The following is a 57,671-nucleotide window of genomic DNA, read 5'->3' as shown; positions in this document are numbered from 1 at the left end:
GCACCCCGTTCACGACGAGGACGACGCGATCCGGTTCATCCGCGAGCGGGCCGAGGGCTGGGAACGCGGCACCATGGCGACGTACGCCGTCACGGGGGACGGGAACGGAGACGGGGAAGGAGCCGAGGGCGGGATCGTCCTCGGCCACATCGGTGTCGCGATGATCGACTTCAGGATGCGCTGCGGCCGGGTCGGCTACTGGGTGCTCCCCGAGGCAAGGGGCCGCCGGGTGGCCTCCAGGGCCCTGGAGGCGGTCAGTCGCTGGGCCTTCCGCGACCTCGGCCTGCACCGCCTGGAACTGGGTCACGCGGTGGGCAACGAGGCCTCCTGCGGGGTCGCCCACCGCTGCGTCTACGCCTTCGAGGGTCTGCTTCGCGGCGCGATGATCGACCCTGCCGGGGGCATGCGCGACATTCACCTCCACGCCCGCCTTTCCACCGACCCGGCACCCGCGCCTCGTGCCTAGCCTTTGTCCGGCCCTTGTCTAGTCCTTGGTGGCCTGGGCGTAGAGCTGCTGGACGGCTGTGCCGAAGCGGGGGCTGTAGGAGGTGCGGTCGTCAGGGCCGCCACCGTTGAGGCCGCCGATGAGACCGATGACTTCGCCGGTGTGGGTCAGGGGGTTGTAGCCGAGGAGCCAGGGACTGCCGGAGGTGCCGCTGTAGAAGCCGCCGCAGTCGATGCGGAGCTGATCGTGGTCGGCGAGTTGCGAGGTTGTGGTGGTGCAGGCGATGGCCTCGCCGGACGGGTCGGCGTCGGCGTCCTCGTCGGCGTAGCCGACGACGGTGACCTTGTTCCGGTAGGAGGGTGTCGGGGTGAGGAGGTTGGCGCCGGTGAGGTCCTCTATGCGGTCGCCGTTGGCGTCGGCCTGGACGCGGGCGAAGGCGACGTCGTAGTCGGAGCCGGAGCCGGAGTAGGTCCAGCGGGAGTCGGAGTAGACCTGGGCGACGGCCCAGGCGCCGAAAGGCTGGAGCTTCGCACCGGAGGTGTATTGCGGCACGAAGGCGGTGTTGGTGCCGGGGGCGCAGTGCGCGGCGGTGAGGATCAGGTCCCGGTTGGGGCTGTGGACGACGCTGGCGGTGCAGTAGTGGGCGTGCATGTCGTCGTCGACGGAGAAGAGCACGCCGACAGTGGGGATGCCCTCGAAGTGGGCGGCGGTACCGGAGGAGGCCGGTATGGCGTCCGCCATGCGGTCGGCGGTCCAGAAGCGGGCAGCGGCGCTGTTGGTCCAGGCGGGGGTGGCGGCGGGCTCCTCGCGACCGTTGAGGAACGTCGCGAGCATGACCGCGCAAGCCAGGAGCGGGGCGAGCCGTTTGAGCATGCGGACAGAATAACGAGCGTCGCCGTGTATGGGCGGTCGTTACGCCCGTGGCTAACGATGCGGGAGCGTCATCGCCCGGCCGGGGCGACCCAGCCGGCGCGCGAGGAGTCCGATCGCCGTGGAGTTGACCAGGGCAGCGACGATGACGATGACCAGGCCGTTTGCGTGCGCTTCGACGATCGGCAGCCCGATCAGAGCGAGGCTGGTCGGAGCTGTCAGCAGCGCCGGTACGACTCCGGCCATCGCGGCGTCCGGACCGTATACGAACATGGCGATCCCGGCGTACGCGAGACCGGCGAAGACGATGGCCAGGTAGACCGCCGATGCCCGGTTGCCGACGGTTGTCGCGACGATCTTGCGGGCGGAGCCCAGGTTGTCGTCCATGTGCTGAGCGTCGCAGCGCCCGCCCGGTGCGGCATGAGTAGTGATACTCAACTTGTACGAGTCTCAGCCCCGGCCCAGCACCAGAGTGCCGGAAGAGCAGAACCAACCCCCCGTGCCGGAAGCGACCGCGAGCTCCGGGAGCCCGCCGCCGGCCCGCCGCACCTGCCGCTCACCCGCCTCGCCGCGCAGCTGGCGGACCGCCTCGACCAGCAGGAACAGCCCGCGCATGCCAGGATGGCAGGCGGAGAGCCCGCCGCCGTCGGTGTTGACAGGCAGCTCGCCGTCGATAGTGAGGCGGCCCTTCTCCACGAAGGCGCCGCCCTCGCCCTTGGGGCAGAAGCCGAGATCCTCAAGGGTCACCAGGGTCATGTATGTGAACGCGTCATATATCTCGGCGAAATCGATGTCGGCGGGGGAGACGCCCGCGCGGGCGAAGGCGGCCCGGCCCGAAACGGCGGCCGGGGAGACCGTGAAGTCCTCCCACTCCGACATGGCGGTGTGCGAGACGGCGCTGCCGGAACCGAGGACCCACACCGGCGCCTTCGCGGTGTCGGCCACGTAGTCCTCGGCGGCCAGCAGCACCGCGCAGCCGCCGTCGGAGCGGATGCAGCAGTGCAGTTTGGTGAACGGGTCGGCGATCACCGGGCCGGACAGTACGTCGTCGACGGTGACCGGGGCCCGATACATGGCTTCGGGGTTGCGGGCCGCGTTCGCGCGTGCCTGGACGGCGATCTCCGCGAGCTGCGGGAGTGTCGTGCCGTACTGGTGCATATGGCGCCGGGCGGCCATGGCGTACTTGGCGATCAGCGTGTGGCCGTAAGGCGTCTCGAATTGCAGCGGCCCGCGCGTGCCGAAGGAGAGGTTCGCGGTGCGGCGGCCCGCCTTGAGGTCGGCGCGGGCGGTGGATCCGTAGACGAGCAGGACGGCGCGGGCATGGCCCGCGGCTATCGCGTCGGCGGCGTGCGCCGCCATGACCTCCCAGGTGGCGCCACCGACGGACGTCGAGTCGACCCAGGTGGGACGGAGGCCCAGATAGTCGGCGACCTCAGCGGGCGCGAGGGTGCCGAGTCCCGCGGAGGCGAAGCCGTCGATGGCGTGGCGCGGCAGTCCGCAGTCCGCGAGCACCCGGCGGGCGGCCTGCGCGTGCAGTGCGTACGGCGTCGCGTCGTCGACCCGCCCGCAGTCCGACAGCGCGACTCCTACGACCGCGACTTTGCGGCTTCCCGTACGGCTGCGTTCGCGGCCACTGCGGCTACCCTGGGACATGTATCTGACGGTACATCAGATTTGTGCCGGGGAGGAGCCCACCGATGGATGCCGCGTTCACCGATGAGCAGCAAGAGATCCGGCGCACTCTGCGCGAACTGCTCCGCAAACGCTGCGGCCCCGACGAGGTCAAGGCGGCGGTGCGCACCGCCGCCGGCTACGACGAGGCCCTGTGGCGCTCGCTCGCCGGGCCGCTCGGCCTGCCCGGGATGGCCCTTCCGGCGGAGTACGGCGGCGCCGGCTTCGGGCCCACGGAGCTGGTGCTGGCCTGCGAGGAAACCGGGCGAGCCCTGTTGCCCTCCCCGCTGTTTCCCACGGCCGTGCTGGCCGCCCCCCTGATCGAAGCGCTCGGCACCGACGCCCAGCGGCGCGCCCTGCTCCCGCGTATCGCCTCCGGCGCGGTCACCGCTGCCCTCGCGGTGCCCTGCCCCCTGGGTGCCGCCCTCGGCCTCACCGCTCCGAGCGGCGACGGGGCCGGTGGCGACCGGGTCAGCGGCGACTGGGCCGGAGGCGACCGGGTCAGCGGCGACTGGGCCGGAGACGGCCGTGCGGGCGGCATCCAGGCGAGGCATGCCCCAGGCGCCCCCTGGCGGCTCTACGGCGAGGCCGGGCAGGTCCTCGGCGGCCATACCGCCGGGCTGCTGCTGGTCGCCGCGCACACCGGCGGCTACGCCCGCAGCCGGATCCGGCTCTTCCTGGTCGACGGCGGCGCGCCCGGCCTCGTACGCGCCAGGCTGACCGCCCTCGACGAGACCCGGGCCCAGGCGCGGATCCAACTCCGGGACGTGCCCGCGGAGCCCCTCGGCGGCGTCGAGGCGGCGGACGCGGCGGCGGACGTGGCGGCGGATGCGGCCGACGGTCCCGATCCGGGGCCCGCCCTCGCCCTTACGGGTGCTCTCGCGGCGGCTGCGATCGCCGCCGAAGCGGTCGGCGCGGCGGACCAGGCGCTTGCCACGACCCTGGCATATGTCCGGGCCAGGGAGCAGTTCGGGCGGCCTGTCGGCTCCTTCCAGGCGGTCAAGCACCGTTTGGCCGATCTTTACGTACGGCTACAGGCCGCGCGTTCGACGGCGTACTACGCCGGGTGCGACACGGACGACGGCAGAGCCGTCAGTGGCCCGCTCGCGCTGGCGGAGGCGCTGGCGGCACTGCGTGCTGTCGCGGGCGAGGCGATCCAGCTGCACGGCGGAGTCGGTTTCACCTGGGAGCACCATGCCCACCTGTACTTCAAGAGGGCGGTTTCGGACGAACTGCTGTTCGGCCCCGGGTATGCCCTGCGGGCCCGGGCTGCCGGGCAGGCGCGGCTCTTCGAGAATCTGGGGTTGGGGTTGGTGGCAGCATGAGCATGAGGAAGCCGGCAGGACTCGTGCGGCTTGTGCAGAGGGTGTCCTCGACGCGCGGCTTCGCCAAGGTGGCGCCGCACGTCCTACCCGCGATGGACGTGTTCGTGCACCGCCTCACTCGCGGAAAGGTGCTGATCAGCGCGCAGCTGCTGCCAGGCGTCGTGCTGACCGCCACAGGCGCGAAGAGCGGGCTGCCACGCCGTACGCCCTTGGCGTGCATGCCCGTGGCCGACGGCACGTTTGTGCTGGTCGGCAGCAACTTCGGGCAGCCGGACCATCCTGCCTGGACAGCGAACCTGCTGAAGCATCCGGACGCTGAGATCAGCTGGAAAGGCCGCGACATCCCTGTGCGCGCCGAGCTCCTGCGCGGGGCCGAGCGCGAGGCCGCCTGGGAGGCGCTACTGCGCTTCTGGCCGCCGTACGCTGCCTACGCGGCCCGGGTTGCCCGGGAGATCCGGCTCTTCCGGCTCACGCCGCGCTAGGGCCTGTCCGGCGGGAGTCCGGTGTGGCTGCCACTGGCCGGGGTGCGGTTTGGCGCCGGGTGCGGCCTGCGTTCGCGACTGCGGCGGGCTCAGCGTCGCCAGTCCTGTGCGCGCCGGTGGGGATCCTCTTGTGCGTGATTGCGGCAGCAAGAAGTAGACGCGGGCACCAAATCGGCGACCTCCCCCGAGGGCCGGTCGGCGCCCGCGTCGTTGCAGGCAGGACCTGTGGGCGGCTGGGACTGGCTAAGAGTGGCGTCATCACTTATCGGGGCGGCTTTTTGCCGGTGACGCCGAGATGCACGAGCAGGGCGAGATTGGGTTTGAGCTCGGCCTGTTTGACGCCCCAGCTGGTGAAGCCCTTTTGGTGGGCGGCCACGGCGGCGAGCATGGCGACCAGCGAGCCCGCGATGGCGGCAGGGCTGACCTCCTTGTCGACGCGGCCCTTGGCCTGGAGTTCCTTGATGGAGTCGGTAAGGGAATTGGTGACGGGGTTGAGGACCTTCATGCGGATCTTGTAGAACCGCTTGTCCCCTTCCGCCGCACCGAGGTCGACGACGCGCAGAATCGCGTCGTGCTTGCGCCAGAAGGAGAGGAAGCCGTCCACCAGCTCCTCGGCCGCTTGAGCGCCGGACTTGCCGACCCACGAGCGACCGGCTACGAGAGTGGCCAGACCGGTGCCTTCCGTGGCCATTTCCTCGGCGAGTTCGAGGACTGCGCCCTCGACGTCCGGGAAGTACTGGTAGAACGTTGCGGGGGAGGTACCTGCCATCCGGGCTACGTCGATGACCTTGACGTCCCGGTACGGGGACGTGCTCAGCATTTCGCCGAGGCAGTCGAGCAGCTTCTGCCGCGTCGCCTGTCCTCGACGCCCTGCCACACGGCCGTCGACGGTGCGAACTTGTCCTGTCATGCCGTCAGTTTACGGGCTGTTGATCAGCGCGCGATTCGGCGGCTGCAAATGGGGAAGGATAAGTGTTCGAATTTAGCCTGCGCGCCTGGCGAGATCACCCGATAGCGTGTCAAGTCAGACACTCCGTCTAACTCCGTCAATCGAGAGGATCGAGCCATGGCGAGATACGCCGATGGTGTGCCCTGTTGGGCGGACGCCATGCTCCCCGACCTGGAGGCCGGCAAGCGGTTCTACGGAGAATTGTTCGGCTGGACCTTCCAGGACGGCGAGAAGGATTACGGCTACTACACCCAGGTGTTCCGCCGGGACGGAAAGAACGTCGCGGCGCTCGCGCCCAAGCCCGACGGCCGGATGCCGACCGTCTGGAACATTTACTTCGCCTCGTCCGACGCCGCCGCGACGGCGGCCAAGGTCCGCGACGCCGGCGGCCAGGTGATCATGGACCCGATGGCCGTCGGGCCGTACGGGACGATGATGATGGCCGCCGATCCGGGCGGCGCCGTCTTCGGCGTCTGGCAGGCGGGCACGCACACCGGTTTCGGGGTGACCGGCGCACCCGGCTCGTACAGCTGGACCGAGGTCTACACGCGGGACGCGAAAGCCGTCGACGCCTTCTACGAGAGCGTCTTCGGCTTCAACGGCAAGCAGCTCGAGGGCACCCCCGGCATGGACTACAAGATCTACTCGCCGCCGGGCTCGCCGCCCGGACCGCGGAGCGCGGTCGCCGGGCGCTTCGAGATGGGGGAGGGCTTCCCCGAAGAGCTGCCGGCCCACTTCCTGGTCTACTTCGGCGTCGAGGATGCCGACCGGGCCGCAGAGACCGTCAGCCGGCTGGAGGGCCGGGTGACCATGGGCCCGGTGGACTCGCCGTTCGGCCGCCTGGCGACCGTGGTCGACAATCAAGGGGCGAACTTCGCGGTCATCGACACAAGCACCACCAGGGGTGAGAAACCCGCTTGAACAACGCTTCGCTACCACGCGTATCCACTGGTGACGTGTCTCATTAAGAGCGTGTCGACACGGCCCCGGGTTCGCAACGGATACTCATCCCAGGAAGAATCAGTTCCGTACCCCGGGACTGGGGGGAACCCACGGGGAGGTGGCAGGGCAGTGCAGCAGCTGACGCAGCACGATCCAAGACGGATCGGCCCGTTCGAGGTGCTCGCGCGGCTCGGCTCGGGCGGCATGGGGCTGGTCTATCTCGCCCGCTCGGCGTCCGGCCGGCGAGTGGCGATCAAGACGGTGCGCGCCGAGCTGGCGGAGGACCAGCTTTTCCGGGTCCGCTTCACCCGCGAGGTGGAGGCGGCCCGCGCGGTCAGCGGCTTCTATACGGCTGCCGTCGTGGACGCCGACCCGCGCGCGGCGGTGCCGTGGCTCGCCACGGCGTATGTGCCGGCGCCCTCGCTGGAGGAGATCGTCAACGATTCCGGGCCGATGCCCGCCCAGGCGGTGCGCTGGCTCGCGGCCGGGGTCGCGGAGGCCCTGCAGTCCATCCACGGGGCCGGGCTCGTGCACCGTGACCTCAAGCCGTCCAACGTACTGGTGGTCGAGGACGGGCCCCGCGTGATCGACTTCGGTATCGCGTCCGGGGTCTCCAACACTCGGCTCACAATGACGAACGTGGCGGTCGGAACGCCCGCATATATGTCGCCCGAGCAGGCGCGGGACTCGCGGAGCGTCACTGGCGCGAGTGATGTCTTCTCACTCGGGTCGACGCTGGTCTTCGCGGCGACCGGGCACGCGCCGTTCCACGGCGCCAACCCGGTCGAGACCGTCTTCATGCTGCTCCGGGAAGGCCCGGACCTGGCCGGGCTGCCGGGCGAGCTGCGGCCGCTCATCGAGTCCTGCATGCGGATGGAGGCCGACCAGCGGCCGAGCCCCGCCGAGCTCCAGGCGCAGCTCGCGCCGCACCTCTTCTCCTCGGCCGGTGACGACACCGGTACGGCCTCCGCGTGGCTGCCGGCCGGGGCGGTGGCGATGATAGAGGAGCGCCGCAGCGGCCGGTCGGCGGTGGCCGCGGCGGGTGCGGGCGCCGCCGCGGCGGCCAAGGGCGCAGTGGTGCCGCCCATGCCACAGCTGCCGCCGCCGGTTCCGGCTGCCCTGCCGGCCGCCCCGCCGGTTGCTTCGGCCGCGGCTCCGGCCTCGCCGCGGGTCCCCGAGGGCGGTGGCGGCAGGCACGCCGGCAACGCCGCCGAAGCCGGGCCGGTGCAACTGGCCGGCTCCGCGCCGATCGGGCCCGGCCTGCGGGTCGCCGACCGCAAGGACCACACGGCGAAGGCGGCGGGGCCCGCACCGGACCTCGGCTGGACCCACCGGGGCGGCGGAGCCGGTGGCGGTCCGCCCGGTGACCAGGGTGGGGCCGGCGGTGGTGGCGGTGGTGCTCATGCCGTCGGCAACCCGCCCCCCAAGGCCTTGCCCGGGCAGGCACAGCCCCCCGGCGGGGAGTGGCGGCCCTGGCGGTTCCGCATGTCGAACGATGTGTGGGGCACCCCCGTTGTCTCCGGCGGGCGGCTCTACGTCACCTCCTTCGAGGTACACGCGCTCGACGTCGCCACCGGCCGGCGGCAGTTCAAGACCCGTGACGTCGCCTGGACCATGACCGTCGACAGCGGCCGCATCCACGCCTCGGACGGGCCCAGCGTCTACGCCCTCGACGCCTCCGACGGCACCGAGCGATGGCGTACCGCGGTCGACGGCTGGATCTACTCCCTGCGGGCGGACGCCGGCGCCGTCGTCACCGGCACGCGCGGCGGCGGTGTCCAGGTCTGGGACGCCGCCGGCGGCCGGCTGCTCTGGGAGCGCGGCGGCGCGCAGACCGACTTCGAGACCCCCGAGTCCGGCCCCGGCGTAGTCGACGGTGTCGTCTACTTCCACGGCGGCGGCCGGCTCCACGCCCTCGACGCCACTACCGGCGCCGAGCACTGGTCGTACCCCACCAGCGAGACCGGTGCGCCCGGCAGCATGCCGACACGCCCGGTCGTCGCGGACGGCGCCGTATATGTGACGGCCGGCAACCGTGTCCTCGCGCTTGACGCCCGCACCGGCGGTGAGCGCTGGCGTTTCGACGCGCCCGCGGTCATGTTCGGGCCGCCCGCCTACGTGCCCGGGCCTGGCGTGACCGGCGGCGGAATCTACGTCGCCGACTACCTCGGGACCGTGTATGCCCTCGATCCGGTCGATGGCAGGGACCGGTGGCGGGTCGCCACCGAGCAACGGCAGTCCGTCGAGCCTGTGCTCGTCGCGGGCGGCTCCGTCATGCTCGGGGCGGGGTCTGCCCTGTACACCCTTGACGCGGTCTCAGGCACGCCGAAGTGGCGCTTCGCGGCTCAGGGAGAGATCGTCGGGGCGCCGGTCACGGCCGATGGGCGCGTGCATTTCGGGTCCAAGGACCACTGTCTGTACACGGTGGACGCCGGGGGCGGCCAATTGCGGTGGAAGCTGGAGACGGGCGGTGAGATCACCGGGTCCCCGGTGGTCATGGGGGGTGTGGTGTACGCGAGCAGCAAGGACCGGTGTGTCTACGCGTTGGACGCCGTGAAGGGAACGGGCGCCGCTGCACGGCGCGCTTGAGGGGTTTTGCCAGCCGGCCCACCCGTTGCTGTTGGCTGTTTGACCCGCCCGTTCCCGGCTCCGTCCGATATGCGGCTGGCGCCGCGTGGGGGGGCGCTGTCCCGGGCCCGGGTTCTACGTGCGGGCCGTCCGCGTTTGAGGACCTGGGGCCCCCACGCGAAGCCCGCCGGAGGCGCGGGGCATGAATGGACCGGCCGGCGGGGAGAACGGAATGCCGGCCGGTCGTAAGGTGCAACGACCACGTTGGTGTGAAGTTACGGCGATCGGACCGCGAGTCCTGACCGGACCGCGAGTCCTGACCGGACCGCGAGCCGCCCGTTCACCGCACCCGGAAATCCGGGCGGCGCACGGCGAAGAGCCCGGCCTGCTGCTCGGCCGACAGACTGCCGAGGGCTATGAGGTGCGGGGCGTGGGCCAGGGCCTGGGTCCGGGCGGCTTCGCGGGCGGACCAGACGGCGCGTACGGTGCCCTGCACCGCGTCCGTGGGGTAGGAGGCGAGGACCTCGGCCGAGCGGAGGGCCGCGCTCAGCAGCTCGGGACCCGGGACGACTTCGCTGACGAGGCCGGTCTGATAGGCGCGAGCGGCGCCGAGTCGTTCGGCGGTGCCCATGAGGGACATGCGCATGACTTCGCCGTAGGGCATGAGCTGGGCCATGTGGATGGCTTCGTAGGCGCTGACCATGCCGTAGGTGGTGTGGGGGTCGAAGAAGGTGGCGTGTTCGGCGGCGATGAGGAATTCGCTTTCGCCGAGGAGGTAGAAGGCCCCGCCGCAGGCCATGCCGTTGACGGCGGCGATGACGGGCTTCCAGAGGTCGTTGGATTTGGGGCCTATGCGCAGGAGGGGATCGTCGATGGAGTACGGGGAGGCGGGCTGGGGGACGACGGCGGAGCGGTCGATGCCCGTACAGAAGGCGTGCCGGCCGGCGCCGGTGAGGACGATGGCGCGGATGTCGTCGGTCATCCGGAGTTCCCGCCACAGAGCGGTGAGTTCGCGGGCGCCGGCGAGGTCGATGGCGTTGTGGCGTTCGGGACGGTCGAGGGTGACGATCGCGACGCCGTCGTCGCTCTTCTCGCACCGGACGGTCATGGCCGCTCCAGCAGCCAGCGGGGCAGCCCGTCGTGGAAGACGGCCCGTACGCGGGCACCGATATGGATCCGGGCGGGGTCGACGGAGTCGAGCCGTGCGTCGGGCCGGGCGACGAGGTTGCCGACGAGGCGGATGGCGGGGTCTTCGGCCAGTTCCACGATGACCACGTTGTACGGGGCCTGGTCGGCGTACTCGGGGAGGAGCGGGGGATGGGCGATGACGTAGGACCAGACGCGGCCGTGGCCGCTCAGGTGCCGCCAGTGGCTGTCGAAGGAGTGGCAGTGCGGGCAGCAGGGGCGGGGCGGGAAGCGGAGCCGTCCGCAGGGAGTGCAGGCCTGGACGCGGAGTTCGCCGGCGCGGGCGTACTCCCAGAAGGGGGTGCCGTCGGGGTCGGCCACTGGTCGCAGCATGTCAGTTCCTCAGGAGGAATGCGGAGGTGGGCACGCCTTCGCCGGCGGTGACCAGGCAGGTGGCGGCGCCCGGGATCTGCGCGGTGGAGGTGCCGCGAAGCTGCCTGACGCCCTCATTGATGAGGTTGAAGCCGTGGACGTAGGCCTCGGAGAGTCCTCCGCCGCTGGTGTTGATGGGGAGCCGGCCGCCGGTTTCCAGGGCGCCGCCCTCGGTGAAGGCGGCGCCCTCACCACGTCCGCAGAATCCGTAGCCCTCGAGAGAGAGCGGGATGAGGGGGGTGAACGCGTCGTATATCTGCGCGACATGTATGTCCTGCGGCCCGAAGTCGGCGGACTTCCACAGGTGCCGGGCGGCTGCCCAGGAAGGGCCGGACAGCGGGTCGTCGGTCCAGTAGTTGACCATGCCGTGGTGCTGGGCGGGCAGTCCCTGCGCGGCGGCGTGCACATATACGGGCGGTTGGCGGCAGTCCCGGGCGCGTCCCGCGCCGACGACGACGCAGGCGAGGGCGCCGTCCGTCTCCAGGCAGTTGTCGAAGAGGCAGAGGGGCTCGCTGATCCAGCGGGCGGTCATATACATCTCACGGGTCATCGGCCGCTCGTACATCGTGGCCGCGGGGTTCTGGTTGGCGCGGTTGCGGCAGGCGAGGGCGACGTTGAAGAGGTGGTCCCGGGTCGCCCCGTATTCGTGCATATAGCGGCGGGTGAGCATCGCGATCTCGTCGGATGGGCGCAACAGTCCGAAGGGCCGGGTCCATTGGGCGGGGGTGGGGAGCTGGGTCACCGTGTTCGTCCAGGGGCGGGGGCCGGAGCCGCGTTTACGGGAGCGCCAGGCGACGCCGACGCTCGCCTGGCCGGTGGCGATGGCGGCGGCGAGATGGGCGATGGTGGCGCAGGAGCCGCCGCCTCCATAGCCGACGCGGCTGAAGAAGGTGAGGTCGCCGGTGCCGACGGCTTTCGCGAGCTCGACCTCGTCGGTCTCCTCCATGGTGTACGAGGCGAGGGCGTCGACTTCCGAGGGGTCGATTCCGGCGTCGTCGAGGGCGGCCAGGACGGCTCGGCAGGCGAGGGTCTTCTCGGACTCGGGCAGGTGCTTGGCGAAGGCGGTCTGCCCTATGCCGACGATGGCTGTCGCATCCTTCAAGGCTGACATTCCGTCAGGTTACCGTTAATCTGACGGATAGTCAGTAACCGGTACGGGAAGGGACCTCATGCGCGGTGACCTGGAGTGGGGCAGCATTCCACGGCTGGTACGGTCGGCCGCCGACCGCTTCCCCGGCCGAGAAGCGGTCGTCGACGGCCGGACCCGGATCTCCTACGCCGCACTTGGCGAGCGAGTGGAGCGGGCTTCGGCCGCCACCATCGCGGCGGGTGTCGCACCGGGCGACCGGGTCGCCGTCTGGGCACCGAACACGGCGGACTGGATCACGGCGGCGCTCGGCGCGGTGTCGGCGGGAGCCGTCCTCGTACCCCTCAACACCCGCTTCAAGGGCGCGGAAGCGGCGTATGTCCTGCGCCGTACCCGGGCGAAGCTGCTGTTCATCACCGGCACTTTCCTCGGCACCTCGTACGTCGCCTCGCTGCGGCGGGTGGTCGCCGAGCGGCCGCTGCCGGATCTGGAGCAGGTCGTCGTACTGTCCGACGCCGCGCCCGCGCCCGCCCCGGGGGGCAGCCCGGCCTACCGGACCTGGAAGGACTTCCTCGCGGACGGGGACGCGATACCCCCGGAGACCGTACGGGCCCGGGCAGACGCCGTCCGTTCCGCGGACCCCTCCGACCTCACCTTCACCTCCGGCACCACCGGCCACCCAAAGGGCGTGGTCATCACCCATGCCCAGACTCTCCGGGTCTACGAGACCTGGAGCGAGGTGGTGGGCCTGACGGAGGGCGACCGCTATCTCATCGTCAACCCGTTCTTCCACACTTTCGGCTACAAGGCCGGCATCATCGCCTGCCTGATGCGCGGCGCGACGATGATCCCTCAGCCCGTCTTCGACGTAGGCACGGCACTGGCCAACATCGCCACCGAGCGAGTCTCCGTACTCCCCGGCCCGCCCACCCTCCACCAGGCCGTCCTCGACCATCCGGCGCGCGCGTCCTACGATCTGAGCGCCCTGCGCCTGGTCGTCACCGGCGCCGCCGTCGTCCCCCTCGAACTCGTCGAGCGGCTCCGCGACGAGCTCAAGATCACCACTGTCCTGACCGCCTACGGCCTCACCGAAGCCTCCGGCACCGTCACCATGTGCCGCCGCACCGACGCCGCCGAGGTCGTCGCCTCCACCTCCGGACGCGCCATCCCCGGCACCGAGGTCAAGGTCGCGGCACCGGGCCCCGGAGAGCCCGGTGAGGTGCTTGTGCGCGGCTACAACGTCATGTCCGGCTACTACGAGGACGAGGAGGAGACGGCTGAGGCGGTCGACCCCGACGGCTGGCTCCACACCGGCGATGTCGGTGTCATGGACGCCGACGGAAATCTACGGATCACCGACCGGCTGAAGGACATGTTCATCGTCGGCGGCTTCAACGCCTATCCGGCGGAGATCGAGCGATCCCTGTTGCGTCATCCGGATGTGGCCGATGCCGCCGTAGTCGGCATCCCGGACCGGCGGCTGGGGGAGGCGGGCAAGGCCTATGTCGTCCGCCGGGCCGATTCCGCTCTGACGGCGGACGAGGTCATCGCCTGGGCCCGGCGCGAAATGGCCAACTACAAGGTGCCGCGCGTCGTGGAGTTCGTGCCCGAGCTGCCGCGCAACGCGAGCGGCAAGGTGCTCAAGGGCGAGCTGCGCGGGCGGGGGGCTCCGGGTGGGGTGATCCAGTGAGTGCCCCAGTTCGCGAGGCATATCCTACGAGCCGCTCCACGTCCCGCAGATCGACGCGTCGTCCGGCTTGTTGTGGCCGTTCGTGGGAAGGCGGTGCGCCTGACCCGGCCTGCTTGTGTGGGTCCGGGGAGTGCGGCAGGGCGGCCGCAGCGGTGGTCGCTGGGGCCGCCCCGAGACCTGCGTCAGTCGACGTGGTTGTTGTCCGGGATGACGATGTCGACGTGGTTGTTGTCCGGACTAGCGGCCGCAGCGGCCGGGATCGCTGTGGCTGCGGCGGCGGCTAGCAGGGCTGCGAGGACGATGGCGGTTTTCTGTGCAAGTTTCATGTCTTCTCCAAGGTGGGGAGCAGATTTCTGACAGCTCAGAAGCCGCCGGGCGCACGTACTCGACCTGTGTTGCTCCCGATGCCGATGTGGCCGCAGGGACAGCTCGACGCTAACGGCCACCCCCCCCGGCTGCGCAAGTGTTTCCCTGAGTCGAGAACCGGCCAATTCGCAACGCACGAACGACCGGCCGTGACGCCCCCTCCGCGTCACGGCCGGTCCTCTGGAGCCCTCAGGGTTGCAGTGTGTTCCCCCGCTCCCCCCTATCGCGGCTCGTCGCCGATCAGACGGGCTCGGAGTCGTTGTGGCTGTTGTTCGGCTTGACCACTGTCCCCTCGTCAGCGGCGAGGATCGTCTCGGACCCGGTGGTCCCGTCGTTGTGGCTGTTGTCGGGCGTGATGGTGCCTGTGTCCTCTGCCGGGTCCGAGCCCGCCGGTACTTCAGTAGTCATGTTGTTCCTCCCCGTGGGTGATTGAGACGTGCCTGCGTGGGTGCCCACCTGGTGGCGACCCCCGTACGCCACCAGGTGGACTGCCCTCGCAATGATGGAATCGTGGCAGTCGACGATAATCAATCGATAAACAGCGGATCCGGGTGGTGTCCGCCGAAGGCGGCGGTCCGGTCAGCGGTGTCAGACCGCGATGGCGGAAGACGGCCCGTCGCCGATGAACCGACGGACTTCGTCGGTCTCCGGCGAGCCCAGGGCCGTGAAGACGCTGAGCGCGTCCTGCCAGCACGCCCGAGCACGCAGGGACTGCCCGATACCCGTCAGAGCGTGGCCCAGTACGGTCAGCGCGTTCGCCTTGCGCCACTCGCCACCGGTCTCGCTGATGATGACCACCGCCTGCTCCGCAAGAGACGCCGACTCGCGCCACCGGCCCGCCGCCAGGTGCACCTTGGCCAGCCGGTACAGCGTCATCCCCTCCCAGAAGCGCTGCCGCGCTTCGCGGAAGATGCCCAGCGCCTCGGTCAGGCAGGACTGTGCCTCGTCCAGACGGTCGGTGGCGGTCAGCGCTATACCCATGGCATACAGGCCGTTGCCGAGCCGGAAGCCGGCACCCAGGTCCCGGTAGATCGCCACCACCTGCTCGGTGGTGAGCACCGCGGCTGCCGTGTCACCCAGTTCCAGCTGGGGGCGGGACAGATTGCTGAGGGCGGCGGCCTCGCCGTGCTTGTTGCCGTCCGCACGGAATGCTTCGAGGGCCTCCGAGTGGAACTGCGCGCTCTCCCGGAACCGGTGCCCCTTGTGCGCGAATATCCCACGCAGGTTGGGCGCGTAGGCACAGGTCAGGGGGTCCTGCGCGGCCTGTCCGAGGGACAGTGCCCGTTGCGCCTCCGCCTCCGCCTCCGCGAACCGGCCCGAAATGTTCAGCAGCATCGCGAGGAACGTCCGGGCCCGGCCTTCGGCGAGCACGTGGCCGCAGTCGGTGGCCGCGGTCACGACGGCACGTGTGACACGTTCCGACTGGCGGGTGTAGATGCCGGATTCCATGAGGTCCTGCATCACCAGCAGCAGGTCCGCCGCATGATGCAGCGGCCCATCGCAGCCGCCGCTCGCGGCCTGCTGGACGGCCCCGAGCAGGCCGGGGGCCTCCGAGAACAGCCATTCCAGGGCCTTGTCGGAGCTGGCGAAAGACAGCCCCGACCGGCTGACCGGCGCCAGGTGGTCCAGCATGCGGTCGCCGGGATTCCCCAGCTCGTACACGGCCGACGCCGACGCCAGGTAGAAGTTGAGCAGCCGGGACAGCGCCGCGCAGCGTGACTCGGAAGTCTCGTGGCGCTCGGCGCAGTCTCGGGCGAAGAGCCGCAGGAGGTCGTGGAAGCGGTAGCGGGCGGGGGCGGCGGACTCTATGAGGCTGATGTCGACCAGCCCCTCGAGGAGCTCTTCGGCGTCGTACGGGTCCATGTCGAGGACGGCGGCGGCCGCGTAGAGGGAGATGTCGGGGCCGTCGGGGAGGGCGAGGAGGCGGAAGGCGCGGGCCTGGGCCGGGTCGAGGTGGCCGTAGCCGAGCTCGAAGGTTGCCTTGACGGCGAGGTCGCCCGCCTTGAGCTCGTCCAGGCGCCGTCGCTCGTCGGCGAGTTTGCCGGCCAGGAAGGAGACGGTCCAGGTGCGACGGGTGGCCAGGCGGGAGGCGGCGATACGGATGGCGAGCGGGAGAAACCCGCAGGCTGCGACGACATCGAGGGCGGCCTGGCGCTCGCTGGTGACGCGCTCCTCGCCGACGATCCTCGTGAAGAGCTGCAGGGCCTCCTCGGGGCTCATGACATCGAGGTCGACCAGATGGGCGCCCGCCAGGTCCACCATGCGGACCCGGCTCGTGATCAGCGCCGCGCAGCCGGGGGTGCCGGGCAGGAGGTGGCGGACCTGGGCGGCGTCGTAGGCGTTGTCGAGCAGGGCCAGGACGCGGCGTCCGGCGAGGGTGGAGCGGTAGAGGGCCGAGCGGTCGGCGAGGCTGTCCGGGATGGCGGAGTCGGCGACGCCGAGTGCGCGGAGGAAGGAGGCCAGCACCGTCTCCGGCTCGGCGGGGCGGGCGTCGGTGCCTTGCAGGTCGACGTACAACTGCCCGTCCGGGAAGGCGTCGCACGCCGCGTGGGCGACGTGTACGGCGAGCGTCGTCTTGCCGACGCCGCCGATGCCCGCGACGGCGGAGACGGACATGATGCCGCCGCTCACGCCGGCGCCGGGCGTGCGCTGTCGCCCGACCAGGCCGCGCTGGGTCCCCTGGGTGCCCGCGATGGCCGGGCGTGCCGGGGCCGGGGCCGGGCCGCCGTCCGCGGCGAGCGCCAGCTGTTCGCTCAGCTCGGTGGCGAAGGCGTCGCGGCCGGTGAAGTCGGGAACGGTCGCCGGGAGTTGGGCGGGGTGTACCGGCTCGGAAACGGACTCGGTCTGCGGGGCGGGCGGGATCAGCAGGTCCGGGTCGACTTCGAGGATGCGCTGGTGGAGGTCGCGCAGCTCGGCGCCGGGGTCGACGCCGAGCTCCTCGCCGAGGAGGCGGCGGGTGTCGGCGTAGACCCCGAGGGCTTCGGCCTGGCGTCCGCTGCGGTAGAGAGCGAGCATCAGCAGCGCCCGCAGCCGTTCCCGCAGCGGGTGTTCGGCGGACAGGGCGGTCAGTTCCGACACCGCCTCCGCGTGGCAGCCGACCTGCAGGTCCAGATCGAGGCGGGTCTCGGCGAGCTGGACCCGCCATTCGGCGAGCCAGGTGCGCTGGGTCTCCGCGTAGGGGCCCGGCAGCCCGGCGAGCGGCTCGCCGTCCCACAGCGCCAGGGCCCGGACCAGGTTGGCGCGGGCCTTGTTGAGGTCGGCGGCGCCCCTGGCCTGCTCGGCCTCGGCGGTGTACTGCTCGGCCAGCGCGAGGTCGAACCCGGGTCCGGGGTGGAGGGCGTAGCCACCGTCCACCGTGGTCAGGGAGTCGGCGCCGAGTGCCTTGCGCAGCCGGAAGGCGTACGAGCGCAGCGCGGCCAGCGCGGTGGCGGGCGGGTCGTCGCCCCATACCGCGCTGAGGAGCTCTGAGGGGGTGGCGGGACGGCCGCGCCGCAGCAGCAGCGCTGCCAGCAGGGCGCGTTGCTGCGGGGAGCCAGGCGGGATCGGCTGATCGTCGCGCCATGCCCTTACCGGGCCGAGAACTGCGAATCGCAGTCCGGGCTCCGTTCCGCTGGTCATCTCCTGCCCCCTGTGTGGTGCCGGTGATCGCGACTGGTGGCGTATCCGGCGCCGTATATCGATCGTTCATCGCGAACCGGAAGAGTGTCCGCATGGCGGTCGTGCCGGCCGGTCCGGCATTACCGCCTGTGCCAGTTTGCATTGTCAACCGTTCCGGGTCATCAGTAGGGGGCCTTCGGGGGGCGCTGCACCGATTGTTGTCGGGAATTTGAGGTTCCATCTGTGCTGCCGCGGGGGCTGTGCTGTGTTGATCGATCCAGTTCGATTCGTGCCCGGAAGGGAGTGAGGGGCCGCTCATGTGCTCACTGTGCGCGCCGCAGGCCGTGACCGACGACGAAAACGGCCCCGGCGGCTCGCCGGTGAGTGTGCGCCGGCTCCCCGGGCCGATGCTCCGCCGGCGGGCCGCCCGGCAGCCCACCGGGATGCCGTACCCGGGGTGCTCCGAGTACCACCCGACGTGCAGCTACGCCGACCTCGACCTGCGCGCCCGCGCGGTCGCCGCCCGGCTCGGGGTCCTGCTGCCGCCCGGCAGCCGGGTCATGCTCGCCTACCCGCCCGGCACCGATCTGGCCGGGGCCCTGTACGGGTGCCTCTACGCCGGTATGACCGCGGTGCCGTTCGTGCCCCTCGGCCCGGCGGGTGCCGACCCGTCCGGTGGTGCGGTTGCCGTCAAGCACGCCGCCGAGCGAACCAACGTCCACGCGGTGCTCACCGGCGGCGATTCCTTGAAGTCGCTGGGCCTCGACCGCCGCCGCACCCCGGTCGTCGAGGCCGACGGGCGCCGGGTCGGCGGCGACCCGCTCTGGCGGCTCGCCGAGTCCTGGCAGCCGGTCGGCGTGCTCCGTACGGCTGACGCCTATCAGCGGTACGTCCCCGACGGCACCCTCGACGGCCGCCTCGAGCCCCCGATCCGCCATGGCGACCTCGGTGTCGTGCTGGCTGAACTCGCCCACGCGGCGCGGCTGGGCACGTCGCAGGAGAGCGTGGGCTGGATCGCCGCCGTCCACGGCATCGAGGAGGCGGTCTGGCGGATCCTGCTGCCGGTGCATTGCTGACGCATCGTCAGATTAGCGCTAGCGTGGTCTCCATGGACGCTGACGCCATAGAGACCACCTTTCCCAGGATCATCTCGGTGGACGACCACACGGTCGAGCCCCCCAATGTCTGGCGGGACCGGCTCCCGTCGAAGTACCACGACACCGCCCCCCGCATCGTCCGCGCCCCCCTGGAGTCGATCAGCTACGTCGGCGGCCGGTTCGCGCCCCGCATGGGCGCCCCCGGCGACGGCGGCCCGCTCGCCGACTGGTGGGTCTACGAGGAGCTGCGCCGCCCCCTCACCCGGCTCGACACCGCCGTCGGCTACAGCAGGGACGAGGTGCGGCTGGAGGCCATCACCTACGAGCAGATGCGGCCCGGCTCGTACTCCGTACCGGAGCGGCTGGCCGACATGGACGTCAACCACGTCCAGTCCTCCCTCTGCTTCCCCTCCTTCCCCCGCTTCTGCGGCCAGACCTTCACCGAGGCCAAGGACCACGACCTGGGCCTGCTCTGCCTCCGCGCCTACAACGACTGGATGGTCGAGGAATGGTGCGGCCCCGCCGCGCAGGGGCGGCTCATACCCCTCACCCTCATCCCGCTCTGGGACGCGCGGCTCGCGGCCGCGGAAGTACACCGCAGCGCCGCACGCGGCGTGCGCGCCGTCTGCTTCAGCGAGATCCCCCCGAATCTGGGCCTGCCGTCCATCCACTCCGACGACTGGGACCCCTTCCTCCGCGCCTGCGAGGAGACCGGCACCGTCATCGCCATGCATATCGGCTCCTCCTCCCGCATGCCCTCCACCTCGGCCGACGCCCCGGCGGCCGTCGGTTCCACCATCACCTTCGCCAACTGCTGCTTCTCGATGGTCGACTGGCTGATGTCCGGCAAGTTCGACCGCTTCCCCGGGCTCAAGATCATGTACGCCGAGGGCCAGATCGGCTGGATCCCCTACATCCTGGAGCGCGCCGACGTGGTCTGGGAGGAGAACCGCGGCTGGGGCGGCGTCGCCGACAAGGTCCTCCGGCCCCCCTCCGAGCTCTTCAGTGAGCACGTCTACGGCTGCTTCTTCGACGACGCCTTCGGGCTGCGGAACCTCGACGCCATCGGGGCCGGGAACGTCCTCTACGAGACCGACTACCCCCACTCCGACTCCACCTGGCCCAAGTCCCGCGAGGTCGGCGAGGCCCAGATGGCGCACCTTTCGCCCGACGTCGTCGAGCGCATCGTCCGCACGAACGCGATCGAGTTGCTGGGGCTCACGGCTGACGGGCTGTTTGCCCGCCCGTAGCGCCTGCCCGTTGCTCGGCGCCGTAAGAGGCCGCGCGAATAGGTGGGGCGGCGTCGCGTGCCGATGGGCGGCGCCTGGAAGTGTTGCCGTCGGTGTCGGTCGACGACTCTCCCCCAGACTCCGTCCGGGAGGTGCCCCCACCAAGCTCTCGGCTCCGCTCGAGCAGGGGGCACCCCCATCGCGTCGCCTCCTCCCCCAGCTACCGCTGGGAGGTGCCCCCACCTCCGCCTTGCCAGACTTGCCCCTCGCCCCGCTCCTTCCTCCACCCCACCTATTCGCGCGGCCTCTAAGGCGCCCACGTGTGCGGGTGGGTCGGGGTGGGCCCTAGCGGGCGGCGCTGCGGTCGATTTGCGGCTGCCGCCGCGTGGTCGTCCGCCTTCCTCGCCAGCTCGGAACTGGGCGGACTGCGTCGCTTTAGTGCCCGTACGGGCCCGCCCCGCCCCACCCCCGCCGAGCGCAGGGCAGGGTAGGGCAGGGCAGGGCAGGGTGGCTGACGCCCAGCTCGACGAGACCGTCGCCGCCATGGACCTGACCCTGGACCCGGCCCACCGCGCCCTCCTCGACGCCGCGGCCTGACCCGGCGCGCTAGGCCTTTCCGGCCGCTGCAGCTGATATGCCTCCCCCAGCTATCTTCTCCAACCTCCGGCCGGGGGTGCCCCCAGAGGTGCCCCCAGCGCGGCGGGCCGCTCGTTCTTCCACGGAGATCAGCCGGACAGGCCCTACTTCACGAACGCGTTGGCCACCACCACGAACACCCCGACCAGCGCGTCCCCGGCACCAATGACCAGCGCGGATCCCCATCTCCGCCCCGCCGAGAGGGCGGTGAACAGGCCCCAGCCCATCAGCTGCACGATGTTGACGGCGAAGGCGACGGATTTGATGCCCCCGGACGGCCACCAGCCCCATCCGGCGCCCGCGAACAGCCCTACGGTGGGCAGCGTGGCCAGCACCAGGGGCCACTCGGTCAGCATCACCCGCAGTGCGGTGCGGCCGTGCCCGTGGCCGCTCTGCTCTTCCCCGCGTTCGGCGATGACGCGGGCGTAGCCATGCGCGACGGCGGAGACGGTCGCGGTGATGAGCAGCCAGGCGGCGTCGTACAGCCGGTCGGACCGCGCCGTCTCGCCGTGCTGCGTGAGCGCCGCCGCCATCGAGCTGGCCAGGACGGCGCCGTAGACGCCGCCGAAGACGGTGTTGGGCCGTGCGGGCCGCCGGAGCAGGCGGCCGAGTCCGGCGCGGAGCGTTTGTGCGTGCATGGGTGTGGTGCTTCCCTCGTATGCCGGACGTTGGTGAACGGCTCACCTGACGAAACGAGCGAGAGCAGGAAAGGATCTGAGCATGTTGATCAGAGCTGCCGCACTGGCCGAAGCGGAATTACTGACCGAGCTCGCAATGCGTTCCAAAGCCCACTGGGGGTACGACGAGACATTCATGGCCGCCTGCCGGGACGAGCTGACCATGCTGCCGCACGAGCTCGAGCCCTGCCGCACCACAGTGGCGGAGCGAAGCGGCAGCATCCTGGGCTTCGTCACCCTGGAAGGCAGCCCGCCCGAGGGGATCCTGGGCATGATGTTCGTCGAACCCGACGCCATCGGCCGGGGCGTCGGCCGCCGCCTGTTCGAACACGCCGTGGCCACCGCCCGGGAGCTCGGCTTTGAACGCTTCACCATCGATGCCGACCCGAACGCCGAACCGTTCTACCTGGCGATGGGGGCCGTCCGAATCGGAACAGCCCCCTCCGGTGCCATCCCGGGGCGGATGCTTCCACGGCTGGCGGTGACGATCCCGGATCAGGCAGCGCGAAGAGCGTCGTGAACAGCCGCTCGTTCGTCCTGAGCCGCTGGGTCACGCGGACGCGCGTCAGCTGATCGGGAAGAGCGCCGTGTCGATCGTCAGCTCGAACGGTTCGGGCAGCCGGATCTCCTCGCCGTATACGACGGTGCAGAGCAGCCGGTACGTACCGGCTTCCGGCTGCCCGTAGAGGGAGGCCGTGGGGCTGCTGGAGTGCCAGGCGTCCAGCAGCAGATACAGCGGCACCCCGGCGTGGGCGTAGCCGCGCAGCTTCGCGACCCGGTCCTGGGCAGCATTGCCCTTCGAGGTGACCTCCACGACCAGTCGGGCTTCGCCGGCCGGTACTCGGTTGTTCGGGGCCTTGAGGGCTGTCTTGGGGATGACCGCGAGATCCGGGATGTACAGCCCGCTGCGTCCGGGGACGGATACTCCCTGTGTCTGGTAGATACCCCAGTCCCTGGGGATGACGGTGTACAGCAGACGCTGCAGCTCATCAATCGTGTCGTTGTGGTCGCTGGCTGGCGGCGGAGCCATGGTGACGATCCCCTCGATGACCTCCACCTTCCAGCCCTCGGGCCCGTCCGTCTCTTCCCAGATCCGGACGAGCTCGTCCCAGTCGTAGCCGTGGCCGTTGTCCGGCTCGTGGTCGACGGTGAGCGCGCTCATGGGTGGTCTCCTTGCTCGGTACGTCACCGATCCCAGCATGCCGAACGAGACCGCCGCAGGTCCACCGATGCCGTTCGTCCGGACGAGGGAACCGTCAGCCCGTCTTGACGACCGGGTTGTACAGGTCGAACCACACCGCCAGGTCCAGGGCCCGCTCCAGCAGATGCCGCTGCCGGGAGGTGATGCTGTCCAGACCGGCCGAGGCCGCGGCGGTGAGCCGTTCGCGGTGGCAGAGCTCCAGGGCGGGGTGGCCGTCGGCGAGGAGGTCACGGGCCTGGGACTGGACGGCGCCGATGTAGCGGGGGTCGAAGCTGGCGGGGTAGCCGCTCTTCTTGCGCTCGGCGACGGAGTGGGGGAGGAGGTCGCGGGTGGCGGCGCGGAGGATGCTCTTCTCGCGGCCGTCGAAGGTCTTGAGGGACCAGGGGGTGTTGAAGACGTATTGCACCAGCCGGTGGTCGCAGAAGGGCACCCGCACTTCCAGGCCGACGGCCATGCTCATCCGGTCCTTGCGGTCGAGGAGGGCTTGCACCATGCGGGTGAGGTGCAGATAGCAGATCTGCCGCATGCGCTTCTCCAGCCCGCTCTCGCCGTCCTTCAAGGGGGTCTCGGCGAGGGCCGACAGGTAGCTCTCGTGCAGATGGGCGTCCAGGTCGAGCCGGGCGGCGAGGTCGTCCGGGAGGATCTCCCGGAAGCCGTTGGCCAGGCTCTCCCCGGCGAGCCAGGGGAAGGTGTCGGCCTGGAGGGCCCGCTCGTCGTGGAACCAGGGGTAGCCGCCGAAGACCTCGTCGGCGGATTCCCCGGACAGGGCCACGGTGGACTCCTCGCGGATCGCGGCGAAGAGCAGATAGAGGGAGTGGTCCCGGTCCCCGGCGCCGGTGGGCATGTCGCGGGCGGCGATCACCTTGCGTCGCAGCGCCGGGTCGGCCATCGCGGAGCCGTCGAGCACGATGTCGCGGTGTTCGCAGACGATGTGCTCGGCCATGGCGTGGACGTAGGGCGTGTCCTGGGTCGGGCTGATGTCCTCGGGCCGGAAGTTCTCGGACTGCTGGGCGAAGTCGACCGCGAAGGTCCGTACGGTTTCGCCCTGGGCGGACAGCTGCCGGGCCGCGATCGCGGTCATCGCGGAGGAGTCCAGTCCGCCGGACAGGAGGGTGCAGCGCGGCACGTCGGCCACCATCTGGCGGGCGACGATGTCATCGAGCAGTTCGCGTACGTGGGCGACGGTGGCCGCCTGGTCGTCGGTGTGCTCGGTGGCCTCCAGTCGCCAGTAGGCGTGCTCCCGCAGACCGCCGGCGTCGAGGACGGCCAAGTGCCCGGGGCGCAGTTCGCGCATGCCGTCCCAGACGGCCGCGCCGGGGGTCTTGGCGAAGGTGAAGATCTCCCGCAGGCCGTCGGGGCCGACGACGGGGGCGGCGAGCGGATTGGCGAGGATCGCCTTGGGCTCGGAGCCGAAGAGGATGCCGTCGTCGGTCTCGTAGTAGTAGAAGGGCTTGATGCCCATCCGGTCCCGGATCATGACCAGCTTCTGGGTACGGGTGTCCCAGATGGCGAATGCATACATTCCGTTGAGCCGGTCGGCCAGGCCCTCGCCCCATTCCAGGTAGCCGCGCAGCACGACCTCGGTGTCGGAGTCCGTGCCGAAACGGTGGCCTCGGCCGCGCAGCTCGGCCCGCAGTTCGGTGTAGTTGTAGGCCTCGCCGGAGTACACCATCGCGACGGTGCCGTCGGGGGTCTCCGCCGTCATCGGCTGGCTGCCGCCCGGCAGGTCGATCACCGCGAGCCGACGGTGCCCGAGGGCCGCGTGGTGATCGGTCCAGGTGGCATGGGCATCGGGGCCACGGCAGGCCATGGTCCGGGTCATCGCCTCGAGGGCGGGGGAGTGGGTGGTGAGGTCCCTGCGGTAGGACACCCATCCGGTGATGCCGCACATAGTGATCAGCTCCTCTGAAGTGGGGGTTCAAGGTGCCTAAGGCAACTATCTATCGATGTGCTACAGGGGGCCACTGGAGGCGGTCGGTCGTGAAGGTGTTGTTTCTCACATGTAAATTTATGTTAATGGCTCATTTCCGATTCGCCGCGGCGACGCTCTTTCGTGGCGGGTGGCGACCGGTGCCACGAAGGGGTCCGGGCGGCTTGGCGCCGGCCCGGGACGGAACCGGCGGGCATACCCCTTGTCTGACGGTCTGTCAGGTATGACGATGGCGGCATGACCGCCTACGGGATCCAGCTGCCGGTCCAGTCACTCAGCACCCTCTTCGCGGAGCCGTGGGAAGCCTCGGCGACCCCCGCAGACCTGCTCGCCGTCGCCCGCGCGGCGGACCGCCTCGGCTTTGACTACATCGCCTGCTGCGACCACGTCGCGATCCCGCGCAGGCTCGCCGCCGCGATGGGCACCACCTGGTACGACCCGGTGGCGACGCTCGCCTACCTCGCCGCGGCGACCGTGAACGTACGCCTGCTGAGCCATGTGGCCGTGGCCGGGCTGCGGCACCCCCTGGCGACGGCCAAGCAGTACGCGACGCTGGACCACCTCTCCGGCGGACGGCTGATCCTCGGGGTCGGGGCGGGTCACGTACCGGAGGAGTTCCAGGCGCTGGGGGCGGACTTCGAAAGGAGAGGGGCGGTGCTGGATGAGGTGATCGACGCACTCAGGGCGGCCTTCGCCGATGAGTTCCCCTCCCACGAGGGCGAGTTCTTCGCGTTCAGGGACCTGGGGCAGCGGCCCCGCCCCGCGCAGCCGGCCCCGCCCGTATGGGTCGGCGGCTCGTCCCCGGCGGCGGTGCGGCGGGCGGCCTTGAAGGGGGACGGGTGGTTGCCGCAGGGCGACCCGAGGCATCGGTTGCCGGGGCAGATCGCGCGGCTGCGGGAGCTCAGGGAGCTGCGCGGGGAGGTGCGGCCCCTCACGATCGGGGCGATCGCGGAGCCGCTGTATGTCGGGGAGCCCGACTGGGACACCGGCCGCCGGACGCTGCGCGGTAAGGCGGAAAGGCTCGCGGAATCGCTGCGTGCCTATGGCGCGATGGGGGTGGACCAGATCCAGGTGCGGTTCCGGAGCCGGAGCAGGGATGAGCTGACGGACCAGATGGAGGCGTTCGCCGATGGGGTGGCGCCGTACCTCACCGAGTAGGGGAGAGCCATGGGCAAGCTGGACGGCCGGGTTGTGCTGATCACCGGCGCGGCGCGCGGCCAGGGTGAGCAGGAGGCGCGGCTGTTCGCCGCGGAGGGTGCGGGAGTCGTCCTGGCGGATGTGCTGGACGAGCGGGGCGCGGCGGTCGCGGAGGAGGTGGGCGGCCGGTACGTCCACCTGGACGTGAGCCGGGAGGCGGACTGGGCTGCGGCGCTCACCGCCGCCACCGAGGCCTTCGGGCGGCTCGACGGTCTCGTCAACAACGCCGGGATCCTGCGTTTCAATGAGCTGGCCCGCACGCCCCTGGAGGAGTACGAGGAGGTCGTGCGGGTCAACCAGACCGGTGCGTTCCTCGGGATGCGTACCGTCGTCCCGGCCCTGGAGGCGGCCGGCGGGGGCACGATCGTGAACACCGCGTCATATGCCGCGCTGAGCGGCATGACTCTGCTCACCTCGTACGCGGCGACGAAGGCCGCGGTCGTCGGCATGACCCGGGTCGCGGCGCTGGAGCTGGCGCCGAAGGGCATCCGGGTCAACGCGATGTGCCCGGGAGCCATCGATACCCCCATGACCAACCCCGCCGAGGCCGGACCGAGCGAGTCGCTGGACGCGTTCTACGCCAAGCTCGTGCCGCTCGGCCGGATCGGGCGGCCGGAGGAGGTCGCGCGGCTGGCGCTGTTCCTGACGAGTGAGGACTCCTCGTACATCACAGGGCAGCCGTTCGTCATTGACGGGGGCTGGCTGGCCGGGGTGCAGGTGGTCTAGAGTCTCATATCTGACGATGCGTCAGATAGAAGGAAGCCGGGAAGAAGCCAGGGAAGGTGAACGCCCGTGGAATTCGGGATCTTCGTACAGGGATACGTGCCCGCCAGCCGGGCCAGGACCGATCCGCAGGCCGAGCACCACGCGTTGATGGAGGAGACGGAGTACGTCATCCAGGCCGACCGGTCGGGCTTCAAGTACGCCTGGGCCAGCGAGCACCACTTCCTGGAGGAGTACTCGCACCTCTCCGCCAACGACGTCTACCTCGGCTACCTGACCCACGCCACCGAACGCATCCACCTCGGCTCCGGGATCTTCAACCCGCTCCCGCAGGTCAACCACCCCGTCAAGGTCGCCGAGCGCGTCGCCATGCTCGACCACCTCTCCTCCGGCCGCTTCGAATTCGGCACCGGGCGCGGCGCCGGCAGCCACGAGATCCTCGGCTTCCTGCCCGGCATCAGCGACATGAACGACACCAAGGAGATCTGGGAAGAGACCATCGCCGAATTCCCCAAGATGTGGCTCCAGGACACCTACGAAGGCTTCCAGGGCAAGCACTGGTCCCTGCCGCCGCGCAAGATCCTCCCGAAGCCGTACGGGAAGTCCCACCCGGCCATGTGGTACGCCGCCGGGTCGCCGTCCTCGTACGCCATGGCGGCCAAGAAGGGGCTCGGGGTGCTCGGCTTCAGCGTGCAGAAGGTCTCCGACATGGAATGGGTCGTCGACTCGTACAAGACAGCGGTACGGGACGCCGAGCCGATCGGTGACTACGTCAACGACAACGTGATGGTGACCTCGACCGCGATCTGCGCCGAGACGGGCAAGAAGGCACGGCAGATCGCGGCGAGCTCCAACCTCAACTACCTGCAGTCGCTGCTCTTCCGCTACCACGACACGTTCCCTCGTCCCGAGGGGATCCCGCAGTGGCCCGAACTGCTCCCCGACTACAACGAGGAGATCATCGAGTTCCTCATCGCCGAGGAACTCATGATCTGCGGCGACCCGGACGAAGTGCTCGCCCAGTGCAAGCGCTGGGAGGCGGCCGGTGCCGACCAGCTCTCCTTCGGGCTGCCGGTCGGTGTCCCCTACGAGGACACGCTCCGCACGATCCGCCTCATCGGCGAGCACGTCATCCCCGAGATCGACACCGACCCCGTCCACCGCACCACCCGCTTCCGCGCGGCAGCGGGGGCATAACGGCGCGCCGGCGCTCCCTGGCTGGGCGGCGCCTTCCCGGACCGTCGCCCTGGCCCCCGGCCGGGACGGGGCCTCACCCGGCAGCGGCCTGCCGGCACGCCCCGGCCGGGGGCCGTACCCGACCGCCTGCGGCGCTTTCCCCTCCCCGCCCCTTCCCGACCGCGTCCGACTGCGGCCGGCGCCGCGTGGGGGGCTCCGCCCCAGACTCGCTCCCTACGCCCTGGGCGGGCGTGGGAGGGACCCGCCCCTACGCCCTGCGGGCGTGGGGGGACCCGCCCCCTACGCCCTGGCGGGCGTGGGAGGGACCCCCAAGGTCCTCAAACGCCGGACGGGCTGGAATTACCCACGTTGTGGGCAGGCGTTCCGCAGGGCCGAGCGAAGCGAGATGGGGGCACCTCCCAGGTAGCTGGGGGAGGGCGGGCACAACCCGACCACCGGCCCGCACATGCACACCGGGGCCCGGGCAGAGCCACCGGCACCCCCGCACACCACCCCCTCGGAGAGGAAACCGCGACATGCTCGACCACCTGATCAAGGGCGCGACCGTGGTGGACGGCACCGGCGCGCCCCCGTACACCGCCGACGTCGGCCTACGGGACGGCCTGATCGCCGCCATCACCCAGCAGCCCGGCGCGGCCGGCACCGCGAAGACCACACAGGACGCGACCGGGCTGATCCTCACCCCCGGATTCGTGGACCCGCACACGCACTACGACGCCCAGCTGTTCTGGGACCCCTTCGCGACCCCGTCCATGAACCACGGAGTGACGACCGTCGCGGGCGGCAACTGCGGCTTCACCCTGGCACCGTTGAACCCCGCCCGCCCCAAGGACGCCGACTACACCCGCCGGATGATGTCGAAGGTCGAGGGGATGTCCCTCAAGGCCCTCGAAGACGGCGTGGACTGGAGCTGGACATCGTTCGCCGAGTACCTCGACGCCCTCGAGGGCCGGATCGCGGTCAACGCGGGCTTCATGGTGGGCCACTGCGCGCTGCGCCGCCACGTCATGGGCCCGGACGCGGTCGGCGGGCAGCCGAGCCCCGCCCAACTCGACCAGATGCTGGCCCTCTTCCACGAGTCGATGGCGGCCGGCGGCTGGGGCCTGTCGACGACGCAGTCCTCCACCCACTCCGACGGCGACGGCAAGCCCGTGGCGTCCCGGCACGCCCGCCCCGGCGAACTGCTGGCCCTGTCCCGGGCGGTCGGCGAGCACGAGGGCACCCAGATAGAAGCGATCACGGCGGGCTGCCTCGACCAGTTCGCCGACGCCGAGATCGACCTCCTCGTAGGCATGACGACCGCCGCCCGCCGGCCCCTCAACTGGAACGTCCTGACCATCGACGCCGCCGTCCCGCAGCGCGTCCCGCGCCAACTCGCCGCCTCCGAGCGGGCCCGCGCCGAGGGAGGCAGGATCGTCGCGCTGACGATGCCGATCCTGACCCCCATGAACATGTCGCTCGGCACCTTCTGCGCGCTGAACCTCATCCCCGGCTGGGGCGACATCCTCGCCCTCCCCGTCCCCGACCGCATCGCGAAGCTCCGCGACCCGGCCGTGCGGGCGGAGATGCTGCGCCGCGCGAACAGCCCGGAGGCAGGAGTCTTCCGGCGCCTCGCCGACTTCGGCCGATACGTCATCGGGGACACGTACTCCCAGGTCAACAACGGCCTGAGCGGCCGCGTCGTACGGGACATCGCCGCCGAGCGCGGCCAGGAGCCCTTCCACACCCTCACCGAGATCTGCGCCAACGACAACCTCCGCACGATCCTCTGGCCGATGCCGTCCGACAACGACCCGGACAGCTGGGAACTGCGCCGCCGCACCTGGGAACACGAGGATGTGCTGCTCGGCGGCTCCGACGCGGGTGCCCATCTGGACCGGATGTGCGGCGCGCCGTACACGACCCGGTTCCTGGGCGACTGCCTGCGCGGCCGGAAACTGGTCCCGCTGGAGCGCGCGGTACGGATGCTGACGGACGACCCGGCGCGGCTGTTCGGGCTGCGCGGCCGGGGCCGGCTCACGGAGGGGTACCACGCGGACCTGGTGCTGTTCGACCCCGAGCGGATAGCGGCGGGGACAGCGACGCTGGTCCACGACCTGCCCGGGGACAGCCCGCGTTTGGATTCGCGGGCACAGGGAATCCATAGCGTCAGGGTCAACGGCGTCGAAACCATTCGCGACGACAAGGTCACTGGCGCGATCCCCGGCACCGTACTGCGGTCCGGCCGGCACACCCGCACCGTGTCCACTGCCGGAGGGTGATGAGGTCGCAACCGAACCTTTATTGATCAGAAACCACACTTCGCCGCAGAACCGCTATCTTCGGGCCGCATGACGAGGTGGGGGAAGCCGCAGATATCGTCCCTCGTCCGGGGCCGCACGGTGAGGAACGTACGTACGGTATTCGGCTGGCGTACCATCCGGGGCCGGATGGCCGTCGTCCTCGCCGTGCCGACATGCCTGCTTCTGGTGATCTTCGTCCTGGCCGTGAAGAGCCAGGTCGCCTTGTACCGCGACGCCAGCCAGACCCGCGCCGAGATCGGCGTGTCGCTGGACATCCAGAGCCTGGTCCATGAACTGCAGGCCGAACGCGGCACGACCAATGGCCTGCTGGGCGGCGACGAACGCTACCGTTCGCAAATGGTCAGCGCCCGTGAGCGCGTGGACGCTCTCCGCCGCCAGCTGCGCAACGAGCCCGTCGTCCAGAGCACACTCCAGCAGTTCAACCTGCTCTCCGGCACCCGCGCCGACGTCGACTCCAACATCGCCGACCGCGCGAAAACTCTGCGCTTCTACACGACGGCGATCACCGCCCTCATCAACGCCGACCCCGCCGCCGACACGACCACCCGCGGTGACCGCCAGCTGCGCGACGGCCTCGCCGCCGTCCAGGCACTCGCCCAGGCCAAGGAGTCCGCGGCCCTCGAACGCAGCCTGCTCAACGGCGTCTTCGCCGTCGGGAGCTTCCGGCGCTCCGAATTCCTCCAATTCACCGAGGCCCGCGCTGTCCGCGTCGCCGCCATCGACCGCTACCGCAAGGCCGCCACCGCCGCCGAGCGCACCGCCCTCGACAAGGCCTTCAGCACCCCCTCCGCCAAGCGCGTCGACGCCGCCGAGACCGAGGCCGAGGGCGGCGCAGACGGCTCGGCGCTGAACGTCGACCCGGCGAATTGGTGGCTGGCGACCGGCGCGCTCGACAACGACCTGTACGGCGTCCAGCTGGGGGTCGCCGGCGACGTGAGCGCCCGCGCCCAGACCCTCAGCGACCAGGCCACCCGCAGCCTCATCCTCTTCCACGTCTACGCCTTCCTCGCCGCCGCACTCGTCGCCGCCGCCACTCTGCTCGCCGCCCGTTCCATCACCCGCCCGCTCGACGCGCTCGCCCAGGAAGCCGACGAGATCGCCCGCAACAGGCTCCCGGACACCGTGGTTCGAATCCAGTCCGGCGAGATCCCGACGCCACCCGAACCCGGCGCCGCACCGCGCCGGGGTGCCCGGGAGATCACTGAAGTCGTTGCCGCCCTGCGCAACGTCGAGCGCACCGCCGTCGGACTCGCCACCGAACAGGCCGTGCTACGCCGCAACACCTCCGAGTCCCTCGCCAACCTCGGCCGCCGCAACCAGGGCCTCATCCGCCGTCAGCTCGGCCTCATCACCACCCTGGAGAACAAGGAACTCGACCCCGAAGCGCTGGGCGAGCTCTTCGAGCTCGACCACCTCGCCACCCGTATGCGCCGCAACGCCGAGAGCCTGCTCGTGCTGGTCGACGAGCGCACCCCGCGCCCGCGCACCGGCACCGCCAGCAGCCTCGAACTCGTCCAGTCCGCCCTCGGCGAGGTCGAGCAGTACCGCCGCGTCGCCGTCGCCGACATCGACGGCTGCCGGGTGCGCGGCCACGCCGTCGCCGAACTCTCGCACCTCCTCGCCGAGCTCGTCGAGAACGCGCTCTCCTTCAGCCCGCCCGACGAGTCCGTCGATATCCACGGCTGGCGCGACGGCGCCGAGTACTGTCTTGCTGTCATCGATCACGGCGTCGGCATGAACCCCGCCGATCTCGCCCGCTCCAACGCCCGGCTCGCCGGCGAGGAGGCGTTTCTTGTAGCACCCACCCGTTTCCTCGGCCACTACGTCGTCGGCCGCCTCGCCGGCCGCCTCGGCGTCGAGGTACTGCTCTCCGACACCCCCGGCGGCGGCGTCTCCGCCCTCGTCACCCTCCCGGCCCGGCTCCTCACCGCTGACGCCGCCGAACCCTCCTTCGCCGCCGCTGCGGCGGCGGCCGCCAAGCCGCGCACTCCGCAACAGGTCTCCTCCATGCTCAACGGCTTCCGCGCGGGCGTGGCCCGTGGCGAATCCAGATAGGGACGCACCCACGTGACCACCGCAGTACAGAACTTCGGCTGGCTGATCTCCGATTTCGTCCGCACCACCGACGGCGTCACCAACGCCGTCGCCGTCTCCTCCGACGGTCTCCTCATGGCCGCCTCCGACGGCCTCGGACGTGATCGTGCCGACCATCTGTCCGCGGTCGTCTCGGGCATCACCGCTCTCGCCCAGAACGCCGCCAGCACCCACGGTTACCGCGGCATGAAGCTCGTCATGATCGAAATGCTCGGCGGCTTCATGATGGTCACCCGCATCCGCGACGGCAGCTGCCTCGGCGTCCTCACCGGCGAAGGGTGCGATGTCGGTCTCGTCGGCTACGAAATGGCCGTCCTCGCGGACCGTACCGGCGAACTGCTCACCCCTCAGCTCGTCGTCGAGCTCAGGCAGTCCCCCGTAATGGGTTAACCTCGCCGGCCCGGCCGCAACGGTACCGGGTACCCCCGGTGCGGTTTGTCCGGCCGGACCGGCGCGGCAGGTTGTCCCGGCTGCGGGCGTGCGGGTTCCGCCCCCTCTGCGATGGTTGCCGCTCCGTCCTCAAGCGCCGGACGGGCTGGGTGGTCGTGCGTGCCGGCGCGCCATGTCCGTCGCGGGGTCGGGGCCGCTGTGGGGTGATCTCCTCGGGGCTCGCACGTGCGGGTCCGCAGGAAACGCACCCGGGGTGCATGTGCTCGTCCCCTGCGGGGACACCCCGGCGCGTCCCCGCCCGGCCGCATGGGCGCGTGACGGCCGCTCAGGGCGGAGACCGTAAGACCAAAGGCACCGCGCGCCGGGCAACCCCCGGGGTGACCGCGGGACACAACCCACCGTGAGGCGCCGTGACGGCCGGAGGGGGCGGTGCAGGGGTGTCCCCGCAGACTTCGTCGCCGTATGCCGGTGGCGATGGCGCATGGTGCGGGGGGTGCTGGCGACACTGTCGTGGGGGCACCTCCCGGCCGAAGGTTGGGGGAGAGTCACCCCGGAGGCGACACCGACCCAACCACCGAACAAGCGCGCCCCGCGCAACGGCGCAGGGCGCCAAAACGGATCGGCAACCCCAGCAGAGCTAGTGCTGCAGGCGCACCGTGACGCAGTCAACAACCACCGTAGAGCGACCCCCGACCTATGCTCTGGGCATGACGCAGACACCGCCCACAGCCAACGGAATGCGCCGCGCGCTCAAGCGCGCCCGCGACGGAGTCGCACTCGACACGGCCGAAGCCGCGGTGCTGCTGCAAGCAAAAGGCAGCGACCTCACCGACCTCACCGCCACTGCCGCCCGCATCCGGGACGCGGGACTGACCTCCGCCGGCCGCCCCGGCGTGATCACGTACAGCCGGAAGGTCTTCATCCCGCTTACCCGGCTGTGCCGGGACAAGTGCCATTACTGCACGTTCGTGACGGTCCCCGGCAAGCTCCGCAGCGCCGGCCACGGCATGTATCTGTCCCCGGACGAGGTCCTGGACATCGCGCGCCGCGGAGCGGAAATGGGCTGCAAGGAAGCCCTGTTCACGCTCGGCGACCGCCCCGAGGACCGCTGGCCGGAGGCCAAAGAGTGGCTGGCGGCCGAGGGCTACGACGACACTCTCGCCTACGTACGTGCGATGGCGATCCGCGTCCTCGAAGAGACAGGCCTGCTCCCGCACCTCAACCCCGGGGTGCTGTCGTGGACGGACCTGCAGCGCCTCAAGCCCGTCGCCCCCTCGATGGGCATGATGCTGGAGACCACCGCGACCCGCCTGTGGTCCGAGCCGGGCGGCCCGCACTACGGGTCGCCGGACAAGGACCCGGCGGTCCGGCTGCGTGTGCTGGAGGATGCGGGCCGCTCGAACGTCCCGTTCACCACCGGGATCCTGATCGGCATCGGCGAGAGCTATGACGAGCGCGCCGAATCCCTCTTCGCGATCCGCAAGATCGCCCGCCAGTACCACGGCATCCAGGAGGTGATCGTCCAGAACTTCCGTGCCAAGCCGGACACGGCGATGCGCGGGATGCCCGACGCCGAACTGGACGAGCTGGCCGCCGCGATCGCCGTCGCCCGCCTCATCCTGGGGCCGTCGGCCCGGGTCCAGGCGCCGCCCAACCTCGTGGACGGCGAGTACGCGCGTTTCATCGAGGCCGGCATCGACGACTGGGGCGGCGTCTCCCCGCTCACCCCGGATCACGTCAACCCCGAGCGCCCGTGGCCGCACATCGACGAACTCGCCGCGCAGACGGCGAAGTCCGGCTTCGCGCTCCGCGAACGGCTCACCATCTACCCGGAGTTCATCCAGCGCGGCGAGCCCTGGCTCGACCCCCGCCTGGTGCCGCACGTACGGGCGCTGGCCGACGCCGACAGCGCGCTCGCCGACGAGGCCGCCAAGCCGGAGGGCCTGCCCTGGCAGGAGCCGGAGGAAGGTTTCTCCGCCACCGGCCGTACCGATCTGCACCGTACGATCGACACCACCGGCCGTACCACCGACCGCCGCGACGACTTCGACGACGTCTACGGCGACTGGGAGGCACTGCGGGAGCAGGCCGCCCCCGGCATGGTCCCCGACCGGATCGAAGCCGACGTCCGTACCGCCCTGGTCACGGCCGCCGACGACCCGACGAAGCTCACCGACGCAGAGGCGCTGGCGCTCCTGCACGCCGACGGCGCGGCGCTGGACGCGCTGTGCCGTATCGCGGACGACGTACGCCGGGACGCCGTCGGGGACGACGTCACGTACATCGTCACGCGGAATATCAACTTCACCAATGTCTGCTACACCGGCTGCCGCTTCTGTGCCTTCGCCCAGCGCCGCACCGACGCCGACGCCTACACGCTCTCCCTTTCTCAGGTCGCCGACCGGGCCGAGCAGGCGTGGGAGGTCGGCGCGACCGAGGTGTGCATGCAGGGCGGCATCCACCCGGACCTGCCCGGCACGGCGTACTTCGACATCGCGCGGGCGGTGAAGGAGCGGGTCCCGGGCATGCATGTGCACGCCTTCTCGCCGATGGAGGTCGTCAACGGCGCCACCCGCACCGGCATGTCGATCCGCGAATGGCTGGCGGCAGCCAAGGAGGCCGGTCTCGACTCCATGCCCGGCACGGCCGCCGAGATCCTGGACGACGAGGTGCGGTGGATCCTGACCAAGGGCAAGCTGCCGACCGCGACCTGGGTGGAAGTCATCAAGACCGCCCATGAACTCGGCATCCGCTCCTCCTCCACGATGATGTACGGCCATGTCGACCAGCCCCACCACTGGCTCGGCCATCTGCGGCTCCTCGCCGAGATCCAACAGGAGACCGGCGGTTTCACCGAATTCGTGACGCTCCCCTTCATCCACACCAACGCGCCGGTCTACCTCGCCGGCATCGCCCGCCCCGGCCCGACCGCCCGCGACAACCGCGCAGTGACGGCCATGGCCCGACTGCTTCTGCACACCCACATCCCCAACATCCAGACGAGCTGGGTCAAGCTGGGCACCGAGGGCGCCGCCGAGATGCTCCGCTCCGGCGCCAACGACCTGGGCGGGACGCTGATGGAGGAGACCATCTCCCGTATGGCGGGGTCGAGCTACGGTTCGTACCGCTCCATCCAGGACCTCGTCGCCATCGCCGACCTCGCCGGCCGCCCGGCCCGGCAGCGCGGCACGACCTACGGTGAGGTGTCGGCGGAGCGCCAGGCGGCGGGGCTGGCCTCGGACGGGCACCTCCCGGAGCTGCTACCAGTCCTCGACGCGTAGCAGCGAACTTTCACCTTTTGCTCGCCTATGGCCGAACGCAGTCAATTAAAGTGCTGCGTCTGACGGGGGAAGTACTGGCATGTCCGAGGAGGTCGCCACCATGACCGCAGTGTGGGGACGGGCTCAGCAACAGGACTTCCGCAGCCGGGTACGAGGCTGTCTGCTCGGCGGCGCCGTCGGTGACGCGCTCGGCGCCGGCATCGAGTTCGACTCGCTCGAAGCCATCCGCCAGGCATACGGCGCCGAGGGCGTCACCGACTACGTGCCCGCCTTCGGCCGCCGCGGCGCCATCACCGACGACACCCAGATGACCCTCTTCACCGCCGAGGGCCTCATCCGCGCCCAGGTCCGCCGCGACTCCGGCGCCTGGCACCCGCCCACCGACGTCCACCGCGCCTACCTCCGCTGGGCCGCCACCCAGAGCGACTGGGGCCCCGACGAACGCCGCAAGGACACCGGCTGGCTCGCCCGCGAAGAATGGCTCTACTCACGCCGGGCCCCCGGCCGCGCCTGCCTCGCCGGCCTCGGCGACGACCGCATGGGCACCGTGGACCAGCCCAAGAACCCCAATTCCAAGGGCTGCGGCACCGTCATGCGCTCCGCCCCCTTCGGCCTCCTCGTCGGCTGGGAGCCCCAGCTCGTCTTCCAGCTCGCCATCGAGTGCGCCGCCCAGACCCATGGCCACGCCACCGGCATGCTCGCCGCCGGCGCCTTCGCCGTCATCATCCACGCCCTGGCCCGCGGCGAAGCCCTCGACCACGCTGTCCAGCAATCCCTCGCCGTCCTCGGCTCCCGCCCCGGCCACGAGGAGACCACCGACGCCCTCCGCCGCGCCCTCGGCGCCGTACGCCAGGGGCTCCCCACAGCGAACCGTGTCGAGGCCCTCGGCGAAGGCTGGACCGCCGACGAAGCCCTCGCCATCGCCGTCTACTGCGCCCTCGTCGCCGAAGACGTCCGCCACGGCCTGCTGCTGGCCGTCAACCACTCCGGCGACAGTGATTCGACGGGCTCGGTCTGCGGCAACCTCCTCGGCGTCCAGCACGGCGAAACCGCGCTGCCCCCGGCGTGGGTCGCCGAGCTGGAGGGACGCGGCACGATCCTGCAGATCGCGGACGACTTCGCCATGGAAATGACCCAGGCCCCGGCCCTGCACGGCCCGGCCGGCGCCTCATCGGCGTGGCTGGAACGGTACCCGAACGCATAGAGCCGTACGGCCCGCGGCAAACCCTCAGGCGATGATCACCTTGGCGCCGGTCCTCCCGCAGAGCTCGACCGTATGCGGCTCCACTCCGGCGGTCGTCACCAGGACCTCGACATCCATCTGACTTCGGTGGGAAGCCGAGCCAGCACCCCACGTAACCAACAGATCCTGTCAATTTTCGGCACGGGGTGTCCACCGGATCGCGATCACGTTCCAAGCGCTATGAGAATTCGTACTGCAGCTCGTACAGATGTCCAGCCTTGGCCATGACCGACACTTCGATGGGCCGTTCGCGGTCGCTGCGGACGACCCGGAAGGTGCGCGTCATGATCCGGCGGCGCTGTTCGCGTACGGTGACGCCGGCCCCCGCCCGGCCTACTGGCCGTCGACCACTCCGGCGACAGCGACGGCGGTCGACTTCGCCATGGAAACGACCCGGGCACCGGCCCTGCGCGGCGCGTATGCTCCGGTGACCGCTAATTCCGGCTCCCGTCATCAGCCTGACCGGTACATGACTGTTCATGGTGGGGCCCGTGCGATAGAAGTCGCCCATGCGAATAAGGCGGTTACTGCAACGCGGGATGGCGCTCGGCGTCCTCACCACACTGACCATGGTCCTGGCAGCCGGCGCACCGGCCTCCGCGGCGGACACCTGGACAACGGTCGGCTCGGACCGGGCCGACCCGCTGACCGAGAGCCAGGGGCTCGCGTCCATCTACCTACCGACGGGCAGCGCGAACCGGTACACCGGCATCGGCACCATCCCCGCCGGCGTCAGCGCCGAGGGATGGAACCATGTGGGCGACCCGGACGCCTCCGCGAAGGGCTACTACATCGAGCCCTACCAGGAGGACTCCGGCACCGCGAAGATGTTCCGGGTCCAGGCCCCGGACGGCACCTACTCCGAATACACCCACACCCTGGCGACCGGGGAAGCCCTCAACAACTCCTTCGCCGCGATCTCGCCGGACGGGCAGTGGATGGTCTCCGGTGAGTACGGCACGATGACCCGTCTCCTCGTCTACCCCACGCCGGGCGAGAACGCGAGCACCTCCCCCTCCGCCAACCTCCCGCTCGCCGCGACCATCAACCTCGACCACGCCGTACGGGACGTCCAGGGCTGCGACTTTTCCTCCGCGACCACCCTGCTGTGCGACTCCGACGATCCCGACGGCACGCTCTTCGGCATCACCAAGCCGCTCCTGCAGATCGACCTGTCCGCCTCCCTGTCCGGCCAGACCGTCACCGGGCATGTCACCTCCCTGCGTCAACTCCCGCTGACCAGCGGTTGTACGGGCACCTTCGAGGTCGAGGGCATCGACTACGACACCCGCACCGGGGTCCTGCGGACCATCGTCATGTCGCCCAGCATCTGCATCCTGATCGACAGCAAGACCTGGCGTCTCACCAAGAGCTGAGGCGTCTTCGCACCACGGCCACCCACCGGTTCGCACCGGTGGGTGGCCGTCGCCTGTCCTGCGCTCCCCGCCGCAGGTCAGTCCTTCGCCGCCGGATGGGCAACGGTCTCGCCGGTGTCCGTCTGCGCCGGGACGGAGACCGCTGCGGAATCATCACCGTCGGAGTTGATGACCGCCAGAACGGCATCGCGCTCAGGTGTGTCCTCGGGCTTGATGAAGCCGATAAGGATGTACAGCACGAGGGAGGTGGCCAGCGGCGTGACGATCTGGATCTGCAGCGAGACCCCGTCCAGGCCGTAGTTGGTCAGCCAGAAGGCGAACAGGCCCAGTGCCCAGCTGACGAGTGCGGCCGTCGGGCCGGACTTACGGAACGGCCTGAGCAGCCCGAGCATGAAGGGAATGGCGATCGGGCCCATGAGCCCGGCCACCCACTTGATGACGATGGTGATGATGTCCTTGAACGTCGGCGAGTTGACCTGCGTCGCGACCGCCATCGACAGCGCCAGGAAGGAGACCGTAGCCACCCGCGCCGCCACGAGCCCGGCCCGCGCTGTCCACGCACGCGCCGCCTTGGAGACCACCGGCGCGACATCCCGGGTGAAGACCGCCGCGATGGCGTTGGCGTCCGAGGAACACATCGCCATCGTGTGGGAGAAGAAGCCGACAACGACCAGCCCCAGCAGACCGTGCGGCAGCAGCTGCTCCGTAAGAAGGGCGTAGGAGTCGGAGGCGTCCGGCTTCTGCGGGTGCACGAGCAGCGGGGCGACCCACATGGGGAAGAAGAGCACCAGCGGCCAGACGAGCCAGAGGGCCGAGGAGAGCCGGGCCGAGCGGGTCGCCTCTCGGGGGCCGGACGTGGCCATGTAGCGCTGGGCCTGGTTCCACATGCCGCCGTTGTACTCGAAGGTCTTGATGAACAGATAGGCCAGCAGGAAGGTGACGGTGTACGGCCCGGCTGTGGGGTGCGTGTGCCCGTGCGGCAGTTTGTCCCACACCGTCCACAGCCCGCTGAGGCCGCCGATCTTGCCCAGTACGGCGATGAGCATCGCCACCCCGGCCGCCAGCTGGATGATGAACTGTCCGAGTTCGGTGAGCGCGTCCGCCCACAGGCCGCCCACCGTGCAATAGATGGCGGTGATCGCACCGGTGATGAGGATGCCCTGGTTGAGGGAGACGCCGGTGAAGACCGACAACAAGGTGGCGATCGCCGCCCATTTGGCGCCGACGTCCACGATCTTCAGCAGTATGCCGGAGGCCGCCAGCGCCTGCTGTGTCGGCACGTTGTAACGGGTCTTGAGGTATTCCAGGGGTGAGGCGACGTGCAGCCGCGACCGCAGCCGGTTCAGCCGCGGGGCGAAGAGGCCGGAGCCGATGGCGATGCCGATCGCGATCGGGAACGACCAGGTGACGTAGGAGGTGACGCCGTATTTGTACGCGATACCGGCGTAGCCGGTGAACATGACGGCGCTGTAGCCGGACATGTGGTGGGAGATGCCGGACAGCCACCAGGGCATCTTGCCGCCGGCGGTGAAGAAGTCGCTGACGTTGTCGACGCGTTTGTGGGACCAGAGGCCAATGGCGACCATCACGCCGAAGTAGCCGATGAGCACGGTCCAGTCGAGACTGTTCATGGCCCCTCCAGGGGTCCGCCTTGTGAACGGATACGTACTTCGCCGGTACGCGCGTCCTTGGGGCGGCGCCCCAGATTGAACAGCCTGTGAGGGGGGACGGTCAAGAGCTCCTGCGTTCAGCAATGTGAACGAGGATCAGGAAGGCGAACGATTTTACTCGCACTTGACCTTCTTTGGTGTTGCCGTGGGCATGACCAGCGACCCACGATGAGCGGGTACTTCGCCGGTTACGACGTCCAGTAAACGCGCCCAGCTAAGAGGCCGCGAGAATAGGTGGGGCGGCGTCGCGGGCCGATGGCTCTCGCCTGGAAGTGTTGTCGTCGGTGTCGGTCGACGACGCTCCGCGTCGCCTCGCCCCCAGCCTTCGGCCGGGAGGTGCCCCCACTCCCAGCTACCTCCCCCAGCCCTCGGCCGGGAGGTGCCCCCAGGAGGTGCCCCTACCTTCACCCGCCCCGCCTATTCGCGCGGCCTCTAACGCATCAGCTCGCCCGCGTTCACCAGCAGCGACTGCCCGGTGATCGCGCGCGCCCGGTCGGAGGCGAGGAAGACCACGGCCTCCGCCACATCGCCGTCCGTCGCCAGCTCGGGCAGCGCCATCCGCTCGGTGAGCCGGCTCAGCACCTCGTCCTCGGGCACGCCCTCGGTGTGCGCGGTGAACTGTACGTACGCCTGCACAGGCGGCCCGTACATCCAGCCGGGCAGCACCGTGTTGACGCGGACCCGGTAAGGTCCCACCTCGCGGGCGAGCGAGTACATCGCGGAGGTCAGTGCGCCCTTCGACGCCGCGTACGCCGCCTGCCGCACCTGGGTCGGCGCCGCGACGGCGGATTGCGTCCCGATGAAGACCACCGAGCCGCCGCCGCGCTCCTTGAGGGCGGGCAGGCAGGCTTTGGTCATCCGCAGCGTACCGAGCAGGTTGACGTCGATCACGCCCGCCCAGGATGTGAAGTCCGCGTCCTCCACCCCGCCGAAGTACGAGTCCCAGGCGGCGACATGCACAACGGCGTCGATCCCGCCGAACCGCTCGACCGCCAGCGCGGCGAGCGCGGCGCACTGCGCCTCGTCGGCGATATCGGTCACCCGCCAGGCGGTGTGCGCGCCCTGCGGGTCGATCTCCTGCGCCGCCTTGGCGAGGTTCGCCTCCGTCCGGGCGCCGAGTACGGCGTTTCCGCCGTCCCGTACGACCGCGGCCCCGATCCGCTGTCCGAGCCCTGGGCCGACGCCCGACACCACGACTGTCCTGTCCCGCAGCAGCATGATCGGCACGATCGACACCCCCTGATAAGTCTGACTGTCCGTCAGAGTAGGGACGCGCACCACGGAAAGCCAGCGCCTTGGACAGCCGCGTGCCCCCGCATCCGCGTCGCCTCGTGCGTCGCCCGCGTATTCCGCGCGAGTGGTTCCCTGACGTATCGTCAGATGAATGGGTTTCGGTGGGAGGGTGTGCATGGCTGACGACGGACAGGCGGATACCTATGCGGGCCTGTATGCGAAGCTGGCCTCCGTGGGCCCGTACGGGCCGGGGGTGGGGCATGCCCTGATCACCATGGTTGAGCCCCATCCTGGGCATGAGCACGGCTACCACCGTTGGTACGAAGACGATCACTTCATCGCCGGAGCCATGGCCATGCCCTGGATCTTCGCCGGCCGCCGCTGGGTCGCCCCCCGCGAACTCCAGCTGCTCCGCTACCCCGAGAAGTCCGCCGTGGCCCAGCCCGTCACCGCCGGCTGCTACCTCTCCCTGTACTGGCTCACCGCCGGGCGGTACGAGGAGCACATGCGCTGGACCGTCGCCATCAACAAACGCCTCAACCGTGACGCCCGCGTATACCGCGACCGCACCCACGTCTTCACCGCCTTCCACGACCACGCCGTCACCGTCTACCGCGACGGCGCCGCCGGACCGCGCGACATCCACGCCCTCGACCACCCCTACACCGGGCTGGTCGTCGAGGTCATCGACGCCGAATCGACGGAGCAGCGGGCGGAACTGCTGGAGTGGCTGCGCGTCAAGCACCTACCCAAGCAGCTCGGCGCCGGCTCACCGGCCGCCATGGTGACCGTTTTCCGGCCCACGCCGCTGCCGCTGGACCGCATGTCTTACGTCAATCAGGTCGAGGGCGTCGACACCCGCCTGACGCTGCTCTGGTTCCTGCAACGGGATCCGCGTGAGGTGTGGGACGAGCACTTCACCGGGCTGGACGCCGGGCCGGGACGGATCGAGCTGGTGGCGCCCTTCATTCCGACGATTCCCGGCACCGACACTTATGCGGATCAGCTGCGCTGACACGGACCACGACCCGCCAATGACAAGATCGATGCCATTTGATCAATAACGAACATCGAGTTGTTGATATTCGCCACACCAATCAATCAAGGGGCAGCGCAAATAGGTGGGCCGGGTGGCGACGGAGTCGGCTGATGCCGCGGCTCGGCCCGCGACGCCGCCCCACCCATTCGCGCGGCTTCCGAGGGGCGAGCCCCCTCGGCCACGACGGCGAGCCGGTCGAGAGGGCTTCCATGGTGCTGCTGTGCTGCTGTGCTGCTGCGTGCGGCTGTCAGCCGATGTTGTACTGGCCGTTTTCTACGTCGGCGACGAAGGCCGACCAGGACTCCGGCGAGAACGCGAGCACGGGCCCATGCGGGTCCTTGGAGTCGCGCACGGCGATTGCCGCATATGTGGGCGACGCCACCTCCACGCACTCGCTGTCGCCCTTGGAGTACGAAGACTTCTTCCAGTCTGCTTGCTTCCCCTGACGGATCGCCATACTTGCTCCAGTTTCAATGAGTTGTACAGAAGCGTTGAATGCTTCTGGCCCCACTGACGCTACGCCGCAACATCGCCGGGCGAGCTACTCGCTCACACTATCGGGTGGCATATTCCAAAGGATACTTCCGCCGACAGGTGGGGAGGGTGTACCTTACCGCCCGCTCGCCCCGACGATGTATGTCAGCGGGCGTACTCCTTGGCCAAATCGAGGATGAACTGCCGCGACTGCTCGGCGTTCAGCGCCGTGGCCCGTAGGTGCTCGTACATGACGCCGTAACTCTGCACATCATTCGGTTTCTCCAGATAGAGATCGCTGGTCACGCCTTCCAGATACACCACGCTGGCATCGGAGGTGTCGAGGAACTCCAGGATCGCGAACTTGCCGAACATCCCGGGATGCGCCCCCACGCTGTACGGCAGGACCTGGACCGTGACGTGCGGCAGCAGACTCAGCTTGGCGACATGTTCGAGCTGTTCACTCATGATCTGGCGATCGCCGACGACTCTGCGCAAGGCGCCCTCGTCCACGACGGCCCAAAGGCGCAGCGGATTTTCCGGATCCGTGATCCGGTCCTGCCGCTTCATACGGACCTGGACGCGCTTCTCCACCTCCTCGGGCGTCGCCTCGGGCAGCGTGCCGTGGTTGACCGCGGTGGCATAGGCGGGGGTCTGCAGCAGCCCGGGCACTACCTGCGGCTCATAGACGCGCAGCGAATCCGCGTCCGTCTCAAGGCCGATGTAGACGCTGTACGGCACATCGCCGAAGGCGTGCCACCAGCCCTGCTGACGGGACTCCTTGGCCATGTTCATCAGCGATTCGACGAGGCGGCTGTCCGCCACCTCGTACACACCGCACAGGTCGCGCACATCGCGTTGGCTGATACTGCGCCGGCCGTTTTCCAAGCGGCTGATCTTGGACTGGGAAACGAGCAGCCGGGCCGCGACTTCCTCGGCTGTCATCCCCTTCTGCTCGCGCAGTTTGCGCAGCTCCGACCCGAGTCGGCGTCGCCTGACGGTGGGGTTCGCGTTGGCGGCCACGGGAAGTGCACCTCCGGTTCAGGGGCGTGACGAGTACTACGTGACGAGTACTACTGGTCAGCAGACTGCCACCCTTGGTCATCGCTGCGCTGGAAAACGGTCGTACGAACTCAGGTATGAACTTCGTGTACGACCTCAGGTTTACCAGCTTCTCCTACCGCTTCGGGCACGCCGAACGCGCGGGGCGGTGGACCCGGGTGAATCCGGGTCCACCTGCCCCGCGCGTTACAGCGGCTCCCGTGACCAGGTCGCTGGGGACGGGTACTTGCTCGGTGTCCGGGCCCTGCTGCCGGACACCGGTCCGTCCTGGTACCAAGTGGCTGGTGAGGCTTGTTGTTGCCCTTCATGCGGGTTTTGCGATCGTTACGGCTCTGGCTTGTGCCGCCAATGCTCAGCGGGCACCGGCCCGGGCCATGCCCTGTCCGGCGGTTGGCCGCCCCTGGGCGGCGGGGCGTTTCGGTTGTGCCGCGGCTCCGTTCTGTACGTCCATGACGGCGTGTGCCACAAGGCCGCCCATGGGGTCGTACCGAATGAGGTCACGCAGGCGCGATCGAGACGACCGGCCTTCGTTACCCGGGTAAAGGTGCTTTCCGAGCCCCACCGCGTGGGCGAGAGCGGCCAGCGCCGCGGTCCGCGGGTCCGGCGGTACGCCGGTGCGGATCGCGTTGTCGAGCCGGGCTCTGATATCCCGGCTGACCTCGCTGTCGCTCGCCTGATAGCGAGTCGTCGGCAGCACCCCGCACATCTGTCCCGGTACGGCATGCACCATGCCGCATCGCTCCAAATGCGCGAGATATGTCTGACGCAGCCCCAGCCGGGGCCCGCCAATCCAGTGGACGGCGCGGACCGGACTGCCACGACGGCGCAGCAGTTCGAGCGCGGAGTCCAAAGTCGGATCTCCTGTCGGCCGTGGGTGCACCACGGCGATACGATCCCCGTCAGGGGCTATCCGTCCGGCCAGGGTCAGCTCTACTAGCTGGGCCCCGGCGAGACCTAGGTCGAGCGACTGCGGCTGCGCCGTGGTGCCCGTTGTCGGGTCCAAGGCGAGCAGCAATAGCTCCTCCGGAATACTTCTGCGGCTCCTGCCCATCCAAGCCTCCCCGCGTGGATGACAGACAGGGTGACGCCTCTCACAGGTGCCTGTCGAGGGCGCCTTTGTCTTATCGGTGGGAACCGGTAGGTATGTCGTTCTCGTCTCCCCCGGGAGCGGGGGACAGCGGCGGGTCTCTTATGGCCTTCTCAGCTGGGGGCTGGACACTGGTGTTGGGTGAACGGGGCGTCATACGACGACCTCGCGTGATGTGCGTGAACTGTGAAGGAGGTCTGCGTGGCGGGCGAGTCCCCCGGCAGGGCGGAGCAGCAGGAATCGTCGGGGGTGGCCACCGAGGAAAAGGTGGCAGATCCCAGGCTCGCGGGCACGAGGGGCGCGCAGCATACGAACGGTGCGGAAGAGCCTTCCGGCACGGACGCGGACGGGGACGCGGGCGGGGACGGGGACGGGGACGGGGGCGAGGACGCGGGCGCGGGTGAAACGGAGGCTCGCCGGGACACCGACCCGGACCCGGCAGCCGATTCGGCTCCGGACCCCGAGTCGAGCCCCGCCCCGGACGCCAAGCCCGCCCCGGACGCCAAGCCTGCCCCGGACCCGGAGATGGAGTTGGAGCCGGACCCGGGAGCCGACGCGGGCGCCCACGTGGAGGCCACTTCGGACGCCCCGGATGCCGCGGAGGACGAGGCGGGTCGGGAACGTGCCCCGGCTGCGCCGGATGCCGTGTCGGACCCGGAGCCGGAACCCGTATCGGCCGGTGATAAGCCCACCGATGAGCCGGGGGAGTCCCCCTCCGTCGTCCCCGACGCCTCGGAAGCCGCCTCAGCGCCCGCAGGCGCCTCCGACGAGGCTCCGGCGCTCTCGGATGCGCCGGAGCCGCCAACTGCCGCTGAGGGCGCCTCTGAAGCCTCTGGCGACGCCGATACTGCCGAGGCCGAGGCCGACGACGAGATCGCGGATGAGGTGGCCGCACCTTCGGGCCTCCCTGAGCCGGCGGCGGACAGCGAGGATGCCGAACCCAAGGACGCGCCCGGCAAGGACGCGCCCGGCAAGGACGCGCCCGGGAACGCGGCAGCCGCCGCCTCCCGCGATACCGGCGGCACCACCACCGAGGAATCCGGCCGGAGGGCGGACGGCGAGCCGGGCAAGGGCGCCAAGGCCGGTACGGCAAGCGCCCCTTACGGCACCGCCGAGGGCGAGAAGAAGCCCGCGGTCTCCGGGCTGGGGACATTCGTGCCGTTGGTGACGGCGGAGCGGGCGAGCGGCGGTGGGATGTCGGCGACGACGAGCCAGCCCGTGCCCGAGCCGCGGGAGCAGACGAAGCAGATGCCGGTGCCGCCGGTGCCGGAGGAGTCGCTGAAGCTCCTGGCGGAGCTGACGAATACGCCGCCGCCCCGGCAGACAGTGCTGCGCAGCGTGGTGCGGCGATTCAAGATCTGGACGCCGCTGGTGGTGCTGCTCCTGATCGTGGTGGCGGTGGCACAGGCGCTGCGCCCGCTGCCGGATCCGGTGCTGACACTGACGAGCGCGCCGTCGTACCGTTTCCAGGGGAGCGTGCTGACGCTGCCTTGGCCCGGCAAGGGCCAGTCTGTCGTCGAGGTCGAGGGGTTGGGCAGTCTGGGGAGCGAGGGTGCGCAGAAGCCGGTGCCGATCGCAAGCGTGACCAAGGTCATGACGGCCTACGTCATACTGAAGGATCACCCGCTGAATGGCAGCGCCAACGGCCCGACGATCAAGGTGGACGCGACGGCCGCGAAGGAGTCCAAGTCCCCGGACGAGTCCATCGCGACGGTAAGCGAGGGCCAGTCGTTCACCGAGCGTCAGCTGCTCTCGATGCTGCTGATTCCCTCGGGCAACAACATCGCCCGGCTGCTGGCTCGCTGGGACTCCGGCACCGAGGCCGCGTTCGTGAAGAAGATGACCACGGCCGCCGCCGGTCTGGGAATGAAGAACACGACCTACACCGGAGCCAGCGGCATCCAGGACACCACGAAAAGCACCGCGACGGACCAGCTGAAGCTGGCGCAACAGGTCATGAAGAATGATGTCTTCCGTCAGATCGTGGCCACCCCCAACATGAAGATCCCGGGTGTCGGGCTCATCTACAACAACAACAATCTGCTGGTGAAGCCCAACGTCATAGGCATCAAGACCGGCTCCAGTACCCCGGCCGGCGGCGCCCTGATGTGGGGGGCGACGAAGACCGTCGACGGCAAGACGCAATTGATCCTCGGCGTCGTGCTGGAGCAGCAGAGCGGCGCGCGGGTCTACGACAGCCTGCAGCTCGCGCTCACCAACAGCTACAACCTGATCACCGCGGCGCAGCAGGGGCTCACCTCCGCCACCGTCGTCAAGCAGGGCGAGGTCGTCGGTTACGTCGACGACGGGCTCGGCGGGAAGACCCCCGTCGTCACCACGAAGGACCTGACGGCGATCGGCTGGGCGGGTCTGAAGGCCAAGCTCACCCTCGCCGCTGTGAGTGGCGGCCTCCCGCACTCCGCGAAGGCGGGCACCGAGGTCGGCACGCTGAGCTTTGGCAGCGGCCAGGGGCAGACCAGCGTGCCGGTGGCGTTGAAGTCTGGGCTGTCCGCGCCGTCGTTCGGATCGAAGCTGACACGCGTCGGCTGACGTTCGCGCGGTAACGCGGAGGCGCTCGCCGGGTCCGCCCGGCGGGCGTCCGTCGCGACGGCGTCCAATATGCGGCTGGCGCCACGGGGGGCTCCGCCCCGGACTCCGGTTCTCAAACGCCGGACGGGCTGAAATTACCGCCGTTGTGGGGGCGCACCTCCCGCACATCACAGCCCCCGGGGGCTGTGACCAGAGCCCCCGTTATCCACCGGGCGTGCACTACGCGCTGAGTTCCCGCGTATGCCGCCCAGCCCCAACCAGCCGCCCAGCACCTCGACGTTGACCGGCCGCCAGACTGTGTCGAGGCTCACACGAGCCGCTGACGGCGGCTCAGCCCTTGCGCGGCGCCGGGATGAAGCAGGGCGGCCGGGGAGTGGGCGGCGTCGGTGGCGGCGTCGGTGACGGTGACGGTGGTTGCGTCGGCGGGGGAGTGGGCGTCGGAGTCGGAGTCGGAGTCGGCGGGACGCTGGGCTCGGGAGTCGGTTCCGGCTCGGCCGTAGCCGTAGCCGTGGGCCTCGGCTCGGGCGTCTGAGTGGGCGTCTGAGTGGGCGTCGATGCCCGGGCCGGAGTCCTGGCCGGAGCCACCGTGGGGTCCGGGCTCGGCACGAGGGCCGTCGTGGAGACCGACGGCAGGGCGGCTGTGGCGGCGATGACAGGCGGGACGGAAACGGCCGTCAAGGTGGGCAGGGCCGTGACGGCGGCTGCCAGGCTCGCGGACTCGGACCGCGTTGCTGTCGGCGTTCGTGTCGCGGGAGGGGGCGTGGCAGGGCTCGTGGCAGCGACCGTGGCAGGGGACGCGGCCCCATCGGTCGCCGTCGCGGACGGCATCGCTTTCGCCGCGAGGGAGGGCCGGCCGGCGCCGGCGGGCCGCACATGTGTCTTCGCGTCCGTCTTCGCCGGGCTCCCGCCCGCCATCATCGCGGCGACCGCGATGGCCGCGCCGATCACGGCGATCCCCGCCGTCCCGGCCACCCCGGCGGTACCGCCCCCGGCGGCCGCCCCCGCCCCGACACCCGTGGCCTTCGCAGACGCAACGGTCCCCGCGCTCGCACCCGCCCCTGCTCCCGCTGCCGTCGGCACCAAGAAGCGCAGTGCGCCACCCGTGGAGGCGATCAGCAGCGCCGGGCCGACCAGCGCCGGCAGCCGGTTGTTGGCCTGCATCAGCACCAGCATCCGGGTGTGGCAGTCTGCGCACTCCTCCGTGTGCGCCCGCACCACCGTCGCATAGCGCGGCGAGTCGGCGTCCCGTACATGTGCGGGCAGCCGGTTCCAGAAGTCGGCGCAGGCCGGATCGGCCGGAGCGCCGGGATGGGCCCGCAGGAAGGCCTGCCGCAGGCCCTCCCGGGCCCGGTTGAGGAGTACGGCCGTGGCGTTGGGATTCGTACCGAGCCGCCGCCCGACCGCCTCCAGGGGCTGGTCCTCCGCCTCCGAAAGCCACAGGGCCCGCACCCACCGCTCAGGGAGCTGCTTGAGTACGGCGCCCAGCAGGTCCACATTGGCGACGCGTTGCGCCGGGTCGTCGGCGCCTCTCTGCTGCTGGCCGACGGCGGCTACGGCCGCGAGATCGCCGTCGGGTATCTCACGGGCCGCCGCCGGGCCCACCGTCGCGGCGAGGTTCCGTACCGTCGCCGCCAGGTACGCGGGTGCGTTGTCGACCCGGTGGCCGGCGGAGAGCCGCCGCCAGACCCGGAAGTGGGCCTCGGCGACGAGGTCCTCGGCCTGCCAGGAGTTCCCGGTCAGGGTTCGCGCGTAGGCCACCAGACGCGGATGCTGCTCCGCGTAGACAAGGGCGTATGCGTCGGTGTCTCCGGCCTCGACTGCGGTCATGGCACATCCCCTTCCGAACGGTGGGATTCAACGCGGCAAAAGCCAAGCAGGCTATGGCGCACATCACACAAAATGGTTGTCACAGTCGCGTAATGAGTTGGAGTGATTCCAAGTCTTAGTGGTCAGTAGCAAGTCCATGAGGCCACATAAAGGGGTGCCAGACATGCTCACTGACATCGATCAGTCCGTCCAGGCCCGGATCTGCGCACCTGGCGCGCGCGACCACGACGTCACGGCAACGCTGCGCTACCACCATGACGACCCGCTCGCGGCCTACGTCACCTTCCCTGCCGCCGTCTCGGCGGACGGCGCGGAGGTCACCTGGACCTTCGCCCGCAACCTGCTCGCAGCCGGGCTGCGCGGGCCGGCCGGGGACGGGGACGTGCATGTCTGGCCCTGCGGCCCCGACAGCACCATGATCGAGCTGCGGGCGCCGGAGGGCACCGCGCTGGTCCAGATAGCCAGCGCGGCCGTCAGCGCGTTCCTCTCGCGGGCGTACGAGGCCGTGCCCGCCGGGCGCGAAGTACACGACTTTGACGTCGACGTGGCGCTGACGGCCCTTCTCGACGGGGAGATTTGAGGGCTCCTCGTGCCGTTGGCCGCCTTCCCGGCCGGCCCTCGCGCGCTCATATGCGGTGCCCACGGCAGCCGCCCGGGCGTGTCGCGCACCGCCGCCGGCCTGCGGCGTGCCTTTCATGCCGCCGCCCGGCAGGAGCCGACCGCCCTCGACGCTACGTCCGGTTGGCGGCCAGTGTCTGGAAACGCCTTAGGCGCAGGGAGTTGCCGACGACGAAAACGGACGAGAACGCCATTGCGGCGCCCGCGATCATCGGGTTCAGCAGCCCCGCCGCAGCGAGCGGCAGCGCGGCGACGTTGTAGCCGAAGGCCCAGAGCAGATTGATCTTGATCGTGCCCAGCGTCCTCCGTGAGAGGCGGATAGCGTCGGCCGCGGCCCGCAAATCGCCCCGTACGAGGGTGAGGTCGGCGGCCTCGATGGCCGCGTCCGTACCTGTGCCCATCGCCAGGCCCAGGTCGGCCTGCGCGAGGGCGGCGGCGTCGTTGACGCCGTCGCCGACCATGGCGACGGTGCGGCCGTCGGCCTGGAGACGCCGGATGACGGAAACCTTGTCCTCCGGAAGGACCTCGGCGATGACGTGATCGGCGTCGCTGATGCCGATCTCGGTGGCGACGGCCCGGGCGACGGCCTCGTTGTCGCCGGTGAGCAGTACCGGAGTGAGCCCCAGGGCCCGCAGCTGGCGGACGGCCTCGGCGCTGGTGGGCTTGACGGCGTCCGCGACGACAAGAACGGCGCGGGCCTGCCCGTCCCAGCCGACGGCGATGGCGGTACGGCCCCCGGCCACCGCCGCCAGGCGCTCTGCCAGTTGTTCCGGCATCGGCTGCGTACGGCCCACGACGACGGTGTGGCCGTCAACGACACCCTCGACGCCCAGTCCGGGCAGGGCTTTGAACTTCTCCGGCACCGGCAGCGGGACGCCGGAACGTTCCTGCGCCGCGGCCGCGATGGCGCGGGCGATGGGGTGCTCGGAGGCGTGCTCCAGGGCTCCGGCGAGCCGCAACACCTGCGTCTCGTCCTCACCGTCCGCCACCAGCACCTCGACGAGGGTCATGACGCCGCTCGTCACGGTCCCGGTCTTGTCGAGGACGATCGTGTCGACCCGGCGCGTGGACTCCAGCACCTCCGGCCCCCGGATGAGGATGCCCAGCTGGGCGCCGCGCCCGGTGCCGACCAGCAGCGCGGTCGGGGTGGCGAGCCCGAGGGCGCAGGGGCAGGCGATGATCAGCACCGCGACCGCCGCCGTGAACGCGGCAGTGGCCCCGGCGCCCGTCGCGAGCCAGTAACCGAGCGTGCCGAGGGCCAGCGCTATCACCACCGGTACGAAGACCGCCGAGATGCGGTCCGCGAGCCGCTGGGCCGCCGCCTTGCCGTTCTGGGCCTCCTCCACCAGCCTGGCTATCCGGGCCAGCTGGGTGTCTGCGCCGACCCGGGTCGCCTCGACGACGATCCGGCCCCCGGCGTTCACCGTGGCCCCGGTGACGGCGTCCCCGGGGCCGACCTCGGCGGGCACGGATTCGCCGGTGACCATGGAGGCGTCGACGGCGGAGCTTCCTTCCCGTACGACACCGTCCGTGGCGATCTTCTCGCCGGGCCGCACCACGAACAGGTCCCCGGTCCGCAGTTCGGCCACCGGCACCCGAGTCTCCCGGCCGTCGCGCCCGTCACGCAGCACAGCGGCGTCCTTGGAGCCCAGCTGCATCAGCGCCCGCAGCGCGGCCCCCGCCCTCCGCTTGGAGCGGGCCTCGAAGTACCGCCCGGCGAGGATGAAGGCGGTGACCCCCGCGGCCACCTCGAAGTACAGATTCCCGCTGCCGCCGTCCCGGGACACCGTCAGCTCGAAGGGGTGCTTCATACCGGGCATTCCGGCGTCGCCGAAGAACAGCGCCCACACCGACCAGCCGAACGCGGCGAGCGTGCCCACCGAGATGAGCGTGTCCATCGTGGCCGCCCCGTGCCGCAGATTCGCCCAGGTGGCGCGGTGGAAGGGCCAGGCCGCGTAGAGCACCACGGGTGCGGCGAGCGTCAGCGATAGCCACTGCCAGTTACGGAACTGAAGCGCGGGCACCATCGCCATCGCGATCACGGGTATAGCGAGGACGACGGCGGTGACCAGCCGTTGCCGCAGTGGTGCCGGATCACCGGGCTCATTCCCCGGCGTCTGCGACTCCTCCGGTCCCTCCGGAGGCGCCGGCAGCGCTGCGGTGTAGCCGGTCGCCTCGACCGTGGCGATGAGATCGCCGACCGCGACACCGCCGCCGTAGTCGACCCTGGCCTTCTCGGTGGCGTAATTGACGGTCGCCGTGACCCCGTCCATCCGGTTGAGCTTCTTCTCGACGCGCGCCGCGCACGACGCGCAGGTCATACCGCCGATCGCCAGTTCAACGGCATCCATCACGCCCTCCCGACCAGTTCGTACCCGGCCTCGTCGACGGCGGCGCGCACCGCCTCGTCGTCGAGCGGCTGCTCGGAGTCGACGGTCACGGTGCCCGCCTTGGCATCCGCCTTGATCTCCGTAACGCCGGGCAGGGACGCGACCTCCTTGGTGACGGCGGACTCGCAGTGACCGCAGCTCATGCCGGAGACGGAGTAGGTGACGGTCATGGTGTTGCTCTCCTTCGGGCAGGTGTGCCATGTGAGTGTTCCCACGGATCTACCACGATATACCCCCTAGGGGTATTACGCTCAGTGGCGCGGCATATTCAGCCCAGCGGCCTCCCCAACCCCGGTCCGCCCCCCACTCGATCCGCCACGTCGCGGCGCAGCCTCGGCAGCAGCGCGTAGAGCTGATCGCCCGGGCACTGGGTGGTGTTGAAGTCCCGATGGCCGTAGATCTCCTGGGCAGCCACCTCGTACTGCCGGCAGATGTGCACGCACAGCCCCACCAGCGCCGCGTACTGCTCCACGGGCGGCTCCTCCTCGACGTAGGTCCCCTCGTTCTCGATCCCGATCGCGACCGAGTTCTGCCCCGAGCAGTGCGCGCCCTCCACCATCCGCGAACCGCGCCGCAGTGCCGTCAGGCTCTCGTGGCGACCCTCCATCACATACGCTCCACGGCTGATCGTGAAGTGCTGGCCGGTGTCGAGCCACCCCCGTACATCCATCTGATTCTTCTGCATCGCCCGGGCGAGCGTGTAGGCGCGGTCCAGCGAGTAGTCGTCGGTGTTCGCCGTCGCCGTGTGGTGCACGATGATCTTCTCCGGACGCCACTCCAGCATCTGCACCTCCCCTTTCGGCTCCCGCGCCCCCCAATCCGCGCACGCCGCGATTTCCGGCCCCGTCTCCCCTGGGGCGGCATACGCGGGCCGCACCAGCCCGGCGCCCGACGCGCCCAAAGCGAGTGCGCTTCCCAGCACAATGCGGCGGCTTACGTTCCTCATCGGCGTGTCGTCCATGCTGCAGCTCCGTTTCCGTCCGTATGACCGGCTTCTGATTCCTGGTCATACGTACGTAACCGCAGCGGAAAGCGTCTGGGTACGCGCCATTGGGCTGACAAGATGACTTCCCACCTTTTGCCCCATCGCAGGCACCCCGTTGCGGGCACGAGGCTGCTCCCCCGCGGCGGCGCGGAAATCCGGTTGCCGTGTCTGCCCGTCCGCTGCTGGAGTGGGCGGATGGACATGGACGCGGTGCTGGGGATGTTCGACCGCCAGATGCGGCGGGGCGCGCGGCCCGATGGCCCAGGGGTCCGGGTCGAGCGGGTCGGTGATGTGGTGCGGCAGGTTGGCACGGACCGCGACTGGAACGGCGTCGTCTGGTCGGACCTGGACCACGACACCGCCGACAAGGCGATCGCGGCACAGGTGCGGCATTTCACCTCACTGGGACATGAGTTCGAGTGGAAGCTCTACGCCCACGACCGACCCGCCGACCTCGCGGGACGGCTACGGGCGGCCGGGTTCACGCCCGAGCCCGAGGAAACGCTGATGGTCGCCCGGATCCAAGACCTGCCCACCGACGCCGAACCACCCGAGGGCGTCCACCTCCGCCCCGTGACCGACCCGGCCGGCGTGGATCTCATGGCCGACGTCCACGAGCAGGCGTTCGGTACGGACAGCTCCCGGCTCAGGCATCAACTCCTCGCCCAGCTCGCCGAGGGTCCGGACACGATCGCCGCGGTCGTCGCCATCGCCGGTGACCTGCCGGTATGCGCCGCACGGATGGAATTGCACCCCGGCACCCCATTCGCCAGCCTCTGGGGCGGCGGCACCGTGGCGCCCTGGCGCGGCCGGGGCATCTACCGGGCCCTGATCGCCTTCCGCGCCCGCATCGCCGCCGAACGCGGCTACCGCTATCTACAGGTAGACGCCTCCGACCAGAGCCGCCCGATCCTGCACCGGCTCGGCTTCGTACCCCTGAGCACCACCACTGCCTACGTCTACCAACCTTAGGTTCGGCGCCGGCCGGTGCGACGGCCTTCGTCAGGGACGGCTGATAGGACCGGGGCGCGTGGACAAACCCATAAGACCGATGCCGCAGAGTGCCACACACACGGCCGCGACCGGTCCAAGCATGAACGTGCGCGAAGCGGTCATCCCGATCGTGGCTCCAAGCCCCAGCATGATGGCGCCGACACCCCATATGCGCGGAGACACGACGTGGTCTCTGTTCCAAGGAAGCAGCTTGCCGCAGGAGATGGCCACTGTGCCCGGCACAATGGCGTCACTCGCGCAAGTTCACTATCATCATGGGAGCGAACTCGCTATCCATCGCGGATGAGAGGTGGACCGATGGCGTCATGGAGCACGGACGGGCCGCTGCGGCGGGTTGACTCTCATGGAGAGAGTGGACTTGCATAAACTGGCGAGAGTCCTCTGCATTCCTGAGAGTTCGCTCTTGCGAAAGGGATTCCGCATCGTGACCGCCCCCACCGCCCCCAGCACCTCCCGGAGCAGATGGGGCGCGCCCTCGGCGCCTTCGTCAACACCGTCGTGAAGCCCGCGCAGCCGCCCGTGACCGCCTGATCCACCAAGTCCCCCCCCGCCGCGCCGGAGCCGTGAGGCCCCGGCGCGCGGCGGGTCCGGCGGCCTGCTGGTCGCCTCCGCCGGCTGGCGGTCGGTGTTCTGGATCAACATCCCGATCGGCGTGGCCGCCATCGTGCTGACCGCCGTGCACGTGCCCGAATCCCGGGCCGCGGCCGCGCGCCGCCCCTCCTCAGGTCCCGGGTGGCAGTTCCTGTTCGGCCCAGACGGTTTTGCCGTCCGTTGTGTGGCGGGTGCCCCGTCGGTGGGAGAGCTGGGCGATGAGGAAGAGTCCGCGGCCGCTCTCATCGGTGGTGCGGGCGTGGCGCAGGCGGGGGAGGCTGTTGCTGGTGTCGGAGACTTCGCAGGTCAGGAGCTGGTGGCGGATCAGGCGCAGGCGGATGGGGCCGGTGCCGTGGCGGATGGCGTTGGTGACCAGTTCGCTGACGATCAGCTCCGTGGTCGTGACCAGCTCCTGCAGTGCCCACTGGGTGAGTTGGCGGAGGGCCAGGGACCGGGCGGTGCTGACGACGGCCGGGTCGGTGGGCAGGTCCCAGGAGACCACCTGGTCCGGGCTGAGGGTGCGGGTCCGGGCGAGGAGCAGGGTGACGTCGTCGTAGGGCGCTGCGGCCGGCAGCGTGTCCAGCAGGGCCGAGCAGAGGTCTTCCAGCGGGAGGCGGGGGTGGGCCAGGGCGGTGGCCAGGCGGTGCATCCCGGTGTCGATGTCCTGGTCGCGGGATTCGACCAGGCCGTCGGTGTAGAAGGCGAGCACGCTTCCCTCGGGCAGTTCCAGCTCGACGGATTCGAAGGGGACCATGCCGAGGCCGAGGGGGGTTCCGGCGGGGAGGTCGGGGAAGGTGACGTGGCCGTGCGGGTCGACGATGGCGGGCGGGGGGTGGCCGGCGCGTGCCATCGTGCAGCGCCGGGTGACGGGGTCGTAGACGGCGTACAGGCAGGTGACACCCAGGACCGCGGCGGCGATGCCCTCCTTGTCCTTCGCGTCGGCGTCCTCCTCGATGAGGCGGATGGCCAGGTCGTCGAGGTGGGCCAGGAGTTCGTCGGGGGGCAGGTCCATGTCGGCGAGGGTGTGCACGGCGGTGCGGAGCCTGCCCATGGTGGCCGCGGCGTTGATGCCGTGCCCGACCACGTCGCCGACGACCAGCGCCACCCGGGCCCCGGACAGCGGGATCACGTCGAACCAGTCACCCCCGGCGCCGTAGTGGAGGTCGGCCGGCAGGTAGCGCGAGGCCACCTCGACGGCGGATCCGCCCGTCAGATGCTGGGGCAGCAGGTTGCGCTGGAGGGCGAGGGCCGCGGCGCGCTCGCGGGTGTACCGGTTGGCGTTGTCCAGGGACAGTGCGGCCCGGGTGACGAGTTCCTCGGCCAGGAGCAGGTCGTCCTGCTCGAACGGCACCGGGTCCTCCGTGCGGACGAAGACCGCTATGCCCAGCACGGTGCCGCGCGCGTGGATCGGAACGATCATCCAGGAGTGAATCCCGCACTCGCGGATCTTCTCCGCCCGTGCCGGGTGGTGGTCGAACCATGTGCCGGGGGAGGTGTCTATGACCGGTTCCAGGTGGGACTTCCCGGAGGACAGGACGCGGAGGAAGGGCGAGGTCGGCGGGACGAAGACCGTCTCGCCCCGTGTCCACCAGGCATCCGGGGCCCCGGGGCGGATCGATGCCAGGCCCGCGCGGCGGAAGGCGGGGATGCGCCCGGCGTCCGGGCCCAGCCGGGCCAGGGGCTCCTCGCCGAGCGGGACCGATTCCGCCAGGTCGACGGTGACGATGTCGGCGAGGAGGGGCACCGCGAGGTCGGCCAGTTCCTGCCCGGTCCGCATGACGTCCAGGGTGCTGCCGATACGGGTGCTGGCCTCACTGAGGACCGCCAGGCGCTCACGCGCCCGCTGCCTGCTGGTGACGTCCACGCTCATGATGCACACGCCCAGCGCGTGGCCGTCCGCGTCCTCGATGCGGAAGAAGGAGACCGAGAACGCGTGTTCCCGGTGCCGATCCGCCGGCGGCCATGCCCGGTACGGGTGGTCGACCGCCGGGGTGCCGCTGTTCAGCACCCGCCGCATCACCCCCTCGCACGCTTCGGCCTCTCCTTGGGACTCTCCGCCGGGCAGTACCTCCGCCAGCCGGCGTCCCAGCCGCTCTTCGCGGGGGATGCCGTCCTGGACTTCCATGGTGTCGTTCACCCAGGTGCAGCGCAGTTGCAGGTCGCGGACGCCGATGCCGATCGGTGCGCGGGTGAGCAGCGACTCCAGCACCGATCCGTTCGCCGCCCAGGAGGAGACCGTGGCCATGCCGGTCGCCGAGACCAGCCACTGCGCCCGGCCGTCCTGCCCGGACAGCGGGGAGACCCGCAGGCTCACATCGAGCCTGCGGCCGTCGCGGTGGCGCAGTGCCGCAAGGCCGGACCAGCGGCCGCGGGCACGGCACCGCCGCGCGAAGGCGGATGCCTTCGCCCGGTCTTCGGCAGAGGGCAGCATGACCGCGGCCGGCCGGCCCACCACCTCCGCGGCCGAGTAGCCGACCAGCCGCTCAGCGGCCTGCGTCCACCCAACCACCATGCCATCCGCGTCGACCACCGCTATCGCCGCACCGGTCATCTCCATGGACCCCCGCGCTGCGTTGGGCACCACGTCCTCAGGGCTGTCCACCATGGCCGTCCCGCCTGCGAGGTGTGTTCCGGACAGCCGAAATGGCGTCGTTCGCGTCGGCCAGGCGGTCCAGCCAATCGGCCGGCAACGCGCGCTCAGAGATCATCGTTCAAAAATACACCATTTAGAGATATAGGCGGTCTTGTGTTGATACATGCTGATCCAGACGATTCGGCCCCTCTTGCCATCGCCGCGAATCTGGGCTCCGGCTGTCGGCCCAGCCCGCCCGGGCTGCGGAGCGTGCTAACGACGTGGTGCTCGATTGAGGTCGGGCTGTGCTGGCCTGGCGGGTTGGCTGGTGGTTGATTACCGCATGGCCGCGCGGTCGGAGACCAGGCCGGCGATGGCTTGGTAGGTCTGGTCGAAGTACTCGCGGCGTCCGATCCAGCGTTGGAGGGGCCGCCAC

The 57,671-nt window shown here is 70.3% G+C and carries 45 protein-coding genes (1 of these 45 running past the window's edge); 22 read left to right on the top strand and 23 right to left on the bottom strand.

Annotation, left to right across the window (positions count from 1 at the left end):
* Positions 1–466 carry the 3' portion of a GNAT family N-acetyltransferase gene (locus tag FCI23_RS19760; protein WP_246143843.1) on the top strand. The gene continues 122 nt to the left of window position 1, outside the view, so the window shows 466 of its 588 coding nt (coding positions 123–588); the start codon falls outside the window, past its left edge; it ends in the stop codon at positions 464–466.
* 18 nt (positions 467–484) lie between these two features.
* Here FCI23_RS19760 and FCI23_RS19755 read toward each other — a convergent pair whose 3' ends face one another.
* The 3 genes from FCI23_RS19755 to FCI23_RS19745 form a co-directional block, all read right to left on the bottom strand.
* The gene (locus FCI23_RS19755) at positions 485–1,318 is read right to left on the bottom strand and encodes a trypsin-like serine peptidase (protein WP_136725245.1); all 834 of its coding nucleotides are present in this window, start codon (positions 1,316–1,318) and stop codon (positions 485–487) included.
* A 51-nt stretch (positions 1,319–1,369) separates the two neighbouring features.
* Complete coding sequence (locus FCI23_RS19750; protein WP_136725244.1) at positions 1,370–1,702, bottom strand: SCO4225 family membrane protein; 333 nt, start codon at positions 1,700–1,702, stop codon at positions 1,370–1,372.
* 63 nt (positions 1,703–1,765) lie between these two features.
* Positions 1,766–2,968: a thiolase C-terminal domain-containing protein gene (locus FCI23_RS19745; protein ID WP_136725243.1), complete on the bottom strand. Its 1,203-nt coding sequence runs from the start codon at positions 2,966–2,968 to the stop codon at positions 1,766–1,768.
* A gap of 44 nt (positions 2,969–3,012) precedes the next feature.
* On the opposite strand from FCI23_RS19745, the gene FCI23_RS19740 reads away from it, so the two are divergent.
* Positions 3,013–4,311: an acyl-CoA dehydrogenase family protein gene (locus FCI23_RS19740; protein ID WP_136725242.1), complete on the top strand. Its 1,299-nt coding sequence runs from the start codon at positions 3,013–3,015 to the stop codon at positions 4,309–4,311.
* The gene (locus FCI23_RS19735) at positions 4,308–4,793 is read left to right on the top strand and encodes a nitroreductase/quinone reductase family protein (protein ID WP_246143842.1); all 486 of its coding nucleotides are present in this window, start codon (positions 4,308–4,310) and stop codon (positions 4,791–4,793) included. The genes FCI23_RS19740 and FCI23_RS19735 overlap by 4 nt, the downstream gene beginning before the upstream one ends.
* Positions 4,794–5,055: 262 nt before the next feature.
* Here FCI23_RS19735 and FCI23_RS19730 read toward each other — a convergent pair whose 3' ends face one another.
* On the bottom strand, positions 5,056–5,703 hold the full coding sequence (locus tag FCI23_RS19730) for a TetR family transcriptional regulator (RefSeq protein WP_136725241.1): 648 nt from the start codon (positions 5,701–5,703) through the stop codon (positions 5,056–5,058).
* 156 nt (positions 5,704–5,859) lie between these two features.
* Here FCI23_RS19730 and FCI23_RS19725 point away from each other — a divergent pair, with 156 nt between their 5' ends.
* A complete protein-coding gene (locus tag FCI23_RS19725) occupies positions 5,860–6,663 on the top strand; it encodes a VOC family protein (protein WP_136725240.1) in 804 nt (267 codons plus the stop codon).
* A gap of 150 nt (positions 6,664–6,813) precedes the next feature.
* The gene (locus tag FCI23_RS19720) at positions 6,814–9,273 is read left to right on the top strand and encodes a serine/threonine-protein kinase (RefSeq protein WP_136725239.1); all 2,460 of its coding nucleotides are present in this window, start codon (positions 6,814–6,816) and stop codon (positions 9,271–9,273) included.
* A gap of 319 nt (positions 9,274–9,592) precedes the next feature.
* On the opposite strand, the gene FCI23_RS19715 is transcribed toward FCI23_RS19720, so the two are convergent.
* Genes FCI23_RS19715 through FCI23_RS19705 form a run of 3 tightly spaced genes read right to left on the bottom strand, consistent with a single transcriptional unit; the run spans position 9,593 to position 11,920 of the window.
* Positions 9,593–10,360: an enoyl-CoA hydratase/isomerase family protein gene (locus FCI23_RS19715; protein ID WP_136725238.1), complete on the bottom strand. Its 768-nt coding sequence runs from the start codon at positions 10,358–10,360 to the stop codon at positions 9,593–9,595.
* Positions 10,357–10,770: a Zn-ribbon domain-containing OB-fold protein gene (locus FCI23_RS19710; protein ID WP_136725237.1), complete on the bottom strand. Its 414-nt coding sequence runs from the start codon at positions 10,768–10,770 to the stop codon at positions 10,357–10,359. The genes FCI23_RS19715 and FCI23_RS19710 overlap by 4 nt, the downstream gene beginning before the upstream one ends.
* A gap of 1 nt (position 10,771) precedes the next feature.
* Positions 10,772–11,920, bottom strand: a complete 1,149-nt coding sequence (locus FCI23_RS19705; protein WP_136725236.1) for a lipid-transfer protein — start codon at positions 11,918–11,920, stop codon at positions 10,772–10,774.
* Between the two features lie 58 nt (positions 11,921–11,978).
* On the opposite strand from FCI23_RS19705, the gene FCI23_RS19700 reads away from it, so the two are divergent.
* Positions 11,979–13,586 carry a FadD3 family acyl-CoA ligase gene (locus FCI23_RS19700; protein ID WP_136725235.1) on the top strand — a complete coding sequence of 536 codons (1,608 nt, stop codon included), beginning with the start codon at positions 11,979–11,981 and terminating at the stop codon, positions 13,584–13,586.
* A 182-nt stretch (positions 13,587–13,768) separates the two neighbouring features.
* Here FCI23_RS19700 and FCI23_RS56495 read toward each other — a convergent pair whose 3' ends face one another.
* The 3 genes from FCI23_RS56495 to FCI23_RS19695 all read right to left on the bottom strand — a co-directional run bounded on the left by FCI23_RS56495 (position 13,769) and on the right by FCI23_RS19695 (position 17,570).
* Entirely contained in the window at positions 13,769–13,912 is a 144-nt protein-coding gene (locus FCI23_RS56495) for a hypothetical protein (RefSeq protein WP_169316859.1), read from the bottom strand.
* Between the two features lie 280 nt (positions 13,913–14,192).
* Positions 14,193–14,360, bottom strand: a complete 168-nt coding sequence (locus tag FCI23_RS56490; RefSeq protein WP_169316858.1) for a hypothetical protein — start codon at positions 14,358–14,360, stop codon at positions 14,193–14,195.
* Positions 14,361–14,540: 180 nt separating this feature from the next.
* Positions 14,541–17,570: an AfsR/SARP family transcriptional regulator gene (locus tag FCI23_RS19695; protein WP_136725234.1), complete on the bottom strand. Its 3,030-nt coding sequence runs from the start codon at positions 17,568–17,570 to the stop codon at positions 14,541–14,543.
* Positions 17,571–17,893: 323 nt separating this feature from the next.
* On the opposite strand from FCI23_RS19695, the gene FCI23_RS19690 reads away from it, so the two are divergent.
* Entirely contained in the window at positions 17,894–18,625 is a 732-nt protein-coding gene (locus tag FCI23_RS19690) for an AMP-binding protein (RefSeq protein WP_246143841.1), read from the top strand.
* 32 nt (positions 18,626–18,657) lie between these two features.
* The gene (locus tag FCI23_RS19685; protein ID WP_136725233.1) at positions 18,658–19,896 is read left to right on the top strand and encodes an amidohydrolase family protein; all 1,239 of its coding nucleotides are present in this window, start codon (positions 18,658–18,660) and stop codon (positions 19,894–19,896) included.
* A 719-nt stretch (positions 19,897–20,615) separates the two neighbouring features.
* Here the strand turns inward: FCI23_RS19685 and FCI23_RS19680 are convergent.
* Positions 20,616–21,149, bottom strand: coding sequence for a hypothetical protein (locus FCI23_RS19680; RefSeq protein WP_136725232.1), 534 nt, complete (start codon positions 21,147–21,149; stop codon positions 20,616–20,618).
* A gap of 82 nt (positions 21,150–21,231) precedes the next feature.
* On the opposite strand from FCI23_RS19680, the gene FCI23_RS19675 reads away from it, so the two are divergent.
* The gene (locus tag FCI23_RS19675) at positions 21,232–21,708 is read left to right on the top strand and encodes a GNAT family N-acetyltransferase (protein WP_136725231.1); all 477 of its coding nucleotides are present in this window, start codon (positions 21,232–21,234) and stop codon (positions 21,706–21,708) included.
* Positions 21,709–21,753: 45 nt separating this feature from the next.
* Here the strand turns inward: FCI23_RS19675 and FCI23_RS19670 are convergent, their stop codons facing one another.
* Positions 21,754–22,350: a Uma2 family endonuclease gene (locus FCI23_RS19670; RefSeq protein WP_136725230.1), complete on the bottom strand. Its 597-nt coding sequence runs from the start codon at positions 22,348–22,350 to the stop codon at positions 21,754–21,756.
* Positions 22,351–22,444: 94 nt separating this feature from the next.
* Entirely contained in the window at positions 22,445–24,280 is a 1,836-nt protein-coding gene (gene asnB, locus FCI23_RS19665; protein WP_136725229.1) for an asparagine synthase (glutamine-hydrolyzing), read from the bottom strand.
* 276 nt (positions 24,281–24,556) lie between these two features.
* Between asnB and FCI23_RS19660 the strand changes: the two genes are divergently transcribed.
* The 9 genes from FCI23_RS19660 to FCI23_RS19615 all read left to right on the top strand — a co-directional run bounded on the left by FCI23_RS19660 (position 24,557) and on the right by FCI23_RS19615 (position 38,123).
* Positions 24,557–25,477 carry a TIGR03619 family F420-dependent LLM class oxidoreductase gene (locus FCI23_RS19660; protein WP_136725228.1) on the top strand — a complete coding sequence of 307 codons (921 nt, stop codon included), beginning with the start codon at positions 24,557–24,559 and terminating at the stop codon, positions 25,475–25,477.
* A gap of 9 nt (positions 25,478–25,486) precedes the next feature.
* Entirely contained in the window at positions 25,487–26,242 is a 756-nt protein-coding gene (locus FCI23_RS19655; RefSeq protein WP_136725227.1) for an SDR family NAD(P)-dependent oxidoreductase, read from the top strand.
* A gap of 66 nt (positions 26,243–26,308) precedes the next feature.
* Positions 26,309–27,436, top strand: coding sequence for an LLM class flavin-dependent oxidoreductase (locus FCI23_RS19650; protein ID WP_136725226.1), 1,128 nt, complete (start codon positions 26,309–26,311; stop codon positions 27,434–27,436).
* 515 nt (positions 27,437–27,951) lie between these two features.
* The gene (locus FCI23_RS19645) at positions 27,952–29,697 is read left to right on the top strand and encodes an N-acyl-D-amino-acid deacylase family protein (protein WP_136725225.1); all 1,746 of its coding nucleotides are present in this window, start codon (positions 27,952–27,954) and stop codon (positions 29,695–29,697) included.
* Between the two features lie 168 nt (positions 29,698–29,865).
* Positions 29,866–31,794, top strand: coding sequence for a sensor histidine kinase (locus FCI23_RS19640; RefSeq protein ID WP_246143840.1), 1,929 nt, complete (start codon positions 29,866–29,868; stop codon positions 31,792–31,794).
* A gap of 12 nt (positions 31,795–31,806) precedes the next feature.
* On the top strand, positions 31,807–32,223 hold the full coding sequence (locus FCI23_RS19635) for a roadblock/LC7 domain-containing protein (RefSeq protein WP_136725223.1): 417 nt from the start codon (positions 31,807–31,809) through the stop codon (positions 32,221–32,223).
* 707 nt (positions 32,224–32,930) lie between these two features.
* Positions 32,931–35,504: a bifunctional FO biosynthesis protein CofGH gene (locus FCI23_RS19630; RefSeq protein ID WP_136725222.1), complete on the top strand. Its 2,574-nt coding sequence runs from the start codon at positions 32,931–32,933 to the stop codon at positions 35,502–35,504.
* A gap of 100 nt (positions 35,505–35,604) precedes the next feature.
* Complete coding sequence (locus FCI23_RS19625) at positions 35,605–36,708, top strand: ADP-ribosylglycohydrolase family protein (protein ID WP_407645999.1); 1,104 nt, start codon at positions 35,605–35,607, stop codon at positions 36,706–36,708.
* 578 nt (positions 36,709–37,286) lie between these two features.
* Positions 37,287–38,123 carry a hypothetical protein gene (locus tag FCI23_RS19615; protein ID WP_136725322.1) on the top strand — a complete coding sequence of 279 codons (837 nt, stop codon included), beginning with the start codon at positions 37,287–37,289 and terminating at the stop codon, positions 38,121–38,123.
* Positions 38,124–38,200: 77 nt separating this feature from the next.
* On the opposite strand, the gene FCI23_RS19610 is transcribed toward FCI23_RS19615, so the two are convergent.
* Both FCI23_RS19610 and FCI23_RS19605 read right to left on the bottom strand, forming a co-directional pair.
* Complete coding sequence (locus FCI23_RS19610; RefSeq protein WP_136725220.1) at positions 38,201–39,754, bottom strand: sodium:solute symporter family protein; 1,554 nt, start codon at positions 39,752–39,754, stop codon at positions 38,201–38,203.
* 471 nt (positions 39,755–40,225) lie between these two features.
* Complete coding sequence (locus FCI23_RS19605) at positions 40,226–41,011, bottom strand: SDR family oxidoreductase (protein ID WP_211265406.1); 786 nt, start codon at positions 41,009–41,011, stop codon at positions 40,226–40,228.
* 190 nt (positions 41,012–41,201) lie between these two features.
* Here FCI23_RS19605 and FCI23_RS19600 point away from each other — a divergent pair, with 190 nt between their 5' ends.
* Positions 41,202–42,041 (top strand): hypothetical protein, encoded by an 840-nt coding sequence (locus FCI23_RS19600; protein WP_136725219.1) that lies wholly within the window; start codon positions 41,202–41,204, stop codon positions 42,039–42,041.
* Positions 42,042–42,312: 271 nt separating this feature from the next.
* On the opposite strand, the gene FCI23_RS19595 is transcribed toward FCI23_RS19600, so the two are convergent.
* The 3 genes from FCI23_RS19595 to FCI23_RS19585 all read right to left on the bottom strand — a co-directional run bounded on the left by FCI23_RS19595 (position 42,313) and on the right by FCI23_RS19585 (position 44,652).
* Positions 42,313–42,522 carry a DUF397 domain-containing protein gene (locus tag FCI23_RS19595; protein ID WP_136725218.1) on the bottom strand — a complete coding sequence of 70 codons (210 nt, stop codon included), beginning with the start codon at positions 42,520–42,522 and terminating at the stop codon, positions 42,313–42,315.
* 182 nt (positions 42,523–42,704) lie between these two features.
* A complete protein-coding gene (locus tag FCI23_RS19590) occupies positions 42,705–43,562 on the bottom strand; it encodes a helix-turn-helix domain-containing protein (RefSeq protein ID WP_136725217.1) in 858 nt (285 codons plus the stop codon).
* 391 nt (positions 43,563–43,953) lie between these two features.
* On the bottom strand, positions 43,954–44,652 hold the full coding sequence (locus FCI23_RS19585) for a GOLPH3/VPS74 family protein (RefSeq protein WP_136725216.1): 699 nt from the start codon (positions 44,650–44,652) through the stop codon (positions 43,954–43,956).
* 237 nt (positions 44,653–44,889) lie between these two features.
* Between FCI23_RS19585 and FCI23_RS19580 the strand changes: the two genes are divergently transcribed.
* On the top strand, positions 44,890–47,238 hold the full coding sequence (locus FCI23_RS19580; RefSeq protein WP_136725215.1) for a D-alanyl-D-alanine carboxypeptidase: 2,349 nt from the start codon (positions 44,890–44,892) through the stop codon (positions 47,236–47,238).
* A 330-nt stretch (positions 47,239–47,568) separates the two neighbouring features.
* Here FCI23_RS19580 and FCI23_RS19575 read toward each other — a convergent pair whose 3' ends face one another.
* The gene (locus tag FCI23_RS19575) at positions 47,569–49,065 is read right to left on the bottom strand and encodes a sigma-70 family RNA polymerase sigma factor (RefSeq protein WP_136725214.1); all 1,497 of its coding nucleotides are present in this window, start codon (positions 49,063–49,065) and stop codon (positions 47,569–47,571) included.
* A gap of 163 nt (positions 49,066–49,228) precedes the next feature.
* On the opposite strand from FCI23_RS19575, the gene FCI23_RS19570 reads away from it, so the two are divergent.
* Entirely contained in the window at positions 49,229–49,645 is a 417-nt protein-coding gene (locus tag FCI23_RS19570) for an SsgA family sporulation/cell division regulator (RefSeq protein ID WP_136725213.1), read from the top strand.
* Between the two features lie 151 nt (positions 49,646–49,796).
* On the opposite strand, the gene FCI23_RS19565 is transcribed toward FCI23_RS19570, so the two are convergent.
* The 3 genes from FCI23_RS19565 to FCI23_RS19555 all read right to left on the bottom strand — a co-directional run bounded on the left by FCI23_RS19565 (position 49,797) and on the right by FCI23_RS19555 (position 53,034).
* The gene (locus FCI23_RS19565) at positions 49,797–52,034 is read right to left on the bottom strand and encodes a heavy metal translocating P-type ATPase (protein WP_136725212.1); all 2,238 of its coding nucleotides are present in this window, start codon (positions 52,032–52,034) and stop codon (positions 49,797–49,799) included.
* Entirely contained in the window at positions 52,034–52,243 is a 210-nt protein-coding gene (locus FCI23_RS19560) for a heavy-metal-associated domain-containing protein (protein WP_136725211.1), read from the bottom strand. The genes FCI23_RS19565 and FCI23_RS19560 overlap by 1 nt, the downstream gene beginning before the upstream one ends.
* A 98-nt stretch (positions 52,244–52,341) precedes the next feature.
* Positions 52,342–53,034 carry a peptidoglycan recognition protein family protein gene (locus tag FCI23_RS19555; RefSeq protein WP_136725210.1) on the bottom strand — a complete coding sequence of 231 codons (693 nt, stop codon included), beginning with the start codon at positions 53,032–53,034 and terminating at the stop codon, positions 52,342–52,344.
* A 219-nt stretch (positions 53,035–53,253) separates the two neighbouring features.
* On the opposite strand from FCI23_RS19555, the gene FCI23_RS19550 reads away from it, so the two are divergent.
* Entirely contained in the window at positions 53,254–54,030 is a 777-nt protein-coding gene (locus FCI23_RS19550) for a GNAT family N-acetyltransferase (protein ID WP_136725209.1), read from the top strand.
* 763 nt (positions 54,031–54,793) lie between these two features.
* Here the strand turns inward: FCI23_RS19550 and FCI23_RS19540 are convergent.
* The gene (locus tag FCI23_RS19540; protein ID WP_246143839.1) at positions 54,794–57,268 is read right to left on the bottom strand and encodes a SpoIIE family protein phosphatase; all 2,475 of its coding nucleotides are present in this window, start codon (positions 57,266–57,268) and stop codon (positions 54,794–54,796) included.
* Positions 57,269–57,671 lie beyond the last annotated feature (403 nt).

The organism is Actinacidiphila oryziradicis, from assembly GCF_005047355.1.
In the GTDB taxonomy this organism is placed as follows: domain Bacteria; phylum Actinomycetota; class Actinomycetes; order Streptomycetales; family Streptomycetaceae; genus Actinacidiphila; species Actinacidiphila oryziradicis.
This window is presented reverse-complemented; position numbering and strand designations above follow the sequence as displayed.

Bases quoted from the DNA above. Each gene is read 5' to 3' on its own strand.
- FCI23_RS19755 (WP_136725245.1), bottom strand. From the start codon at position 1,318: ATGCTCAAACGGCTCGCCCCGCTCCTGGCTTGCGCGGTCATGCTCGCG.
- FCI23_RS19750 (WP_136725244.1), bottom strand. From the start codon at position 1,702: ATGGACGACAACCTGGGCTCCGCCCGCAAGATCGTCGCGACAACCGTC.
- FCI23_RS19745 (WP_136725243.1), bottom strand. From the start codon at position 2,968: ATGTCCCAGGGTAGCCGCAGTGGCCGCGAACGCAGCCGTACGGGAAGC.
- FCI23_RS19740 (WP_136725242.1), top strand. From the start codon at position 3,013: ATGGATGCCGCGTTCACCGATGAGCAGCAAGAGATCCGGCGCACTCTG.
- FCI23_RS19735 (WP_246143842.1), top strand. From the start codon at position 4,308: ATGAGCATGAGGAAGCCGGCAGGACTCGTGCGGCTTGTGCAGAGGGTG.
- FCI23_RS19730 (WP_136725241.1), bottom strand. From the start codon at position 5,703: ATGACAGGACAAGTTCGCACCGTCGACGGCCGTGTGGCAGGGCGTCGA.
- FCI23_RS19725 (WP_136725240.1), top strand. From the start codon at position 5,860: ATGGCGAGATACGCCGATGGTGTGCCCTGTTGGGCGGACGCCATGCTC.
- FCI23_RS19715 (WP_136725238.1), bottom strand. From the start codon at position 10,360: ATGACCGTCCGGTGCGAGAAGAGCGACGACGGCGTCGCGATCGTCACC.
- FCI23_RS19710 (WP_136725237.1), bottom strand. From the start codon at position 10,770: ATGCTGCGACCAGTGGCCGACCCCGACGGCACCCCCTTCTGGGAGTAC.
- FCI23_RS19705 (WP_136725236.1), bottom strand. From the start codon at position 11,920: ATGTCAGCCTTGAAGGATGCGACAGCCATCGTCGGCATAGGGCAGACC.
- FCI23_RS19700 (WP_136725235.1), top strand. From the start codon at position 11,979: ATGCGCGGTGACCTGGAGTGGGGCAGCATTCCACGGCTGGTACGGTCG.
- FCI23_RS56495 (WP_169316859.1), bottom strand. From the start codon at position 13,912: ATGAAACTTGCACAGAAAACCGCCATCGTCCTCGCAGCCCTGCTAGCC.
- FCI23_RS56490 (WP_169316858.1), bottom strand. From the start codon at position 14,360: ATGACTACTGAAGTACCGGCGGGCTCGGACCCGGCAGAGGACACAGGC.
- FCI23_RS19695 (WP_136725234.1), bottom strand. From the start codon at position 17,570: ATGACCAGCGGAACGGAGCCCGGACTGCGATTCGCAGTTCTCGGCCCG.
- FCI23_RS19685 (WP_136725233.1), top strand. From the start codon at position 18,658: ATGGACGCTGACGCCATAGAGACCACCTTTCCCAGGATCATCTCGGTG.
- FCI23_RS19680 (WP_136725232.1), bottom strand. From the start codon at position 21,149: ATGCACGCACAAACGCTCCGCGCCGGACTCGGCCGCCTGCTCCGGCGG.
- FCI23_RS19675 (WP_136725231.1), top strand. From the start codon at position 21,232: ATGTTGATCAGAGCTGCCGCACTGGCCGAAGCGGAATTACTGACCGAG.
- FCI23_RS19670 (WP_136725230.1), bottom strand. From the start codon at position 22,350: ATGAGCGCGCTCACCGTCGACCACGAGCCGGACAACGGCCACGGCTAC.
- asnB (WP_136725229.1), bottom strand. From the start codon at position 24,280: ATGTGCGGCATCACCGGATGGGTGTCCTACCGCAGGGACCTCACCACC.
- FCI23_RS19660 (WP_136725228.1), top strand. From the start codon at position 24,557: ATGACCGCCTACGGGATCCAGCTGCCGGTCCAGTCACTCAGCACCCTC.
- FCI23_RS19655 (WP_136725227.1), top strand. From the start codon at position 25,487: ATGGGCAAGCTGGACGGCCGGGTTGTGCTGATCACCGGCGCGGCGCGC.
- FCI23_RS19645 (WP_136725225.1), top strand. From the start codon at position 27,952: ATGCTCGACCACCTGATCAAGGGCGCGACCGTGGTGGACGGCACCGGC.
- FCI23_RS19640 (WP_246143840.1), top strand. From the start codon at position 29,866: ATGGCCGTCGTCCTCGCCGTGCCGACATGCCTGCTTCTGGTGATCTTC.
- FCI23_RS19630 (WP_136725222.1), top strand. From the start codon at position 32,931: ATGACGCAGACACCGCCCACAGCCAACGGAATGCGCCGCGCGCTCAAG.
- FCI23_RS19625 (WP_407645999.1), top strand. From the start codon at position 35,605: ATGACCGCAGTGTGGGGACGGGCTCAGCAACAGGACTTCCGCAGCCGG.
- FCI23_RS19615 (WP_136725322.1), top strand. From the start codon at position 37,287: ATGGCGCTCGGCGTCCTCACCACACTGACCATGGTCCTGGCAGCCGGC.
- FCI23_RS19610 (WP_136725220.1), bottom strand. From the start codon at position 39,754: ATGAACAGTCTCGACTGGACCGTGCTCATCGGCTACTTCGGCGTGATG.
- FCI23_RS19605 (WP_211265406.1), bottom strand. From the start codon at position 41,011: ATGCTGCTGCGGGACAGGACAGTCGTGGTGTCGGGCGTCGGCCCAGGG.
- FCI23_RS19600 (WP_136725219.1), top strand. From the start codon at position 41,202: ATGGCTGACGACGGACAGGCGGATACCTATGCGGGCCTGTATGCGAAG.
- FCI23_RS19595 (WP_136725218.1), bottom strand. From the start codon at position 42,522: ATGGCGATCCGTCAGGGGAAGCAAGCAGACTGGAAGAAGTCTTCGTAC.
- FCI23_RS19585 (WP_136725216.1), bottom strand. From the start codon at position 44,652: ATGGGCAGGAGCCGCAGAAGTATTCCGGAGGAGCTATTGCTGCTCGCC.
- FCI23_RS19575 (WP_136725214.1), bottom strand. From the start codon at position 49,065: ATGACCGCAGTCGAGGCCGGAGACACCGACGCATACGCCCTTGTCTAC.
- FCI23_RS19570 (WP_136725213.1), top strand. From the start codon at position 49,229: ATGCTCACTGACATCGATCAGTCCGTCCAGGCCCGGATCTGCGCACCT.
- FCI23_RS19565 (WP_136725212.1), bottom strand. From the start codon at position 52,034: ATGGATGCCGTTGAACTGGCGATCGGCGGTATGACCTGCGCGTCGTGC.
- FCI23_RS19560 (WP_136725211.1), bottom strand. From the start codon at position 52,243: ATGACCGTCACCTACTCCGTCTCCGGCATGAGCTGCGGTCACTGCGAG.
- FCI23_RS19555 (WP_136725210.1), bottom strand. From the start codon at position 53,034: ATGGACGACACGCCGATGAGGAACGTAAGCCGCCGCATTGTGCTGGGA.
- FCI23_RS19550 (WP_136725209.1), top strand. From the start codon at position 53,254: ATGGACATGGACGCGGTGCTGGGGATGTTCGACCGCCAGATGCGGCGG.
- FCI23_RS19540 (WP_246143839.1), bottom strand. From the start codon at position 57,268: ATGGTGGACAGCCCTGAGGACGTGGTGCCCAACGCAGCGCGGGGGTCC.